We start from the raw sequence: 57,671 nt of genomic DNA on the forward strand, positions 1-57,671 counted from the left end.
CGGTTACATTCCGAACCCGGAAGCTAAGCCTTTCAGCGCCGATGGTACTGCAGGGGGGACCCTGTGGGAGAGTAGGACGCCGCCGAACTTTTCTTCAGCTCCGGTCCCTGAACCTCTTGGTTCAGGGACCGGAGCTTTTTTGTTTTGCATGCCGAATGCTCTATGCGGATCCCGGGATCTCCATAGCGACATTGCCCCGCACCACACGGTGCGGGGCATTTTGCGTTTCAGGGGCCCTGGCCACTGCGACTTGCTGTTACGGCGTCTCCCGCGACGGGGCTGACGGCACCAGCAGGCGGTGCCCAGTTGGACAAGGACCTGGCTGAGGGGCCGGCTGCGGTGGCGGTACCGAGGACGACGTAGCCGCGCTTGCCGTAGCGGGTGGCGACGGCCTGGGTGCCGCAGTGCCGCAGGCAGTCCTGGCAGGCTGTCGCCGTAGGCATCACCTGCGGGCGATTCTGTCGGACTCCTCGTGGGGTGCTCTGTGCGGCCCAGCTGAACTACATAACCCGATCGGGGACCCTCGATGCCCCCACAAAAGCCCGCCGCGTACGTCCGTGCTCGTGATGCTCGTGAGCAATACGGACCGTCCGCAGCGGGCTTTTCGCGGCCCTACAGCCGGCCGGTGGCCTTCAAGGAGAGGTAGGCGTCCGCCAGGTCGGGGGCGAGGCGGCTCGGAGTGGAGTCGATGACCGTGATGCCGTGGCGACGCAGGCGGTCGGCGGTGCGGCGGCGGGCGGCGCGGGTCTGTTCGGCCGCGGCTGCGGCGTACACGGCCTGCGGCGTGTGCCGGGCGGCGGCCATCTCTTCGATACGAGGATCCGCCACCGCGGCGACGATGACCTCGTTGCGCTGGGTGAGGCCGGGCAGGACGGGCAGCAGCCCTTCCTCAACCGGGGCCGTGTCGAGGCCGGTGAACAGCACGATCAGGGAGCGGCGCGGCGTACTGCGGTGGATCGCGGCGGCCAGGCCGCGGGCGTCCGCCTCGACGAGTTCGGGTTCGAGGGGCGCGAGGGCCTCGGTCAGCGCGGGCAGCAGGTCGCCGGCCGCGCGTCCCTGGACGGAGGCCCGTACGCGGCGGTCGTAGGCCAGGAGGTCGACGCGGTCGCCGGCGCGGGAGGCGAGGGCGGCGAGGAGCAGGGCCGCATCCATAGAGGCGTCCAGTCGCGGTGTGTCGCCGACCCGGCCGGCGGAGGTGCGGCCTGTTTCGAGGGCCAGGAGGACGCGCCGGTCGCGTTCCGGTCGCCAGGTGCGGACGGACACGGTCTGGCGGCGCGCGGTGGCGCGCCAGTCGATGGAGCGGGTGTCGTCGCCGGGCGTGTAGTCGCGGAGGCTGTCGAATTCGGTGCCTTCGCCGCGGGTCAGGATGCTCGTACGGCCGTCCAGCTCGCGCAGCCGGGCCAGCTTTCCGGGCAGGTGCTTGCGGCTGGTGAAGGGCGGCAGGGCGCGAACGGTCCACGGGACGTGGTGGCTGCCTTGGCGGGCGGCCAGACCGAGCGGGCCGAAGGAGCGGACCGTGACGCGGACGGCGTGGTGGTCGCCGCGGCGGGTGGGGCGCAGCGTCGTCGTGACGCGGCGGCGCTCGGCGCCGGGGACATGGACGCGGTGCCGGGAAGCCAGGGACTCCGTGCCGGGACGGAAAGAGCTGGGGGGCCAGGCGTCGCGGAGCTGGGCGCGCAGTGGACGGCGGCCGGGATTGGTGACGGTGAGGTGAGTGCGGGCTTCCTGCCCGAGTCGAACAGATGTATCACCGGTTCGGGTGAACTGGAGCTTCCGCACTGGCGCGGCGAGTGTCAGGTCGCACAAAATTGCTAGCAGCAGGGCGAGTTGGACGGCGAGGATGCCGGTCCAGCCGGGCAGCAGGAGGCCGACGAAGAGGGCTCCGAGAGCGGAGATGAGTGCGGTGCGTCCGGTCAGGGCCACGGCTGGTCTCAGCGGGGGACGGGAAGGTGGGCGAGGACGGAGTTGATGACGGAGTCGGCGGTGACTCCTTCCATCTCGGCTTCCGGGCGGAGCTGGATTCGGTGCCGGAGTGTGGGCAGGGCCAGGGCCTTCACATCGTCGGGGATGACGTAGTCGCGGCCGGTGAGCCAGGCCCAGGCCCGCGAGGTGGAGAGCAGGGCGGTGGCGCCTCGGGGTGAGACGCCGAGGGAGAGCGAGGGGGATTCGCGCGTGGCACGGCAGATATCGACGATGTAACCGGTGACCTCGGGGGAGACGGCGGTCTTGGCCACCGCGGCCCGGGCCGCTTCGAGATCGGCGGGGCCCGCGACCGGACGCAGGCCGGCCGCGCCGAGGTCGCGCGGGCTGAAGCCCAGGGCGTGCCGGGCCAGGATGTCGATCTCGTCCTGGCGGGCGGGGAGCGGCACCGTCAGCTTGAGCAGGAAGCGGTCGAGTTGGGCCTCGGGCAGCGGATAGGTGCCCTCGTACTCGACGGGGTTCTGCGTGGCGGCGACGAGGAACGGCTCGGGCAGGGGACGGGGCGTCCCGTCGACGGTCACCTGGCGCTCCTCCATGGCTTCGAGCAGGGAGGCCTGGGTCTTGGGCGGCGTGCGGTTGATCTCGTCGGCGAGCAGCAGGTTGGTGAAGACCGGGCCGGGCTGGAAGGAGAATTCCGAGCTGCGCGAGTCGTAGACGAGCGAGCCGGTGACGTCGCTCGGCATCAGATCGGGGGTGAACTGAACGCGCTTGGTATCGAGGTCCAGGGTTGCCGAGAGGGCGCGTACGAGCAGCGTCTTGGCGACGCCGGGGACGCCTTCGAGCAGGACGTGACCGCGGCAGAGCAGCGCGACGACCAGGCCGGTGACGGTCGGGTCCTGGCCGACGACGGCCTTGGCGATCTCGGTACGTACGGCCTCCAGGGAGGCTCGGGCGCTGTCAGCTGTCGGGGTGCTCACGGGGGGCGTGCCTCTCTGGGGACAGGAAGGAATGTTCCAGGTTGTCGAGCTGGTCGGCCAGGGTGACCAGGGCCTTGTCGTCGGCGGGCGGCGGGCCGAAGAGCAGGGCGTGCAGGGCCGTGCCGGACGCCGCGTCGGCGGGCAGCCGCGCGGCGACGGCGGGGAGGAGGATGTCGGGGGTGTGGGCGTGCGTGGGAGCCACGCCGGTGAGCGGGGCGAGCCGGTCGCGGGTGGCGGCCCGTAGGGCGGCGGCGGCCCGGTCGCGGGCATCGGCCTGCTGGTAGAGGCGGGCGTGTCCCTCCGTCGTCTCGGCGGCGGGGACGGTGACCGGCAGCCGCTCAGGGACGAGCGGACCGAGCCGGCGGGCCCGCCAGACGCCCGCGAGCGCGGCGGCGATGAGGAGTTGCAGCAACGCCCATCGCCAGCCGGAGGGGATGAGGTCCAGGAAGCTGCGTCGGCCGTCCTGCGTGGACGAAGGGTCGCTGACCGAGGGGAGGTACCAGACCAGATGCTTGTGCGAACCGAGCAGTTGCAGGGCGAGCGAGGCGTTGCCGCGCTCGGCGAGACGGTGGTTGTAGAGGATGTCGGGCGCGCCGAGGAGGACGGCGTCGCCACCGGCCGTGGTCGGCAGGCGCAGCAGGGTGGCCTTGCCGCCGACGGGGTAGCAGTGGTCGGCCCCGGGAGCGGATGTCGAGTAGCGCAGACCGCCGAGTTCGGCGTCGCCCGCGGACCGTGCGGCGGGCAGCGTGCAGTTCGGGGACAGCGGCTCGACGCCGGCGGGTGCCCCGGCCTCGACCTTGGGAGCGAAGACGTTCAGCGCGGGCGGGCCCGGAGCGAGCAGGACGGTGCGGCCGGCGGTGCGCCCGGTGGCCTGCTGGAGGGTGCCCAGCTGGCGGCGGGTCAGCAGGTCGGGGTCGGCGACCAGCACGGTGGTGTCCGGTCCGGCCGCGGCGGCGGCCTCCTCCGTGGTGGTGACGACGCGGGTATCGATACCGCGGTCGGCGAGGAGCGCGGCGACTGCCCCGCTGCCGTTGCGGTCCACCGACCGGGGGTCGAGCCGGCCGTGCTGGTCCCCGGAGCGCAGGACCGCCAGGCCGACCCCGCCCAGGACGAGGACGAGGAGACCGGCGAGCAGTCCGCGGGAGCGGGTCCAGACGCGGCGCGTGGACGGCGCGAGGGAGGTGGTGGCGGTCGTGGCGGCGCTCATGTGCCGCTCCCGTCGAGGGCGGTGGCGGCGGTGGCCGGCTGGGGCTTGCTGTGCTGGAGGTCGGTGTCGAGGGTGCTCAGGAGGGCGTACTCCCGTTCCGTACCGGCCCGTCCGCCGTATGTGACGTCGTCGAACGTACGGGCGGCGGCACGCAGGCGCTCGGCGTGGACGGGCAGGAACCGGCCTGCCTCAGTCGCCGCCTCGTCGGCGGTACGGCCGGGACCCGGGGTGAGCAGGGCGCGTGCCTCCAGGGCGAGGACGAGACCGCGCATCCGTTCCTGGACGGCCTCGGTCCAGCGGTTGTCGGCCGCGTGCTGTTCGGCGGCGGCGCGGTGTTCGGAGGCCGTGCGAGGACGGTCCCCGAAGAGCGCGCCGCCCCCCGAAGTGGGGGTGCGGCGCAGGGCGCCCAGCCGGAGCCGCAGGGCGACGGCGAGCAGCACGATGACGAGAACGATGGCGAGGAGCCCGGCCCAGCCGCCTGGCGTGGCTCCGGCAGCGGCGTCGAAGAGATCGCCGATCCGCTCCCAGAACCAGTTCAGGGCACGCTGGAGCAGATTCGGGTCGTTCTGGTGGTACCGCGGATCGGCGAGCTCGCGCTCGGCCGCCTCACGGGCGGGCACCCGCGGAATCCGCACCGGTCCGTCATCGCCGGAGCCCGTCATCAGACGGGCGAGCACGGCTGTCCTCCCCGCAACCGTCACCGCATCAGCTTCCCGGTGTGGTGCCGGCGGGGCCCTGGCCGGTGCTGTCGGACCCGGTGCCGTGCGTACCGGGAGTCTGCGGCGCGGGTACGTCCGCGCCGTAGCCGGGCAGGCCGGCGGCGCGGGCGAGCTCCAGGTCGAGCGCCTCGCGGCGGATCCGCTGGTCCATGTAGAGGAGCGCCGTGACGCCCGCGCTGATGGGGTAGGTGACCGCGGAAGCGATCACGGCGCCGACGGCCAGCACGATCAGGAACGTCCAGCTGGCGCCGCCCGCACCGTTGGTCCACGCCGTGAGGCTCTCGCCGCTGACGAGGACGGCGACGATCGTGGCCGGAACCTGGACGATCATCTGGACGACGACGATCAGCACGTACGTGAGGAGCTGTACGCCCAGGATCCGCCACCACGCGCCGCGCACCAGTTTGGCCGAGCGCCGCATGGAGGCGATGACGCCCTGCTTCTCCAGCATCAGCGCCGGGGCGGCGAGGCTGAAGCGGACCCACAGCCAGATGCCCACGACGATCGCGCCGAGACCGCCGAGCAGGCTGAGCAGCACACCGGGACCGGGCGCGCCCACCGCGGCGACGATGATGCCTGGCACCGTGCCCAGGCCGACGACGACCGAGAAGATCAGGGGCAGCAGGAGCAGCAGTCCGACCAGCCGCGGCAGCCGGCTCCGGGCGTCCCGCCAGGCTTCCCCGGCCGACACCGAACGTCCCAGGACCGCCCGGCTGACGACGATGGTGAGCAGCGCGGTGACGACGATCGTCCCGAGCAGTCCGATGAGCGAGGTGAGGGCGCTGCCGACAAAGGTGTTGTCGACCGCGTCCATGGCCTCGCTCAGGGAGGCGTCGGGGTTGTTCTCCAGCGCGGAGAGGTTCCCGGCGTTACGGAACCAGAGACCGGTGACGACCGTGTTCGCGGCCTGCGCGAGCACCGCCACGACCAGCGAGATGCCCAGGACGGTGCGCCAGTGGGCGCGCATGGTGGAGACCGCGCCGTCGAGGATCTCGCCGACGCCGAGTGGGCGGAGCGGGATCACGCCCGGCTTCGCGGCGGGCGGCGGCGCCCAGGGAGCGCCCCAGCCCGGCCGTCCGCCCCAGTTCGGCTGGCCGCCCCAGCCGGGCTGCTGCCCGCCCCAGCCGCCTTGGCCGCCGGGGCCGATGCCCTGCGGGCCGGGTCCGGCCGGTCCGCTGCGGCCGGAGCCGCCGGTGGGCGCGGACCACTGGGCGGCGGGAGGCTGCTCCTTGGACCACTGCGGCGGGACCGAGGAGTCGCCGGACTCGGCGGCACCGGTCTGGCCCGCGGGTTCCGCGGAGCCTGCCGGGCCGGCGGGACCGGCCGTGTCGGCCGGGGCGTCCGCTCCGGTCCGGCCCTCGGCGGGCCGGTCCTGCGCGGCGCGGTCCGGCTCGTCGGAAGGGGAGGATCCGGGCGAGGCCCAGCCCGGAGAGTTGTTCATCGTCGCTCCTTCATGCTTCCCGCCCGTTCGAACGGGCGGGGTCCGACGTCCGCAGTGCCTGTCATCGTGTCATGGCGCGCAGGCCCGCGTCCCCGGGCCCTTGTCCGGAGGAGCGCCCTTGTACGGGGGAGCCCTTCTGCTCCGCCCGTCGTCGGCGGCAGACTGGGCGGATGGCCGATCGCTACGAGAAGTCCGAGGCGGGCGCCGACGCTCCCGTGGTTCCGTCACTTCGTTGGGAGGAGCTTCCCGAGGGGCCCGTACTGGTTCTCCTCGATCAGACACGGCTGCCGTCCGAAGAGGTCGAACTGGTTTGCACGGACGTGCCGGCGCTGGTGCAGGCGATCCGCACGCTGGCTGTGCGCGGCGCTCCGCTGCTGGGCATCGCCGGGGCGTACGGCGTCGCCCTCGCCGCGGCGCGGGGATTCGACGTGGCCGACGCGGCCGGCACCCTGGCGCACGCCCGCCCCACGGCGGTCAACCTCGAATACGGCGTGCGAAGGGCCGCCGACGCCTACCGGGCCGCCGTCGAGGACGGAGCTGACCGTGAGCGGGCCGCCGCCGCAGCGCTGGCCGAGGCGCGCGCCGTGCACGCGGAGGACGCCGAGGCCAGCAGGAAGATGGCCGCGCACGGGCTGGCGCTGCTGGGCGAGCTGCTGCCCGGCGGCGGGCACCGCATCCTCACCCACTGCAACACCGGAGCGCTGGTGTCCGGCGGCGAGGGGACCGCCCTGGCGGTGGCGCTGGCGGCGCACCGGGCCGGTGAACTGCGGCGGCTGTGGGTGGACGAGACACGGCCCCTCCTACAGGGCACGCGGCTGACCGCGTACGAGGCGGCGCGTACGGGCATGCCGTACACCCTGCTCGCGGACGGGGCCGCAGGGTCGCTCTTCGCGGCGGGCGAGGTGGACGCCGTACTGATCGGCGCGGACCGGATAACGGCGGACGGCTCCGTCGCCAACAAGGTGGGGAGCTATCCGCTGGCGGTACTGGCCCGCTACCACCACGTACCGTTCGTGGTGGTGGCGCCGACCAGCACGGTGGATCTGGACACGGCGGACGGCGCGCTCATCGAGGTGGAACAGCGGCCTGGACACGAGGTGACGGAAATCGCGGCTCCGTACGTGCCCGGCGCCGGGACGGAAGCCGGCACCGGTGTGCCGGTGGCTCCGCTGGGCGCGCTGGCCTACAACCCGGCCTTCGACGTGACGCCGGCCGATCTGGTGACGGCGATCGTCACGGAGGCCGGAGTGGCCTCACCGGTCACTCCGGACGGCTTGGCGGACCTGTGTTCCACATCACGATTGGGTAAGTCACGATCAGGTAATGGGATGATGGCCGAATGAAGGGACGCGTCCTGGTCGTCGACGACGACACCGCACTGGCAGAGATGCTCGGCATCGTGCTGCGCGGCGAAGGCTTTGAACCGTCGTTCGTCTCCGACGGCGACAAGGCGCTCGCCGTCTTCCGGGAGACCAAGCCGGACCTCGTGCTGCTCGACCTCATGCTGCCCGGGAGGGACGGCATAGAGGTGTGCCGGCTGATCCGGGCCGAGTCCGGTGTGCCGATCGTCATGCTGACCGCGAAGAGTGACACGGTCGACGTGGTGGTCGGCCTGGAGTCGGGTGCGGACGACTACATCGTCAAGCCGTTCAAGCCCAAGGAGCTGGTGGCCCGTATCCGGGCACGGCTGCGCCGCTCGGAGGAACCGGCGCCCGAGCAGCTGGCCATCGGGGACCTCGTCATCGACGTGGCGGGGCACTCGGTCAAGCGCAACGGCCAGTCGATAGCGCTGACGCCGCTGGAGTTCGACCTGCTGGTGGCGCTGGCCCGGAAGCCGTGGCAGGTCTTCACCCGCGAGGTGCTGCTCGAACAGGTCTGGGGCTACCGGCACGCCGCCGACACCCGGCTCGTCAACGTTCACGTGCAGCGGCTGCGCTCCAAGGTCGAAAAGGACCCGGAGCGCCCGGAGATCGTGGTGACCGTGCGTGGCGTCGGCTATAAGGCCGGGCCCAACTGATATGACCCGGGACGGTTCGGCCCCGGAGGACGAGCGGGGGCGGGCCGTCCGCACGGCAGGCGATATGTCGCTTTTCGGGAGCTTTTTCGGTCGGCTGCCCAGGAGGAAGGGCGGGCAGGTGACCGGGCAGGCCGACGGGGAGGCGAACGGGACGGCGGCGAACGGCCGGGTGCCCGGGCGCCGGACGACCCGGACGACAGGGCCTGACGACGGCCCCGGGAACACTGACGGGCAGAGCGTGGCGGACGAGCGCGCGGAGCGTACGGAGGACGGCGTGCGCGCCGCACGGAACGCCGAGCGCGCCGCGGAGGACACCGCACGGCCCGCTCCCCGCCCCGGACGGGCGGAGCGGCCCGGGGACCGGCTCCGGGCGATGCCCGCGCGCCTGCTGTCCGACGGGGCCACCGCCGGCCCGGTCCACCCCATGCTGCGCCTCTTCGGCCGCTGGATACGCCGTCCACTGCTGCCCGCGCTGCGCCTCTGGCGCCGAAACATCCAGCTCCGCGTGGTCGCCACGACCCTGCTGATGTCGCTGGGTGTGGTGCTGCTGCTCGGCGTCGTGGTCATCGGGCAGGTCCGTAACGGACTGCTGGAGGCCAAGCGGCAGGCCGCGCAGAGCCAGGCGGCCGGCGGGTTCGCCGTGGCGCAGAAGCTGGCCGACGGCGCCACCGACGGCCGTGGCGACGACCCCGTACGCTCCGGCAGCCGCGGCTCGCAGGACTCCGCGACCTGGCTGACCAGCCTGGTCGAACAGCTCGCCAGTGGCGGTCAGGGCGTCTTCTCCGTGGTGGCGCTCAGCTCCGGGTCGGCCGTCGAGGAGCCCTTCGGGGACAGCAGCCCGGACACCCGCGGCCCGCGCGCCTCCGGGGACGTCGACCCCGAACGCAGCGTGCCCGCCGAGATGCGCCGGATGCTCGACACCAAGACCGGCACCTTCCGCCAGTCCACGCAGATCAAGCGGGTCGGGTCGGAGGAGGGCGAGCCGGCGATCATCATCGGCAAGCGGCTGAACGACGTCAACAGCAACCCGTACCAGCTCTACTACCTCTTCCCGTTCAGCCAGGAGGAGAAGTCGCTCAGTCTGGTAAAGGGGACCCTGGCGACGGCCGGAGTGTTCGTCGTGGTGCTGCTCGGCGCGATCGCCTGGCTGGTGGTCCGGCAGGTCGTCACGCCCGTACGGATGGCGGCGGGCATCTCCGAGCGGCTGGCCGCCGGGCTCCTTCAGGAACGGATGAAGGTCACCGGCGAGGACGACATCGCCCGGCTCGGCGAGTCCTTCAACAAGATGGCGCAGAACCTCCAGGTCAAGATCCAGCAGCTGGAGGAGCTGTCCCGGATGCAGCGGCGGTTCGTCTCCGACGTGTCGCACGAGCTGCGGACGCCGCTGACGACCGTCCGGATGGCCGCCGACGTCATCCACGACGCGCGCGAGGACTTCGATCCGGTGACCGCGCGCTCCGCCGAGCTGCTGCGCGGACAGCTCGACCGCTTCGAGTCGCTGCTCGCCGAGCTGCTGGAGATCAGCCGCTTCGACGCCGGCGCGGCGGCCCTGGAGGCCGAGCCGATCGACCTGCGGGACGTGGTGCACCGGGTCATCGAGGGCGCCGAGCCGCTGGCGGAGCGCAAGGGCACCCGGTTCGTGGTGCGCGGCGCCGAGCAGCCGGTGATCGCGGAGGCGGACACCCGCCGGGTCGAGCGGGTGCTGCGCAACCTCGTCGTGAACGCGGTGGAGCACGGCGAAGGCCGGGACGTGGTGGTGCGGCTGGCCGCGGCCGGCGGCAAGAACGGTGGCGCGGTGGCCATCGCCGTACGCGATTACGGCGTGGGCCTCAAGCCGGGGGAGGCGGCCCGGGTGTTCAACCGCTTCTGGCGCGCGGATCCGGCGCGGGCCCGTACGACCGGCGGTACGGGTCTGGGCCTGTCGATCGCGGTGGAGGACGCGCGGTTGCACGGCGGCTGGCTGCAGGCGTGGGGCGAGCCGGGCGGCGGCTCACAGTTCCGGCTGACGCTGCCCCGTACGGCCGGGGAGGCGCTGCGGGGCTCGCCGATTCCGCTGGAGCCGGAGGACTCGCGGCGCAACCGGGAGGCGGCCCGTTCGGGGCTGCCGCGTGGCGCGGCGGCGGTGCGGACGGCGGCTGCCATCCCGCCGCAGCAGCGGCTGGCGGAGCCGTGGCCGCTGGAGCCGCGCACTCCGGCGCAACGGTCGGTGGGGACGGGTGCTGATGGTGCTGAGGATTCCGGTGGTGCGGGTGGTCCCGGTGGTGGGGGCGACGGCGTACGGGAGAGTGGCGTACGCGGTGATGGCGTACGCGGTGATGGCGTGAGCGGTAACGGCGTACGCGGTGACGGCGTACGCGGTGGTGCGACCCGCGAGTTCGACGGCGCGTCGGGGGATGGCGCCGGGCGCGGCCTGAACCGGGAGAACGGGGACGGAGCGGGCGCGGAGCGGGAGGACGAGGTTCGTGGGCGCTGAAACGGGCGCCGGGACGGGCGTTGGGATGAACGCTGGGACGGGCGCTGAGGCGCGTGCCGAGGTGCGTGAGGAGTCGTTGCGCGCCGGAGTGAGTGTCGTGGTGCACGCCGGGGGCGAGGAACGGGCGCGGGGCCGTTCTCGGGCGCGCCTGGGGTTGCGCGGCCGGGCCGAGGACAAGGCTGGGGGCAAGGCCGCTCGCATGTCCGGCGGCAAGGGCCTCCGTATGGGTGCGGTGCTCGGCTGTGGTGCGTTGCTGCTGGCAGGGTGCGCGTCGATGCCCGACAGCGGGGACATGCAGGCGGTCGACCAGTCGCCGCGCGCGGAGGCCGACTCGCAGGTACGGGTCTACGGCGTGCCGCCGCAGGACGGGGCGCAGCCGACCGAGATCGTCAGTGGCTTCCTCGACGCGACGACGAGCGACGAGGTGGACTTCAGCACGGCCGTGCAGTACCTGGCCAAGTCGGCCAAGAAGACCTGGCGGCCGTTCTCGGGGACGACGGTGCTCCAACAGCGTCCGGCGGCCGAGCCCGTGGGGCAGGCCAACCGTGAGGACCCGAACGGCTACACGATCACGCTGTCCGGCAGTCAGGTCGCCACCGTCGACCGTAACCACGCCTATACGCCGGAGGAGAAGGCGTACGAGCAGACCATCCACCTGACCAAGGAGGACGGTCAGTGGCGGATCGACCGGTTGCCGAACGGGCTGGTGCTCGGGCAGTCCGACTTCCAGCGCATCTACCGGTCCGTCAACAAGTACTACTTCGCCGACTACAAGTCGGAGGCGCAGTCGGCCGAGGCGGGCCGGAACGTACTGGTCGCCGACCCCGTCTACCTGCGGCAGCGAATAGACCCGGTCACCGCGAGCGTGGCCGCGCTGCTGGAAGGGCCCACGAACTGGCTGAATCAGGTCACTGCTTCGGCGTTCCCGACGGGCACCGCGCTCAAGAGCAGTGGCTTGTCGCTCGACGATTCCAACGCGCTGCGGGTGAAGCTCAGCAAGCGGGCTGCCGCCGCCGGGGCGGAACAGTGCCGGCGGATGGCGGCGCAGCTGTTCTTCACCGTCCAGGACATCACCCGGGCGTCGAAGATCAGCGAGGTGGAACTCCAGAACGAGCGGGGCGGTCGGCTGTGCGTCCTGTCACAGGAGCGGGCCAACAGCGAATTCGCGCCACGCAGGCACGTCGGGCGGTCCGTCCAGGAGTACTTCATCGCCACTGACCAGAAGGTGGTCAGCATGCCGGACACGACCACGCAACCGCGGCCGGTTCCGGGCCCGTTCGGCAGCGGCAAGACGCCGCTGAGCTCCATCGCGATCTCGCGCGACGAGGGCACCGCGGCGGGCGTCTCGGCCGACGGCAGGTCGCTGTACGTGGCGCCGCTGGAGTACGGCGCCGAGCGCGGCCCGGCGTTGCTGCACAGCACCGCCGAGAACGGGTTCTCGGCGCCCAGTTGGGACGGCCTGGGAGACCTGTGGATAGCGGACCGGAGCGACAAGGGGTCGCGGCTGCTGCGGCTGCGCGGCGGCAAGGGAGCGCCGGACGTGGTGACGGTGCCCGGCCTCGGTGACCGGCGGATCAAGTCGATCAAGGTGGCGTCGGACGGCATCCGGATCGCGGTGCTGGTCGAGGACAAGGGACGTACGACGCTGCAGCTGGGCCGGGTCGAACGTGGCGGGACGGCGCAGCACCCGGTGCTGTCGGTGGAGGAACTGCGCCCGGTGGCGCCGCAGTTGGAGGACGTGGTGGCGGCGTCCTGGGCGGGCGGCAGTCGGCTGGTGGTCGTCGGCAGGCAGTCCGGCGGGGTGCAGCAGATGCAGTACATGGAGACGGACGGTTCGGCGTCGAGCGCGCAGACGCTGCCCGGCGTCAACGGCGTCAAGACGGTGACGGCTTCGGAGGACGAGACCCGGCCGCTGATCGCCGACGGGGCCGAGGGCATCGTGCGGCTGCCGCAGGACGCGAACTGGAAAACGGTGGCGAAGGACGGGAAGGCGCCGGTTTATCCGGGGTGAGGGGCGGGGGCGCCGGGCGGCCAGGGCGGTCGGATGATCTGGGCGGCTGGGCGGCTGGGCGGCTGGGCGGCTGGGCGGCTGGGCGGCTGGGCGAGCAGGGGACCGGGTGAGCGAGGGAACGCGGCGACCGGGCGAGTGGGGTCTTCGGGCGGCCGGGTGAGTGGTCGGGGGCTGGTCCGGGCTTCGGGGTTGCAGGGTGGGCGGCGACGGAGGCCGGTTCGGCCTTGAGGTGAGTGCGGTCAGTGCCGTCGCGGGTTGGAGGGGTAAGGGCCTGGCGTTGAGTCCGTGCCCGGGGCGAATCCGCTCTTGAGGCGCCGTTTTGCCTGGTCAGGGCCGCAACGGGGGCATGCTCGTACATCCCCGTCATCCGAGTTATCCACAGGGGGTGGTGCCCCTCCCCACCCCGCGGGACAGTAGATCCATGCGCGGCGTATGGCGAGAAATCACCGGCCTGGTACTACCGGTGGACTGCGCGGGGTGCGGCCGTCCTCGTACGGAACTGTGCGAGGAATGCCACCAGGCGCTGATCCGAGGGGCGAGGGGGAGTGGGGGTGGGGGAGGGGGAGGCCCCCGGGGCCCCCGGAGAGTGCGCCCGAGCCCCGCCCCGCCCCGTCTCCCGCCCACCTATGCGGCGGCCGCGGGGCGCGCTCCGCAAGGACTGCGGGGGTTCCAGAGCATGAGGTTGGGGACCTGAGGGCGGTTGGCGGCGGGGCGCGCTCCGTCAGGACTGCGGGGGTTCCAGGGCCTGAGGTTGGGGACCTGAGGGCGGTTGGCGGCGGGGCGCGCTCCGTCGGGACAGCGGGGGCTTCGGGGGCTGAGGCCGGCGGCCGAAGGGCGGCTGGTGGGGCCCGTTCCATTGGGGCTGCTGAGGCAGGGGGCGCTGGCTCCGGTGCGGCGGACGGCGGTGCTGGGGCTGTGGAGACCGAGGGTGATCGACTCTCCCCTTCCGGCGCATCCCGCCAGGCCGGGGCTGCCACCCCCGTCAGTGCCACCCCCGCCACCCCCCTCCTCCTCGTCCCCGTCCCCTCCGCCGCGCGGGCCGTGGCGGGGCGGGGGCATGATCCGGTGCGGCGGATGGCGCTGGCGGCGGCTCGGGACCTTCGGCGGAGTGGGGTGCCCGTTCGGGTACTCACCGTGCTGCGGCAGCGGCGTACGGTGGTGGACCAGGCGGGCCTCAGCGCCCGTCAGCGCCTGGCCAACGTCTCCGGGGCCCTGACCGTCGTTGCCGGAGCCGGACGGCTGGTGGCGGCCGCCCCGGTGGTGCTGGTGGACGATCTGATGACCACCGGGGCGTCGCTGGCGGAAGCGGCGCGGGCGGTCCGGGCGGCCGGCGGGAGGGTGGTGGGGGCGGGTGTCGTGGCAGCGCCGCGGAGTGCTTTCGAAATCAACTGGAACTGACCGCGAAAATTCATCGTTGCAGGTAACGAGGGCGAAAAGGCACCCAAACGGAGCTAGTACCAGCCAGGGGGTGCCGTCACCCGCCCGAGAGAGCTATGTTCGGTTGTGAGGACTTGGCAGACGCTTTGCCTCAGATGCCGGATAGGTGCGTTTACGGGTGTTTGCGGGGACCCTGAAGTCACGGGAGTGAGGACCCTGCCGACGGGGGAGGAGGAGGTGAAAGTCGCCAAGTCCGAGGCTTCGGCACTCACCGGAGCCTGGTGCAAGAAGGAATCGCTCCGCGCGCCGAGCGGGGCGATCCGGGAACGGAGTTCTGCGTGGACATCGTCGTCAAGGGCCGCAAGACCGAGGTGCCCGAGCGGTTCCGCAAGCACGTGGCCGAGAAGCTGAAGCTGGACAAGGTCCAGAAGCTCGACGGCAAGGTGATCAGCCTGGACGTCGAGGTGTCCAAGGAGCCCAACCCCCGGCAGGCCGACCGTTCCGACCGAGTGGAGATCACGCTCCGCTCCCGAGGCCCGGTGGTACGGGCCGAGGCGGCCGCCGCCGATCCCTACGCCGCGCTCGACCTGGCCACGGCCAAGCTGGAGGCGCGGCTGCGCAAGCAGCACGACAAGCGCCACTCGCGGCGCGGCACCGGACGCATCCCGGCGAGCGACGTCGCGGTCAGCGTGCCGGACGCGGCCAAGCTGGACGAGAGCGGCCGGCTGGCCGTGGACGGCGAGCCGCACGAGACGGTGCCGACGACGCGGATGGGCTCGCTGGAGATCCAGGGTGAAGGGCCCCTGGTCGTCCGCGAGAAGACCCACGCCGCGGCGCCGATGACCCTCAACCAGGCGCTGTACGAGATGGAGCTGGTCGGACACGACTTCTACCTGTTCGTCGACGCCGAGACCAAGCAGCCGAGTGTCGTCTACCGGCGGCACGCCTACGACTACGGCGTCATCCACCTGAACCCCGACTCGTTCGGGGGAGAGGAGCCCGGTGGCGCCGGTGGGGCGCTCGGCGGCTGACGGCCGCTGAAGTGGTGCCCCCGGCGTACGCCCGGGGGCACCATTGCGCCTGCGGGGGGCAGGAGTTGAGGCCGTATAGTGTTTGTGCCAGCCAGGGAGCTTGTGAGCACGAAATGGCGACATGCCGGGGAGACGGTTGTATGGCGTTGTTCGGGCTGGCCGCAGAGGGCTGTTGTCAACCAGCCTTAGATCCAAACTCTGGCCTTCACCGGCCGAGTAGTTGACGGGGAGGAACGATGGGGGACAGCTTCGGGCCCGTGCACGGCGGAGCGGACGACGGCGGGTTCGGCGTCGGCGACGGTTCCGGCATGGACGCGAGCATGTCGCGCAAGGAGCCGATCAGGGTCCTGGTCGTCGACGACCACGCGCTCTTCCGCAGGGGCTTGGAGATCGTGCTCGCCCATGAAGAGGACATCCAGGTCGTCGGCGAGGCCGGGGACGGCGCCGAGGCGGTGGACAAGGCGGCCGACCTGCTGCCCGACATCGTGCTGATGGACGTACGGATGCCCCGGCGCGGCGGCATCGAAGCGTGCACCTCCATCAAGGAGGTGGCCCCCAGCGCGAAGATCATCATGCTGACGATCAGCGACGAGGAGGCGGACCTCTACGACGCGATCAAGGCCGGCGCCACCGGCTACCTCCTCAAGGAGATCTCCACGGACGAGGTGGCCACCGCGATCCGCGCGGTCGCGGACGGCCAGTCCCAGATCAGCCCGTCCATGGCGTCCAAGCTGCTGACCGAGTTCAAGTCGATGATCCAGCGCACCGACGAGCGGCGCCTCGTGCCGGCGCCCCGGCTCACCGACCGGGAGCTGGAGGTCCTCAAGCTGGTGGCCACGGGCATGAACAACCGGGACATCGCCAAAGAGCTGTTCATCTCCGAGAACACCGTCAAGAACCACGTCCGCAACATCCTGGAGAAGCTGCAGCTGCACTCCCGGATGGAAGCGGTGGTGTACGCGATGCGGGAGAAGATCCTGGAGATCCGCTGAGGGGTCCGGTCTCCTGGGCCGCTCCGCTCGCGGTCTGTCCGTTCACGGAATGCCCGGTTCGCGGGCTGTCCAGTTCACGGACTGTCCGGCTCACGGACCGTTCGGGGGCTGCCCCGCTCGCGGACTGTCCCGTGTACGGGGATCCGCTCATACGGGTGACGGCAGCCCCGTCAGGGGCGCCTCTCGGCGCCCCGGCCGGTCAGCCCTGCTCCCACCCCCTCACGACAGCTCCGCCACCAGCGCCGCCTTTAGCCCGGCGTCGTCGCAGCGCTCGATCCGTACGGCATCGCAGCCGACCCACTGGGCGGCCTCCGTCAGGGCCTGGGCCATCGGCCGTACGGCCTTGGCGTCCCGCATCGACACCTGGCGGGCGATGAGCGTGCTCCCCTCGCGGGCCGGGTCCACCCGCCCGGCGAGCCGGCCGCCGGCCAGCAGCGGCATCGCGAAATAGCCGTGTATCCGCTTGGGGCGCGGGACGTACGCCTCCAGGCGGTGGGTGAAGTCGAAGATCCGGGCCGTACGCGGGCGGTCCCAGATGAGGGAGTCGAACGGCGACAGGAGCGTCGTACGGTGCCGGCCGCGCGGTGCGGTGGACAGGGCGGCGGGGTCCGCCCAGGCGGGCCTGCCCCAGCCCTCGACCTCGACCGGGACCAGGCCTGTCTCCTCGATCACGGCGTCCACCTGCTCGTTCTTGAGGCGGTGGTAGTCGGCGAGGTCCGCGCGGGTGGCCACCCCCATCGCGGCGCCGGCCTGGGCGACCAGGCGGCGTATGCACTCGGTGTCGTCCAGGTCGTCGTGCAGCAGGTCGTCCGGGATGGCGCGCTCGGCGAGGTCGTACACCCGCTTCCAGGCGCGGCGCTCCGTGCACACCACCTCCCCGGTGTCCAGCAGCCACTCCACCGCGATCTTGGTCTCGGACCAGTCCCACCACTCGCCGCCCTTGCGGCCCCCGCCCAGGTCGGAGGTGGTCAGCGGACCGTCGGCCTTCAGCCGGTCCAGTACGGCGGCGCAGGAGCCCTCGCGGTCCTCCATCAGGTGCCAGCGGTGCCCCCTGGCGCGCATCGCCCGGCGCCGGAAGGCGAAGTGCGGCCACTCCTCGACCGGCAGGATGCAGGCGGCGTGCGACCAGTACTCGAAGCTGTGCCCGCCCGACCAGTAGGCGGACTCGACGGCGGGGCGGCCGACGGCACCGAGCCGGGCGTACGGGATCAGCTCGTGGGAGCGGGCCAGGACCGAGATCGTGTCGAGCTGCACCGCGCCCAGCCGCCGCAGCACGCCCCGCACGCCCGCGCGGCGGTCCGGCGCGCCCAGAAAACCTTGGGCACGCAGGGCCAGGCGCCGGGCGTCATCGGCGGACAGGGAGGTCACGGGCTTCGGCGTCACGGACTTGGCGGGCGTGGCTGCTGTCATGAGGTCAGCGTAGGAGCCACCACTGACAACGCCCGGTGCCGACGGCCGGCGGGCCGCGTCGGCGCGAGCCGGCGGGCCCGTACGCGAACTCGTCTGCCGGCGGACGGCAGATGGGGTGCCGGGGAGGACATCCCCAGGCCGATGGGGAGCAGCGGACCGACCCGGGCACCGCGCGGCGGTAGTGGACGCCGGTGCGCCAGTCCTCCTGGCTCAGCCTGCCTAGGCATCCGATGCAGTCGTACGCCTGTGCCATCTCGAACGGGGACACTGCGGCCGTCCAGCGCGGTACGGAGCCGTCACGGCCCGCGCGGTACCCGGGGAACCGGACGCACCCCATACGGGACGCACCCCATACGGGACGCACCCCATCCCGAACGCACCCCATCCCGGGAGTGTGCGGAGCCCTGCGCCGCGAGCGAGTGTTTTCTCACGCACGACCGGCCGCCCGCCCCCCTGCGCGCCGGCCTCCGCCTGCCCGGGCACCGGACGGCCGCGCCCTCCGCACCGCCCGCCCCGGCACCTTCTCGCGGCCTCGCGCGTTCTTCTGTGAGGAAGCTGTGCACCGGGGAGCGGTGCGCTTCGCGGCGGTGGACCTCCCGGCCGGATGGGGTCCTCCTTTACGATGGCCGTTGCGGCGGGGCCTGCCCCTTGGAAAAATGCCGCGCCCGCGCACCCTCCCCCTGCCTGCGGCGGGGGGTACCCCCAGCGCCAGGCCCGACCGGCAAGGAGACCAGCCCAAGTGTCCGTCTTCAACAAGCTCATGCGTGCAGGCGAAGGAAAGATCCTGCGCAAACTGCACCGCATCGCGGGCCAGGTCAACTCCATCGAGGAGGACTTCGCGGCCCTCTCCGACGCAGAGCTGCGGGCGCTCACCGATGAGTACAAGGAGCGGCTCGCGGACGGCGAGACGCTGGACGACCTGCTGCCCGAGGCGTTCGCGACGGTCCGCGAGGCCGCCAAGCGGGTGCTCGGCCAGCGCCACTACGACGTTCAGCTGATGGGCGGCGCGGCCCTTCACCTGGGTTACGTCGCCGAGATGAAGACCGGTGAGGGCAAGACCCTGGTCGGTACGCTCCCCGCGTACCTGAACGCGCTGTCCGGCAAGGGCGTGCACCTGATCACGGTCAACGACTACCTGGCCGAGCGCGACTCCGAGATGATGGGCCGGGTCCACAAGTTCCTCGGTCTCACGGTCGGTTGCATCCTCGCCAACATGTCGCCCGCCGAGCGCCGCGAACAGTACAACTGCGACATCACGTACGGCACGAACAACGAGTTCGGCTTCGACTACCTGCGCGACAACATGGCCTGGTCGAAGGACGAGCTGGTGCAGCGCGGCCACAACTTCGCGATCGTCGACGAGGTCGACTCGATCCTGGTCGACGAGGCCCGTACGCCGCTGATCATCTCCGGCCCCGCGGACTCCGCCACCAAGTGGTACGGCGACTTCGCCAAGTTGGTGCAGCGCCTGAAGAGGGGCGAGCCCGCCAACCCGCAGCGCGGCATCGAGGAGACCGGCGACTACGACGTCGACGAGAAGAAGCGCACGGTCGGCATCCACGAGTCCGGTGTCACCAAGGTCGAGGACTGGCTGGGCATCGATAATCTGTACGAATCGGTCAATACGCCGCTCGTCGGGTACCTGAACAACGCGATCAAGGCCAAGGAGCTGTTCAAGCTCGACAAGGACTACGTCGTCATCGACGGCGAGGTCATGATCGTCGACGAGCACACCGGCCGTATCCTCGCCGGCCGCCGCTACAACGAGGGCATGCACCAGGCGATCGAGGCGAAGGAAGGGGTGGACATCAAGGACGAGAACCAGACGCTCGCCACGATCACCCTCCAGAACTTCTTCCGCCTCTACGACAAGCTCTCCGGCATGACCGGCACGGCCATGACCGAGGCCGCCGAGTTCCATCAGATCTACAAGCTGGGCGTCGTACCGATCCCGACGAACCGGCCGATGATCCGCAAGGACCAGGCGGACCTGATCTACCGCACCGAGGTCGCCAAGTTCGCCGCGGTCGTCGAGGACATCGTCGAGAAGCACGAGAAGGGCCAGCCGATCCTGGTCGGCACGACCTCCGTGGAGAAGTCCGAGTACCTCTCCCAGCAGCTCGACAAGCGCGGCGTGCCGCACCGGGTGCTCAACGCCAAGCAGCACGACCGGGAGGCGTCGATCGTCGCCCAGGCGGGCCGCAAGGGCGCCGTCACGGTCGCCACGAACATGGCCGGCCGCGGTACGGACATCAAGCTGGGCGGCAACCCGGACGACCTCGCCGAGGCCGAGCTGCGCGCCCAGGGCCTGGACCCGGTCGAGCACGTCGAGGAGTGGGCCGCCGCGCTGCCCGCCGCCCTGGAGAAGGCCGAGGCCGCGGTCCAGGCGGAGTTCGAGGAGGTCAAGGAGCTGGGCGGGCTCTATGTGCTCGGCACCGAGCGCCACGAGTCGCGCCGTATCGACAACCAGCTGCGCGGCCGCTCCGGCCGGCAGGGCGACCCCGGCGAGTCCCGCTTCTACCTCTCCCTCGGCGACGACCTGATGCGCCTGTTCAAGGCCCAGATGGTCGAGCGGGTGATGGCCATGGCCAACGTCCCCGACGACGTGCCGATCGAGAACAAGATGGTGACGCGTGCCATCGCGTCCGCGCAGTCGCAGGTCGAGCAGCAGAACTTCGAGACCCGTAAGAACGTCCTGAAGTACGACGAGGTCCTCAACCGGCAGCGCGAGGTCATCTACGGCGAGCGCCGCCGCGTCCTGGAGGGCGAGGATCTCCAGGAGCAGATCAAGCACTTCATGGACGACACGATCGACGCCTACATCCAGGCGGAGACGGTCGAGGGCTTCGCGGAGGAGTGGGACCTGGACCGCCTGTGGGGCGCGTTCAAGCAGCTCTACCCGGTCAAGGTGACGATCGAGGAGCTGGAGGAGGAGGTCGGCGACCGCGCCGGCATCACCTCCGACTTCATCGCCGAGGCCGTCAAGGAGGACATCCACCGGCAGTACGCGGCCCGTGAGGAGCAGCTCGGCTCCGACATCATGCGGGAGCTGGAGCGCCGTGTGGTGCTGTCCGTCCTGGACCGCAAGTGGCGCGAGCACCTCTACGAGATGGACTACCTCCAGGAGGGCATCGGCCTGCGGGCGATGGCCCAGAAGGACCCGCTGGTCGAGTACCAGCGCGAGGGCTTCGACATGTTCACCGCCATGATGGAGGGCATCAAGGAGGAGTCCGTCGGCTACCTGTTCAACCTGGAGGTCCAGGTCGAGCAGCAGGTCGAGGAGGTTCCGGTGGCGGACGCCGAGGAGCGCACCTCCCTGGAGAAGGAGGATGCGGTGCCCGCCGGTGCCGGCGCCCGCCCGGAGATCCACGCGAAGGGCCTGGAGGCCCCGCAGCGCCCGGACCGGCTGCACTTCTCCGCGCCGACCGTGGACGGCGAGGGCGGTGTCGTCGAGGGCGACTTCACCAGCCAGGACGACGCGGCCCCGGCCCGTTCGGAGTCGGACGGCCTGACGCGCGCGGAGCGCCGCAAGGCCCAGAAGAGCGGTGGACGTCGCCGCAAGAAGTGACGTGACCGCGCTCCGCGGAGCGCGTACGGCCGGGGCGCCGTGGCTCGATGCCACGGCGCCCCGGCCTTTTGACGGCCGTGTCCGGTCGGCTCACCAGACCGGGCCGGACGGACCGATGTCCAGCGCCGCGCAGCGCCACCGTGTGTCGCTGCCCAGCTCCAGCCGGAAGGCGAGGGCGCGCAGCCGCTCGCCGGAGGCGATGCGGGCGAAGGCCTCGATGACGTCCGGGCGTGGCCGGCACAGGCCGCAGTGGCGGACCGCCGGGGCAGGGGCGCGGCGGTCCGCTCCGGTGCCCGTGGGCCGCAGCGGCGCCTGCGGGGCCAGCTCCACGAGACGGTCGTACGCGGCGGGCAGCGCGTGGCCCAGGAGGACGTGCACGGGGCGCCGCCCGCTGAGGGTGAGCAGCAGCTGTTCGGCGAACCACTCGTGCGGGAGGGACAGCGGGGCCCGGCGCGGGACGGCGCCGGCCGGAGCGGTCCGCGGCCCGGCCGGGCGCCGGGAGTCGCGGCGCCCCGGCGGACCGGTACGCGGTCGCGCGGGCGGGCCGGTACGGGGGCGCCCCGCCGGACCGGTACCGGGCCGTCCCGGTCCTGCGGTGGGCGCGCTCCCGGGGGAGCGGAAGCGGGCGGATGTGCGGGTGTCGGACTGGGTGGTGATGGTCATGGTGGGCCCCCGTTCGGCCGGCCCGGTGGATACCGGGCAGTAGCTTCGGTGGGGTTCTTCTACCGGCGGCGCGACGGCGGCGGCAAGGAGCGCCGGACGGGCCGCGAACGGATCCGCAGGTTCACCCATCAGGGGGACGGCGGCGGATACGGGGGCGCGTGGTGGCGTGATCCCGAGGGCGGGCGGCTCCGGGGGGACGGCGCCGGAGCACGAAGGGGGACGCGCGCCCGTATGCTGGCCGGGCAGTTTTTCCCAGGCCCAGTGAAGTGAGCGGAAGCGGCAGCCATGCGCGTGTATGTCCCCCTGACCCTGCCCGGACTCGCGGCGGCCCACGAAGCCGGGGAGTTGGGCCCCGGCCCGCTGGACGCCTACGCCGTCACCCCCGCGCTGCGCGAGTGGTACGTCTCCGACGACATCGAGGAACTGGAGTACGCGGCGCTGAACCGGGCCGCGCAGGGCTCGCTGCGCCGGATCGCGGCCGACCCGCGGGCCCCCCGGCGCCGGGTCGTGGTGGCCGTGGACGTACCGGACGGCGCGGCCGTCGCCGACCCCGACCGCGGCCTGGACCAGGCGGCGCTGGGCGAGGTCCGGATCGCCGGTCCGGTGCCGATGGCGAAGGCCGCTGCGGTGCACGTGGACTCCGACGACGCGGCCGAGGACGTCGCCGCGGCGGCCGACGCGCTGGGCGCGGCCGACATGGGCGACGACGACGCGCGCTTCACGGTCGACGGCGCGGAGGACCACGAGCTGATGTGGTTCGGCGTACAGGAGATCCCGAACCTGATCGCCTGACGCGCACGGGCCGCGCGGTACCACCGTCCGTGCCGCGGTGTCGGTGCTCCTGGGTACGGTCTTGGGCATGGGGACGCACGTGACGCACATCGTCTGGGACTGGAACGGGACGCTCTTCCACGACACCGACGCGGTGATGGGAGCGACCAACGCCGCCTTCGCCGAGCTGGGACTGCCGCCGATCACCCTCGACCGCTACCGGGAGCTGTACTGCGTCCCGGTCCCGCGGTTCTACGAGCGGCTGATGGGCCGGCTGCCGACGGACGAGGAGTGGCTGGTCATGGACGCGGCGTTCCAACGGCACTACGCCACCCACCGGCCCGCGTGCGGGCTCACCCAGGGCGCCGAGCGGCTGCTGGAGGACTGGCAGCGGGCCGGCCGCAGCCAGTCGATCCTGAGCCTGTACGGGCACGACGAGCTGATGCCGCTGGTGCGGGGCTTCGGCATCGCGTCGCGTTTCGTGCGCGTGGACGGCCGTACGGGGCCGTCCGGCGGGAGCAAGAGCGAGCACATGGTGCGCCACCTCGCGGCCCTGGCCGACGGGGCGGCGCCGGACGGGACGGGCCGGATAGCCCCGGCGCGTACGGTCGTGATCGGTGACGCGGTCGACGACGCGGTGGCGGCCCGGCACGCCGGGGCCCACGCGGTGCTCTACACGGGCGGCTCGCACAGCCGCGGCAGCCTGGCCGCCGCGGGGGTGCCGGTGGTGGACACCCTCGCGGAGGCGGTGGAGGCGGCCACGGAGATCGCCGCGTAGCCGGAACCCGGGCCGGGGAGTGCCGGGCGGCGAGCGCGCACCCGGTGGCCCGCTCCGGCCCGTGACGGTCCCGGCCGCGCTCCGGCCCGTACCGCCTATGTCGCGGCGCCCCCGGCCCGTACCGCCTACGTCACCGGCGCCTTGCTCCGCAGCACCGCGATGAATTCGCGCATCCAGCCGGAGTGGTCGGGCCAGGCGCGGGAGGAGACCAGGGTGCCGTCGACGACGACCTCGGCGTCGCGGAAGGTGGCGCCGGCGCTCTGCATGTCCGGTTCGAGGGCGGGATAGGCCGTGACCCGGCGCCCGTTGAGGCCGCCGATGGCGGCGGTCAGCAGCGGACCGTGGCAGATCTGGGCGACGGGCTTGTCCGCGTCGAAGAAGGACTTCACCAGTTTGCGCAGCTCGGGGTCGTTGCGCAGATACTCCGGCGCCCGCCCGCCGGGCACCACGAGGGCGGCGTACTGTCCCGGGTCCACCTCGGAGAAGGCCAGGTCGGCGGGCCAGGTGTAGCCCGGCTTCTCGGTGTAGGTGTCGAATCCCGGTTCGAAGTCGTGGATGACCAGACGCAGCGTCTTGCGGGCGGGGGCGGCGATGTGCACGTCGTACCCCTCCTCGCGCAGCCGCTGGTAGGGGTAGAGGACCTCCAGGGACTCCGCCGCGTCGCCGGTCACGATCAGGATCTTGGCGGCCATGCCGTCCACCTCCGCTGGGGTTGCGTAGCCCGCGCGGGTATGCCGTTCGTCACATCCGCGCGCGCCGGACCGCTCCTCGGTGTCCCGCTCAACGTCCTCCGGATCGCCGTGCTTGCCAAGCCCCCGCGGGATACCGGGGGATTCCAGGGGCGGCGCCCCGCCGTCGCGTCGCTGTCCGGATCGTCAAATTTCGGCTAGTGGTTTTGTACACAGCTGGACCATGACGGCACCCGTGCCGGGAGCGATAGCCTTGCATCGTGATCAGCGCGATAACCCGCGGGGGCATCGAGGCCCTCGCCCTGCGCCCGGGACAGCACGGCGACCGGGCGACCGCTGATCGTTGCGATCGGGACCGCCGGCCGGCTCTTTCCGGAGCGGCGCCGCACGGACCGGTCATCGCTCATCGCGGCACAGCGTCGTCCCCGGCCGGACTCTTCCCCGCGTTGTGGCGGGGGAACCCTCACCGGTCGCGCCGATGCCGTGCAGCTTCCACGGATGCCATCCACGACGTCACGCAACGGCGCGCGACAGGAGCCAGAGGACATGCAGACCAAGCTGGACGAAGCCAAGACCGAGCTGCTCGCGCGGGCCGCCCGGGTCGCTGAAAGCAGCCCGGCCGGGGGACAGGCACCGGTACAGGGCCTCGACCCGGACACCCTCCTGGGATACCTCCAGCGCTACTACCTGCACACCGCGCCGGAAGACCTGACCGGCCGCGACCCGGTGGACGTCTTCGGCGCCGCGCTCTCCCACTATCGGCTGGCCGAGAACCGCCCCCAGGGCACCGCGAACGTCCGGGTGCACACCCCGACGGTCGAGGAGAACGGGTGGACGTGCAGCCACTCCGTCGTGGAGGTCGTCACCGACGACATGCCCTTCCTGGTCGACTCGGTCACCAACGAGCTGTCGCGTCAGGGCCGCGGCATCCACGTCGTGATCCATCCGCAGGTCATCGTCCGCCGGGACGTGACCGGCAAGCTGATCGAGGTCCTCGACAACACGTGCGACCTGCACGGCCGTACCGGCAAGGACAAGGCGGGCCGCGGCAAGGGCCGGGACCTGCCGCACGACGCGCTGATCGAGTCCTGGATCCACGTCGAGATCGACCGGGAGACCGACCGCGCCGACCTCAAGCAGATCACCAAGGATCTGCTGCGAGTGCTGTCCGACGTGCGCGAGGCGGTCGAGGACTGGGAGAAGATGCGCGACGCCGCGCTGCGCATCGCCGATGAGCTGCCCACCGAGCCGACCGCCGACGACCTGCGGGACCAGGAGGTCGACGAGGCCCGCGAGCTGCTGCGCTGGCTGGCCGCCGACCACTTCACCTTCATCGGTTACCGCGAGTACGAGCTGGCTTCGGTCCCCGGCGAGTCCGGCGCCGAGGAGGATGTGCTGACCGCCGTGCCCGGCACCGGCCTGGGCGTCCTGCGCTCCGACCCCGCGCACAGCGAGGGCGACGACGGCCACCCCGTCTCGCCGTCCTTCAACCGGCTCCCCAAGGACGCGCGTGCCAAGGCCCGCGAGCACCGCCTGCTGATCCTGACCAAGGCCAACAGCCGCTCCACCGTGCACCGCCCCTCGTACCTCGACTACGTGGGCGTGAAGAAGTTCGACGCCGACGGCAACGTCATCGGCGAGCGCCGGTTCCTCGGACTGTTCTCCTCGGCCGCGTACACCGAGTCCGTACGCCGGGTGCCGGTCATCCGCCGCAAGGTCGCCGAGGTGCTCGAAGCGGCCGGCTTCACCCCGAACAGCCACGACGGCCGCGACCTGCTCCAGATCCTGGAGACCTACCCGCGCGACGAGCTGTTCCAGACGCCCGTCGACCGGCTCCAGTCCATCGTCACCAGCGTCCTGTACCTCCAGGAGCGCCGCCGGCTGCGGCTGTACCTGCGCCAGGACGAGTACGGGCGCTACTACTCGGCGCTGGTCTACCTGCCGCGCGACCGCTACACCACCGGCGTACGGCTGCGGCTGATCGACATCCTCAAGGAGGAACTGGGCGGCACCAGCGTCGACTTCACCGCCTGGAACACCGAGTCGATCCTCTCCCGCCTGCACTTCGTGGTGCGCGTCCAGCCCGGCGCGACCCTGCCGGACCTCACCGACGCGGACGCCGAGCGCATCGAGGCGCGCCTGGTCGAGGCCGCCCGGTCCTGGGCCGACGGTTTCGCGGAGGCGCTGACCGCCGAGGTCGGCGAGGAGCGCGCCGCCGAGCTGCTGCGGCGCTACAACCACGCCTTCCCGGAGGGCTACAAGGCCGACAACCCGCCGCGCAGCGCGGTCGCCGACCTCCAGCACCTGGAGAAGCTGACGGCCAAGGGCGGCAACGACTTCGAGGTCAGCCTGTACGAGCCGGTCGGCGCGGGCCCCGACGAGCGCCGCTTCAAGATCTACCGCACCGGTGAGCCGGTCTCGCTGTCCAAGGTGCTGCCGGTGCTCAACCGGCTCGGTGTCGAGGTCGTCGACGAGCGCCCGCACGAGCTGCGCTGCACCGACGGCGCCACCGCCTGGATCTACGACTTCGGGCTGCGCATCCCCGAGCGGATGAACGGCGACGACGCGCGCGAGCGGTTCCAGGACGCCTTCACGGCGGTGTGGACCGGCCGGGCGGAGAGCGACAACTTCAACAAGCTGGTGCTGCGGGCCGGCCTGAACTGGCGCCAGGCGATGGTGCTGCGGGCGTACGCCAAGTACCTGCGGCAGGCCGGTTCGACGTTCAGCCAGACGTACATGGAGGACACCCTCTCCAACAACGTCCACACCACCCGGCTGCTGGTCAGCCTCTTCGAGGCGCGGATGTCGCCGGAGCGGCAGCGGGCCGGCACCGAGCTGACCGACGGGCTGCTGGAGGAGCTGGACGGCGCGCTGGACCAGGTCGCGAGCCTGGACGAGGACCGCATCCTGCGGGCCTTCCTCACCGTCATCAAGGCGACGCTGCGCACCAACCACTACCAGAGGAACGGCGACGGGCAGCCGCACTCCTACCTGTCGGTGAAGCTCGACCCGCAGGCCATCCCGGACCTGCCGGCGCCGCGCCCGGCGTACGAGATCTGGGTGTACTCGCCGCGCGTCGAGGGCGTGCACCTGCGCTTCGGCAAGGTCGCGCGCGGTGGTCTGCGCTGGTCGGACCGGCGGGAGGACTTCCGTACGGAGGTGCTCGGCCTGGTCAAGGCACAGATGGTCAAGAACACTGTCATCGTGCCGGTCGGCGCCAAGGGCGGCTTCGTCGGCAAGCGGCTGCCGGACCCGTCGGTGGACCGCGACGCGTGGCTGGCCGAGGGCATCGCCTGCTACAAGACGTTCATCTCCGGTCTGCTGGACATCACCGACAACCTGGTCGGCGGCGAGGTCGTGCACCCCGCGGACGTCGTCCGGCACGACGGGGACGACACGTACCTCGTCGTCGCGGCCGACAAGGGCACCGCGACGTTCTCCGACATCGCCAACGAGGTGGCCGAGTCGTACGGCTTCTGGCTCGGCGACGCGTTCGCGTCCGGCGGCAGCGCCGGCTACGACCACAAGGGCATGGGCATCACCGCCCGCGGCGCCTGGGAGTCGGTCAAGCGGCACTTCCGCGAGCTGGGCGTCAACACCCAGACCGAGGACTTCACGGTCGTCGGCGTCGGTGACATGTCCGGTGACGTGTTCGGCAACGGCATGCTGCTCAGCGAGCACATCCGGCTGGTCGCCGCGTTCGACCACCGGCACATCTTCCTGGACCCGAACCCGGACGCGGCCACCTCGTACGCCGAGCGCCGCCGGCTGTTCGAGCTGCCGCGCTCCTCGTGGGCGGACTACGACACGAGCCTGCTGTCGCAGGGCGGCGGCATCCACCCGCGTACCGCCAAGTCCATCCCGATCAACGCGCAGGTGCGGGCCGCCCTCGGCATCGAGGCGGGCGTCAAGAAGATGACCCCGGCCGACCTGATGCGCGCCATCCTCCAGGCGCCGGTGGACCTGCTGTGGAACGGCGGCATCGGTACGTACGTGAAGTCGTCGGCCGAGTCGCACGGGGACGTGGGCGACAAGTCCAACGACGCGATCCGCGTCAACGGCGAGGACCTGCGGGTCAAGGTCGTCGGCGAGGGTGGCAACCTGGGCCTGACCCAGCTCGGCCGGATCGAGTTCGACCGGAACGGCGGCAAGATCAATACCGACGCGATCGACAACAGCGCCGGTGTGGACACCTCCGACCACGAGGTGAACATCAAGATCCTGCTCAACTCGGTCGTCGCCGACGGCGACATGACGGTCAAGCAGCGCAACAAGCTGCTGGCCGAGATGACCGACGAGGTCGGCGCGCTGGTGCTGCGCAACAACTACGCGCAGAACACCGCGCTCTCGCTCGCCCAGGCGCAGTCCGCCAGCATGCTCCCCGCCCAGCAGCGCTTCATCCGCCGCCTGGAGCGTGACGGGGACCTGGACCGGGCGCTGGAGTTCCTGCCCGTCGACCGGCAGATCAAGGAGCGGCTGACCGCCGGGCGCGGCCTGACCCAGCCCGAGACCGCCGTGCTGCTCGCCTACACGAAGATCACGGTCTCCGACGCGCTGATCCAGACCGGGCTGCCGGACGACCCGTACCTCCAGCACCTGCTGCACGCCTACTTCCCCAGCGCGCTGCGCGAGAAGTTCGCCGAGCAGATCGACGCGCACGCGCTGCGCCGCGAGATCGTCACGACCGTGTTGGTCAACGACACGGTCAACTCCGGCGGTACGAGCTTCCTGCACCGCATGCGGGAGGAGACCGGCGCCTCCCTCGAAGAGGTCGTACGGGCGCACACCGCGGCCCGCGCGATCTTCGGGCTCGGGAACGTCTGGGACGACGTCGAGGCGCTGGACAACACCGTCGCCGCCGACGTGCAGACCCGCATCCGGCTGCACTCGCGGCGGCTGGTGGAGCGCGGCACCCGCTGGCTCCTCAACAACCGCCCGCAGCCGCTGGAACTGTCCGAGACCATCGACTTCTTCGCGGACCGGGTGGCCGGGGTCTGGACCGAGCTGCCCAAGCTGCTGCGCGGCGGCGACCTGGAGTGGCACCAGCGCATCCTGGACGAGCTGACCGAGGCCGGGGTGCCGATGGCGCTGGCCACCCGGGTCGCCGGGTTCTCGTCGGCCTTCCCGGCGCTGGACATCGTGGCCATCGCGGACCGTACCGGCAAGGAGCCGCTGGCCGTCGCCGAGGTCTACTACGACCTGGGTGACCGGCTGCGCATCAACCAGCTCCTGGACCGCATCCTGGAACTGCCGCGCAACGACCGGTGGCAGTCGATGGCCCGCGCGTCCATCCGTGAGGACCTGTTCGCCGCGCACGCGGCGCTGACCAGCGACGTGCTGTCGGTGGGCAGCGACTCCGCCACGCCGGAGGAGCGGTTCAAGGCGTGGGAGGAGAAGAACGCGGCCATCCTCGGGCGCGCGCGGACCACGCTGGAGGAGATCCACGGGTCGGAGGGCTTCGACCTGGCGAACCTGTCGGTCGCGATGCGGACGATGCGGACGCTGCTGCGGACGCACAGCTGACGGCCCGCCATGCCGTGACGGCGGCGCGGTCCGGCACCCGCCGGGCCGCGCCGCCGTCGTTCCGGGCGGCGTGCCCGGTCGTTCCCGCGTCCGGGTCCTGCCGGGCCGCTCCCGGGTCCTGCCCGGCCCCTCCCGTGCGTCACCCGGTGGATTTCTCGTACGCCGTGACGACCTCGTCCGTCGGGCCGTCCATCACCAGTTCGCCCTTCTCCAGCCACAGCACGCGGTCGCAGGTGTCGCGGATCGCGTTGTTGTTGTGGCTGACCAGGAAGACCGTGCCGGCCTCCGCGCGGAGTTCGCGGATGCGGGCCTCGGAGCGCTTCTGGAAGGCGCGGTCGCCCGTCGCCAGCGCCTCGTCGATCATCAGGACGTCGTGGCTCTTCGCCGCGGCGATGGAGAAGCGCAGCCGGGCCGCCATGCCGGAGGAGTACGTGCGCATCGGCAGCGAGCTGAAGTCGCCCTTCTCGTTGATGCCGGAGAACCCGACGATGTCCGGGCAGCGGTCACGGATCTCCTGACGGGACATGCCCATGGCGAGCCCGCCGAGGACGACGTTGCGCTCGCCGGTCAGGTCGTTCATCAGGGCCGCGTTCACGCCCAGCAGGGACGGCTGGCCGTGGGTGTAGACGCGGCCGGCGGCGGGCGGCAGCAGCCCGGCCACGGCGCGCAGCAGGGTGGACTTCCCGGAACCGTTGGAGCCGATCAGGCCGATCGCCTCACCCTTGTGGGCGACGAAGGTGACGCCTTTGACGGCATGCACCTCGCGGACCCCGGCGGCGGGCCCGCGGCGGGCGATGCGGTGCAGTGCCGCGGTGGCGCCGCCCTTGCCGCTGCCGCCGCCGTGCACCTTGTAGACGATGTGGACGTTGTCGCAGATGACGGTGGGGACGCGGTCGTCGTCGAGGGCGCTGCCCACGGGGGCGCCGGCGGGGGCGGGCGGGTGTACCGCGGCGGTGCCGGTGGGCGGGCGTACCGCGGCGGTGCCGGTGGGCGAGTGTTCCATGGTGGTCTCAGCCACGGCCGTACTCCTCCTCGGCCTTCCAGAAGAAGACGTATCCGGCGACGCCGGCCAGCAGGGCCCAGCCCAGGGCCAGCGGCCACACGTGCGGCGGCAGGTCCTGCGCGCGCACCGTGTCGATCAGCGCGTACCGCATCAGGTCGATGTAGATCAGGGCGGGATTGCAGTTCAGGAGCACCGAGACGAGGTGCGGCGCGGTGCTGGTGAACGCGGACAGGTTGTAGAAGACGCCGGAGACGTACATCCAGGTGCGCAGCACGAACGGCATCAGCTGCGCGGTGTCCGTGGTCTTCGCGCCGATCCGGGCCATGACCAGGGCGAGTCCGGTGTTGAAGACGGACTGGAGCAGCAGGGCGGGGACCATCAGCAGCCAGTGCCAGGTCGGCGGCACGCCGCAGATCAGCACGATGGCCGCCAGCACACCCATGGAACAGATGAGCTGCTGGAGCTGGACGAGGGTCTGCGCGATGGGCAGCGCGGCCCGCGGGAAGTGCAGGGCGCGCACCAGGCCGAGGCTGCCGGAGACGGCGCGGGTGCCGGCCAGGACCGTGGACTGGGTGAACGTGAAGACGAAGATGCCGGTGCACAGGAACGGGATGAAGTCCGGGATGCCGCGGCTGGTGTGCAGCAGCACGCCGAAGATCAAGTAGTAGACGCCCGCGTTGAGCAGCGGGGTCGCCACCTGCCAGAGCTGGCCCAGGCGCGCCGTGGTGTACGTGGCGGTCAGCCGGGCGGTGGCGAAGGCCGCGATGAAGTGGCGGCGCGCCCACAGGCGGCGGGTGTACTCGCGCAGCGGGGGCCGGGCGCCGCTGACGGACAGGCCGTGCCGCTCGGCCAGCGCGCGCAGGTACGGGTCGGGCGGTACGGCGCCCGGAACCACGGACGACGCCTCGACGGCGCGTTCCGGTGGGGCGAGGGTCTGGGACATGGGGCGGTCTCCTCCGGGGGTGCGGGGAGCGGGGTGGGAGAGGGCGCACCGCGCGGTGCGGTGGGACGGGGCTGTGGAGTCGCTACGGGGCGGCGGGCCCCGCAGGTCGGTGGGACGGGTCCGTGACGTCGTTACGGGCCCGACCTCCGCGGCGCGACAGAACGGCCCCGTTGCGTCGTTACGGGTCCGGCTCGCGACGGGCGTCAGAACGGTCCCGTATCGTCGTAACGTTGCCGAGCCTACGATCCGCCGACGTCGAAACGCAACCGTTGCGTCGCGTCGCTAGGATCAAGGCATGGCAAAGGACGACAGGGAAGTGACCGGGGCGCCGGGCGGGACGGGCGGGCGGCGGATGCCGGCCGGGGCCGCCGTGCTGCGCGAGGAGAAGACCGAGGCGATCCGTGCCGCGGTCTTCGAGGAACTGGCGGCGGTGGGGTTCGCGCGGATGTCCATCGAGGGCATCGCCCGGCGGGCCGGCGTCGGCAAGACCGCCGTCTACCGGCGCTGGCGCTCCAAGCTGCACCTGGTGCTGGACGTGGTCTCGGCGGTGGCCGCCGAGGGGCTGCCGTCGCCGGACACCGGGTCGCTGCGCGGTGACGTACGCACGCTGCTGGAGGTCGCGGCCCGTGCGCTGCGGCACCCGATGGCGTCCCAGATCATCCCGGACCTGCTGGCCGAGGCGGCGCGCAACCCGGAGATCGCCGAAGCGCTGCGAAGCGCCCTGCTCGACAGTCAGCAGGGCGTCGCGGCGGCGATGGTGGCCCGCGCGGTGGAGCGCGGTGAGCTGCGGCCGGGCGTCGACGCGCGCCTGGCGCTCGACCTGATGACCGGCCCGCTGTACTGGCGGCTGCTGGTCGTCCGCGACGAACTGCCCAAGGGCTACCTGGACGAACTGGCGCTCGCGGTGGCGTCGGCCCTGGAGGCGTAGCGGAGGGCGCCGGGGCATGGACTAATCGGGCGAGCGCCGCTCCTCGTCCGGCCGAATACTGGGGAACGTGCATCTGGCGAGGTGACTCATCCCGGTGTGAGTCGATGTGGTACGTCTTGGGCGCTGCCGGGCGCCATGGAGGACCAGCGCTGTGCCGACGCATCCGCCCCGCATGTCCCGCCGACGCCTGCTCCAGGTGGGCGGCGGCGGAGCGGCCGCCGTCACGGCCGGGGCCGGGGTGTGGGCGTGGCTCGGACCGCGCGCCCCGCTGTCCCAGGCCGCCGCCCCGACGCTGGAGCGGGAGGCCGCCGCGTCCGGTGCGCAGCAGGCGTTCCTGCACGTCGTCGCGCACGCCGACGACTCCCTGTACTTCATGAACCCGGCCCTGGAGCAGTCCGTGCGCAGCGGCGCCCGCTCGGTCACGGTGTGTCTGACCGGCGGCGAGTCCGACGGCCGGAACACCGCCGAGCACGGGCGCGGGAACCGGCTGCCGCCGCGTGACCGGGAGGCCTTCGCGCGGGCCCGTACCAACGGGCTGCGGGCCGCGCACGCGGTGATGGCCACCGGCGACCCGCTCAGCCCCTGGGACGTGGAGGCCGTCTCGCTGCTGCCCGGCTTCCAGGTCGAGATGCAGACGCTGCGGGCCGCGCCGCACAACCAGCTCGTCTTCATGGAGCTGGTCGAGGCGCGGTCCGTCTCCGAGCCCCGCGCGCGCAGCCTGCGCGGCCTGTGGCTGGGCGTCACCGACGTCCTGCCCACGCTGCGTCCCGCGGCCACTCCCGTACAGCGCACCTTCGCGTACACCCGCGAGCAGGTCGTCGAGTCGCTGGTGGCGCTCCTGGAGCGGGTCCGGCCGACCGTGGTGCGCACCCTCGACCCGAACGCGGTGCACGCCCCGCACCCGGCGCCGCGCGCCGACGACCCCAGGCTGCGCGGGCTGTCCTACTACGACCACCAGGACCACACCGCCTCGGCGTACTTCGCGCAGGCGGCGCTGGCGGGCTACTGGGAGCGCGAGCACAACCGCCCCACCCTCGTGGAGAGCTACCTCGGATACGAGACGGACGTGCTGCCGCACAACCTCGACCTGCCGACCGCCCGGCGCAAGGCCCGGCTGCTGTCCGTCTACGGCTGGGCCGACGGCCGCGACTGCGGCGACCGGGCGGGCTGCGGCGACCGCAAGGTCGGCGGCTCGGCGCTGGACGGCTGGTCCCGCAACTGGACCCGCAGCACCCGGCTGCGCGCCCCCGGCTCGAACAGCTGGCTGCGGCCCCTGAAGGACGGCCGGCTCGCGGCCTTCGCCGTCCTGGACGGCACCGCCGTGTGCTGGGCGGAGACCGCGCCGGGCAACGGCACCTTCAGCGGTCCGCACCCGCTCGGCGGCCGGCTGTTCCAGGGCCAGATCCACGCCGTCAGCCACCCCGGCGGCGCCCTCCAGCTCTTCGCCTCCCGTACGGTCCTGCCCGCCCGCAATCAGGCGCACCGCCGCGAGCTGCTGACCGCCCTCCAGAACGGCACCGCCCGCAACGGGGTACCGACCTTCGGCGCGTGGGAGTCGCTGGGCGTTCCGGACGCCGCGCCGGTCAGGTCCCTGGAGACGGGCTTCCCGGCCGCCGCCGTCGACCAGGAGGGCACGGTGCACGTCTTCGCCCGCGACTGGGACGGCGGCGTCGGCTACCGCAGCGGCGCGCGCGGCACGGACTGGTCCCTCTGGCGGCGGCTGGCACCGCCGACGGGCAACGGCGGTGCGGCGGGCCGGGTGCCGGGCGTCGTCGACGGGCTGGACGCGTGCGTGGACTCCGAGGGGCTGGTGCACGTCGCGGCGCCGGGCCCCGACGACGTGCACCACTGGGTCTCCGAGGAGCCGGGGCAGCTCCCCGAGCCCACCGGGGGCACCGGGCTGCCCGAGCCCGCCGGGCCGCTGAGCCTGATCCCGCTGGGCGACGGCGCGGTGCGCCTGGCCTACCGGCAGAGCACCAGTGCCCAGGTGGTGCTCGCCGAGCGGCGGCCCCGGCCCGGAACCTGGCGGCAGACGGCGCGGTACGCGCCGGTCGGCGGGTACGGCCGGGTGGCCGCGGCGGCCGTCGGCAAGCCCGCGCGGACGGTCGTGCTCGCGGCCCGGGACGGCGCTGGCCTGCTGCGGTACGCGCTCGGCGACGCGGATGAGGAAGCGCCGGGGCGCTGGCAGACGGGGAAGGTGCCGCACTCGGGCGCCGCGGCCGTCGGACAGGACCCCGACGGGCGCGCCGTACTGGCCGTCCTCGGCAACGACGCGCGGCTGCACACGGTCCGGCAGCGGGACGCCGGGCCGGACGGCCCCTTCCAGGAGTGGTCGGTCCAGCGGCCCCGGCGCGGTCAGACCGGTCCGCCGGAGCGCACCGGCTGAGACCCGTCACCCGTACGGCCGTCCTCCCCGCCGGCGGGAGCGCCCGGCCCGGGGTCCGCGGCGTCCCGTACGGGCACCTGCCGCCCCGGGACCAGGATGCGGGTGGACACCAGATAGGTGAACGGGATCGCCAGCACCGCCGCGAGGAGCGGCGCGATGCGGGTGCCGAGCCCGCACCAGTTCACCAGCACCACCAGCCCCGCGCTCTGCACCACGTAGTTGGTGACCTGCGTCAGCGGGAAGAGCAGGAACTTCTTCCAGGTGGGCCGGGTGCGGTAGGTGAAATAGGTGTTCAGGAAGAACGAGCCCGCCATGCTGAACAGGAACGCGACCGTGTAGGCGGCGAAGTACGGCAGCCACGGGTGCAGGGCCAGGTAACAGCCGTAGAACGTGAGGGTGTTGACACCGCCGACGACGGCGAAACGCAGCAGCCGGGCGAGCTGGGAGCGGTGCGCCACGCCGGGCCCGCGCGGGCGACGGGTCATCGGCGGGTCCGGCCGGCGACGTGGGCCGTCGGGGTGTGCGCGGGCGTCGACCCGTTGGTCTCCTTGATCAGGAAGTGCGGGCGCCGCTTGGTCTCGTAGTAGATCCGGCCGATGTACTCGCCGATCAGGCCGAGCATCACCATCTGGAGGCCGCCCAGGCCCACGATGATGGCCACCAGCGTCACATAGCCCGGTGCGGTGACGCCGCCGACGGCCGCCGCGCCGATGATCCACAGGGCGTACGCGGCGGCCAGCGCGGCCAGGCTCAGGCCCGCGTAGATGGCCAACCGCAGGGGGCGGCTGTTGAAGGAGATCATGCCGTCGATGCCGTAGTTGACCAGGGAGCCGAAGCACCACTTGGTCGTACCGCCCTCGCGCCGGGCGTTGCGGTAGTCGAAGGTGACGGTGTCGAAGCCTATCCAGGAGAACAGGCCCTTGGAGAAGCGGTTGTACTCGGGCAGCGAGACCAGCGCGTCCACGGCGGCGCGGGACAGCAGCCGGAAGTCGCCGACGCCGTCGGCCAGTTCCACGTCCACCCACTTGTTGACGGCGCGGTAGTACAGCCGGCTGCACACGCTGCGCAGCGGCCCCTCGCCGTCCCGGCTGCGCCTGGCGATGACCTGGTCGTGGCCGAGCTGGTAGAGGTCGAGCATCTTCTCGATCAGCCGCGGCGGGTGCTGGAGGTCGGCGTCCATGAGGATGACGGCGTCGCCGGTGGCCTCCTTCAGGCCCGCGAGCATGGCGGCCTCCTTGCCGAAGTTCCGGCTGAAGGAGAGATAGCGGGTGGTCGGGCGGTACCGCTGGGCCAGGGTGCGTATCCGGTGCAGGGTGCCGTCCGAGCTGCCGTCGTCCACGTAGCACAGCTCGTACTCGACGGCGAGTTCTCCGAGCACCTGGCGGATCACCTCGTCGAAGCGGCCGATGACTTCCTCTTCGTTGTAACAGGGCACGACGACCGAGAGCTTCATGAAGGGGCCCTTTCGCCGGGGCGGAGCGCGGCGTGGTGAGCCACCACGTCCCAAGCAGTAATTCTACTAATGAGATGAAATGTCACGATTTGGGCGGCGTGCGGCGGCTCCGCACGGGAGGCGGGGCCGTGCGCCCCGCACCGCCCCGGCGCCGCCGTACGCCGCCGGTGACGGCCACCGCCGCCAGCACCAGCAGGGCGCCCCCGCTCGCCGCCAGGCCCGGCAGCAGACCGGGCGGGCGGTACGAGCAGTCCAGCCGGGTGGCGCCCGCGCCCAGCGGTACGGCGATCAGGCCGCCGAACGTGCGCGGGGCGCGGGCGGCGCCGCCGTCCACCCGGCAGTTCCAGCCGGTGACGGCCGGGACGGCGAGGACGGCCGTCCCGGTGCTGCGCGCGGGCAGCTCGGCGGACATCCCGTGCCCGCTCGCCGAGAGCCGCACCGGGCCCTGGGCGCGCAGCCGCGCGACGGCGGCGGCGAGCTTCTTCGGGGCCAGGCAGCCGAGCGGGTGTTCCGGGACGCGCTGGGCCTTCGGGTTGCTGAAGGACACCGTCAGCCGCCCGTCGGCGGGGACCCGGCCCAGGCCCTTGACCGGATTGGCGGTCGTCTCCCGGATGCCGAACCCGGGGGAGGTATGGCCGGCGGCACGTACCTTGCCGTGGTACCAGGGCGCGTACCAGTAGACCTCGGAACCCGGTGCGCACCGGGCCGAGAAGACGGTGGCGGCGCCCCGCCGGGTGGCCGGCAGCCGCCACGCGCCGTCGACCAGGCGCGGCACCGGACGCACCAGCCCGGCGGACGGACCGGGGAGCGGGCCCGGACGCCCCGAGAGCCCCGAGAGCCCCGAGAGTCCCGGAAGCCTCGGAACGGCGGAGCCGGGCACGGCGCCCCCGGCCCCCGCGGCCCCGGTCATCGGAGGAACCGACTCCGCACCCCCGCCCCCCGCGGCCCCGGACACCGAATGGCTCCCCGCCGCGGGCCCGCCCCCCGCGCCGCCGCTCCCGTCACCCGCCGGGCGCAGCTCCGGCACCTCGTACACCCGCGCGCCCAGCAGCCGCTCCTGGCGGGCGAAGACCGTGCCGCCGCCGATCCGCGGATCGGCACGCACGTCGATGCCCCGCTCGGCGGCCCCGCGCCGCGGCTGGTCCAGGTCGTCCGCCGTCAGGCCGGGCCGTACGGTCAGCAGCGGCGCGGCGGCGGCCCGCCCCACGTCGACCGGCCCCGCCTGCGGCCCGGTCTGGAAGCTGCTCACGGCCATGAGCGCGCGGCTCACGGGGTCTTCAAAGCTGCGCGTGTGCCGCCCCTGGATGTACCAGCCGCCGCCCAGCGCGCGCAGCGTGCGCGCGGTCCGGTCCGGCAGGTAGCTGCTGTAGTACGAGCCGCCCTCACCGCCCAACAGCAGCGGATCGTTGTTGGCGAACTCGTGCGGGCCGGGGTCGGTGCGCGAGCGCGGCCAGTCCGCGCGCTCCCTGAGACCCCGCTGCGCGGCGAGCGCCTGCGCGTTCAGCGTGATCTTCGGCCCCCACCACTCGATCTTGTCCCGGGCGGCCGTCACGGAGAACGCCGCGTACGCCGAGCCGAGGAAGACCGCGCAGGTCAGCGCGGCGGCGACGGCGACCCGTACGGACCGGCGCGCAGGGTGGCGGGCCAGCGCCAGCAGCGCCGCCAGCACCACCGCGCCGCAGCCCGGCACCAGAATCCAGGTGGCCGCGCCGACCGCGCTGCGGCCGTGGCACAGCGCGGCGAGCAGGGCCACCAGCACGGCCCCGGCCGCCAGCTCGCGCGGGCGCGGCCGGTGCGCCAGCGCCAGCCAGGAGATCATCACGAGAATGGCGCTGAGCACGAAGGAGGCGCGGTACGGGCTGCCGTTGGGGATCGCCAGGCCGTGCCAGACCAGCAGCGTCGGCTTCCACACGAAGGAGACCGCGACGCAGGCGGCCAGCCCGTACCAGGCGACCCGGGTACGGACCGGTACGGCGCGGACGAACGGGAAGGCCGCCACCAGCAGCAGCCCCAGCATCCCGATGAACAGGTGCGGCGCGGGCACCGAGCCGCGCCCGCCGGGCAGCAGCTCCGCGAGGACGTCCAGCGTCGGCGGGCGGCCCCGGTAGACGGCCTCCGGGGCGGGCCGGGACGCCTTGCTGGCGCTGAGCGTGACGGTGACGGCGGGGGCGGCCAGCAGGATGCCGGTCGGCGCCATGGTGGCGGCGCGGGCCAGGGCGCGCAGCCGGTGGCGTACGGACAGCTCCGTGGCGAGCAGCAGGCGTACGGCCAGCACCAGGGCCATGGCGAGGGTGGCCATCGCCGCCGTGTAGAAGTTCCCGGCCCAGGAGACGCCGACGAGCAGGGCGCCGGCCGGCCAGCGGCGCCGGTGCAGGCACCAGTCGGCGGCGATGCCGGTCAGGGGGAGCGAGACCAGGCCCCACATCCACATGGGGTCGGCGGTGCCGTCGCTCACCACCCAGGCGCAGGTGCCGTAGCCCACCGCGAGCAGCCCGCGCAGCCAGGCCGAGCCGGGGTGCAGGCGCCCGAGGAAGACGGTCATCAGGGCCGTGCCGAGCCCGATGCAGCCCAGCGTGACGAGAAACACCGGCAGCTCGGCCAGCTCGCGGGGGAAGAGCCCGACGAGCCAGGAGAACGGATTCATCACATAGGTGAGGAAGTCGGCGAGAAAGGGGACGCCGTACCCGCTGTTCCAGTTGAAGACCAGATCGCCGGTGGTGGTGCCGTGCAGCAGGTCCCACAGATGGGCATGGAACGGCACGAACTGGTTTCCGAGGTCGTTGACGGCGCGGGAGCGGGTACCGAACGGATAACTGCCCAGCATCGTCATACCGAGGCAATAAGCACCCATGGCCAGCAAAGCCGCGAAAGGCGGCGCGGACCGTGGTGCGGTCAGCATCTTGAGGGTCTCTTTCACGGGGCGCCGCGCTTCCCTGCTCACCTGCGTCATGAACGAGTAGATGCCGCTTTTGGGTGATTCGCTCCTCATGTACGAAACGTGGTACCCCGGCGTGTGATGCGGGGGATCATCCCCGGGGCGAGAGTCCTACGGTAAGCCAAATGTCCGCAATAATGCGGTTTGACAAGAGGAAGGCCCGGCGGCGAACGTGCGCTCGTGCGCCGGTCGGCGGCGTGCCGGGCCGGTCGCGGACCAAGGTAGTTTTGGGGTCCCGCAGCGCTATGAAAAGAGGATTGGGGTGCCCGTGCCTGACGTCTCCGTAGTCGTGATCGTCTACAACGACGCCGACCGGCTACCGACGGCCGTCCGGTCCGTACTGGACCAGACGCTCCACGGAGTCGAAGTTCTGATCGTCGACGACTGCAGCACGGACAGATCCTTCGAGGTGGCCCAGCAGCTCGCCGCCGCCCACCCGGACCGGGTCCGGGCGCTCCGGCTGCCGGAGAACAGCGGCGGCTGCGGCGCGCCCCGCAACCACGGCGTCCAGCACGCGGCCGGCGCGTACGTGATGTTCCTGGACAGCGACGACGTGCTGGAGCCGAACGCCTGCCGCAACATGCTGGAGGCGGCCGAGCGCACCGGCGCCGACCTGGTCTCCGGCATGTGCGTACGGGTCAACGTCGACTCGCGGAACCAGAAGCAGACCGAGTGGTACCCCTGGCTGTACTCCCGCACCCGCACCATCGAGTCCGTCTCCGAGCTGCCCGACCTGCTGGTCTTCGACACGCTCTCGACGAACAAGTGCTACCGGCGCGAGTTCCTCCTGGAGGCCGGGCTGGTCTTCCCGGTCGGCATCCACTACGAGGACCTGCTCTTCTCCGCCCAGGCGTACGTGGCGGCCAAGCGGATCACGCTGATCCCCAACCACGTCTACTTCTGGAACGTCTTCGAGAAGGCCGCCACGAAGTCGATCAGCAACCGGCGCCACGAGATCGCCAACTTCGCACACCGCATGGAGATCCACCGCCGGGTGGACGAGCTGCTGGAGCGCGAGGGCCTGGCCGAACTGAAGTTCCACAAGGACGTCAAGTTCCTCAAGCACGACCTCGTGCTGCATCTGCGTGATCTTCCCCTGCTGGACGAGGACTACCGCCGCGAGTTCGCCGCGATGGCCAACGGCTACCTCGCCGGCATCTCCCCCGAGGCGTACGAGCGGGTCCAGCCCATCCAGGCGATCTGCGCCTACCTCCTGGCCAAGGAGGACTGGCACAACCTGATGCCCGCGGTGGACACCCTCATCAACCGCGACAAGCTCTCCTCCCCGCTCGCCGAGCGCGACGGCCGCGTCTACTGGTGCGCCGAACACCTCGACGACCCCGAGGGCCGCCGGGTGCTGGACGTCACCGACGCCGGCTACCACACCCGCTCGGTCGGCAAGCTGTTCCTGCGCAACCAGCTCACCTCCTACGAGGACGACGGGCGCGGCACGGTCAGGCTGGCCGGCACGGTCGTCAACCCGCTCGGCAAGGTCACCCCCGGCACCCCGCTGCGCGGCCGGCTGGAGCTCAAGGCCCGCCGCAAGAGCCTCCAGGCGTTCTCCTTCCCGCTGACCTCGCTGCGCATCGCGGCCGACGGCCTGCACTGGGACGCCGAACTGGACCTGGTCCGCCGGCTGCGCCCGCTCGGCGTCATCGACGCCGTCTGGGACGTCCGGCTGATCCTGGACGTGGACGGCGTCACCACCCGCACCCGCCTGACCGTCGGCGGCGTCGACCTGGACCGCGCCCACGCGCTGCGGGTCCGCCCCCGGCTCACCCGGCTGGTCTCCGACCGCGTCGAGCCCGCCACCTCCAAGCGCGGCCACCTCACCTTCGTCCTGGACGCCCAGGGCAAGGCGGCCCGGCGCACCAACGAGGTGCTGCGGCAGGCGCTGCGCAGCCCCGCCGCCGACCTCGCCAAGAGCGGCGTGCGCAAGGCCCGCAAGGCCAAGCGCGACCTGAACTCCGGCGAGACCAAGCTGCGCGTCTACCACGAGGTGTTCAGCAAGCTGCCGGTCCACAAGGGCCTGGTCGTCTTCGAGAGCCACCTCGGCAAGCAGTACAGCGACAGCCCCCGCGCCATCTACGAGGAGATGCGCCGCCAGGGCATCGACTTCGAGGCGGTGTGGGCCTATGACGGCAAGAAGCCGGACGGCTTCCCCAAGGACGCCACCCTCGTCAAGCGCTGGAGCTGGCCGTACCTGCGCGCCCTCGCCCAGGCCGAGTTCTGGATCGACAACCAGGGCTTCCCGCTGCGGCTGGTCAAGCGCCCGGAGACCACCTACATCCAGACCTGGCACGGCTCCGCGCTCAAGCGCATGGGCTTCGACGAGCCGCGCATGAAGCTCAAGACCCGGGCCGCCAAGGAAGACTTCCAGAAGATCCTGGACCGCTTCGACCACTTCCTGGTCCGCTCCGAGCACGACGTACGGACCCTGGCGCGCGCCTTCCACCTGCGCGACGAGGTGCTGCTGCGCAGCGGCTACCCGCGCAACGACGCGCTGGTCGCCACCCGCCTCGCCGAGGAGGCGAGCGGGGTGCGCGAGCGCGGCCCGCTCGCCGAGGAGCTGGGCATCCCCGCGGACAAGACCGTGCTGCTGTACGCGCCGACCTTCCGCGCCAACCCCAACGGCTCGGTCCGCGGCTTCGAGCTCCCCTTCGACGTGGACGAGTTCGCCGAGCGCTTCGGCGACCGGTACGTGCTGCTGATGCGCTCGCACTACCTGAACAACGTGGTGCTGCCGCCGTCCGTACGCGGCAAGGTCATCGACGTCACCGGGCACCACGACATCACCCCGCTGCTCCAGCTGGCCGACGCGATGATCACGGACTACTCCTCCGTGATGTTCGACTACGCCCTGCTGGACCGGCCGATGCTGTTCTTCGCGTACGACTACGACGAGTACGCCAACGAGGCGCGCGGCACCTACTTCGACCTCAAGGAGAAGGCGCCCGGGCCGGTGCTGGGCACGGCCGACGAGCTGTTCGAGGCGATCGACGGCCTGAAGGCGGCGGACGACGGGCACCGCGAGGCCCGGCGCCGCTTCACCGCCGAGTTCGGCGAGTACGACCGGGGCGACGCGGCCCGCGCGATCGTCGAGCGGTTCTTCGGCGGCGCGCCCGCCGGCACCACGGACCGCGGCACCGGGCGGGGCGGCGCCCTGCCCGGACCCACCGTCATCAGCGGCTCCGCGCCGAGCGGCGCTTCCGTGAAGGGGGAGGCCCGATGACCGGGCGCGACATCTTCTTCGTCTCCAACAACGTCGACGAGATGGGCGGGGTGACCACCTGGTCGCACCAGATGGCCCGGCTCTTCGCCGAGCGCGGCCACCGCGTGCACGTCATCGGCGTCGTACCGGCGCCGGAGGAACTCCGTGCCGACCTCGGCGGCGACCTGCCGTACACGACCACGACCCTGTACGACGCGCACCCGCCCAAGGCCGTCCCGGCCGCCCGCGGCATCAAGGGGCGCCTGAACATCGCCGAGCAGCGCCGCCGGGCCGCCCGCCAGGCCGGCATGGAGGAGCAGGCGGCCAAGCTCAGCGCGCTGTTCCGGGCCGCGCGCCCGGGCGCCATGGTCATCGTCACGCAGGTGTGGGCCATGGAGTGGGTGGCGCTCGCCGACACCGCGGGGCTGCCGGTGATCGGCATGACCCACGAGTCCTTCGACGCGTGCCGCAAGTCCTCGCGCTTCGGCCGGGTCAAGAAGTACTACAAGGACGTGGACCGGCTGCTCGCCCTCACCCGCGAGGACGCCGACCTGTGGATCCGGCAGGGCATGGACAACGCGGACTTCATGCCCAACCCGCTGCCGGTGACGCCCGAGGTGCCCTCCGACCGCACCGCCAAGGTCGTCGCCAGCATCGGCCGGCTCTCCGACGAGAAGGGCGTCGACCTGCTCATCGACACCTGGGCCACGGTCGCGCCGGACCACCCCGACTGGACGCTGCGGATCTACGGCTCCGGTGAGGACGAGGAGATCCTGAAGAAGCAGGCCGACACGCTGGGGCTCGCGGACTCCGTGGAGTTCATGGGCCGGACCGACGACGTGGCCGGCGCGCTGCGCGGCGCCTCCGTCTTCGCCCAGTCCTCCCGGGCCGAGGGCTTCCCGCTCTCCCTCATGGAGGCGATGGCCAGCGGCGTGCCGTGCGCGGCGTTCGACTGCGCCCCCGGCGTCCACGAGATCATCCGGGACGGCGAGGACGGGCTGCTGGCCGTGGTCGGCAACACCACCGAACTGGCCCGGCACATCGACGCGCTGATCTCCGACAAGGAACTGCGCGACCGGCTCGGCACGGCGGCGCGGGAGAACGTGCAGCGCTACTCGACCGACCGCATCGTCAAGCGCTGGGAGGACCTCTTCGCCCTGCTGGAGCGCTGAGGCCCGCCGGACCGGCCCCGCCCGCGCGCGGGGCCGGTCCGTACCGGACGACGGAAGAGGCAGACCGTGGCACCAGACCGTCCGCCCGCTCCCGACGGCCAGGGGCCCGACCCGGTCGTCTCGGTCGTCGTGCCGGTGCACAACACCCGGTGCTACCTCGAACGGTGCCTGGGCTCCGTCTTCGCCCAGAGCCTCGGACCGGACGCGGTCGAGGTGATCGCCGTGGACGACGGGTCCGACGACGGCAGCGGCGCCTGGCTGGACGAGGCGGCCCGTACGCACCCCAACCTGACGGTGCTCCACCAGCCGCCCTCCGGCGGCCCCGGCCGGCCCCGCAACGTGGGCATGGACCGCGCCCGCGGCCGCTACCTCTTCTTCCTCGACTCCGACGACCACCTCGGCACCGAGGCGCTGGAACGGCTGGCCGGCATGGCCGACACCCACGGCTCGGACCTCGTCTACGGGCGCATAGTCGGCGCCGGCGGGCGCGGCGCCCCCGTCGACCTGCACACCACCAGCCCCCGCGTCACGCCCTACGACTCGCCCGTCTACTGGACGCTGGCCGCCTACAAGCTCTTCCGCCGCGCCTACGTCCAGGAGCGCGGGCTGCGCTTCGTGGAGGGCCGGCTGCGGGCCGAGGACCTGCCCTTCGGCATCAAGGCCCTGCTCGGCGCGGACACCGTCTCCGTCCTGGGCGACTACGACTGCTACTACCTCCAGGGCCGCGACGACGACAGCAACGCCACCCGCCAGGACCTCGACTGGGTCGAGCACCTCGGCTACATCGGCACCGTGCTGGCCGAGGTCGCGGAGCTGGTGCCACCGGGGCCCGGCCGCGACACGCTCATGGTCCGTCACTTCCACGGCGAGATCCTCGCCCAGTTCGCCGAGCCGTACCTCGCCCGGGACGCCGCCGGCCGCCGCGCCATGGCCCGGGCCGCCCGCCCGCTGGTGGACGCCTACCTCACCGACCGGGTGCTGGCCGCCCTCCCGCCCCGGCTGCGGCTGCGCGCGCACTTCCTGCGCGCGGGGCGGGTGCCGGAGCTGACCGAGATCGTGCGCGCGGACACCGAGCGCGGCCTCGGGCCGCCGCTGGCCGGTGAGGACGGTCGGGAGTACGCCGCGTACCCGTACTTCCGCGACCCGGAGCGCGGCGTTCCGGACGCGTACTACGAGCTGCCGGCCGACCGGCCCGCACCGGACGGGGCCGGGGCGAGCGACCGGCCCTGAAACGCCGTACGCCCCCGGCCGGGCCGGGGGCGTACGCAGCGGCTGCCGGGGCTCAGACGGTGCCGGGGCGGTGGTGCTGCCAGCCCTGCCAGGCCGACGTGATCATGTCGCGCACGTCGTGGCGGGCCTTCCAGCCCAGCTCGTCGGCGATGCGGTCGGCGGCGGCGACGACCCGGGCCGGGTCGCCGGGGCGGCGCGGGGTGACCTCCGCGACGGCGTCCGGGTGCCCGGTGATCTCGTTGATCAGGTCGATCATCTCCCGGACGGAGACGCCCTCGCCGCGGCCGATGTTCAGCGTCAGGTCGCGCACCGGGCCGGGCTCGGCCAGCTTGCGGGCGGCGGCCAGGTGGGCGTCCGCGAGGTCCGCGACGTGGATGTAGTCGCGGATGCAGGTGCCGTCCGGCGTCGGGTAGTCGTCACCGAAGATCCGCGGCGCCGCGCCCTCGGTGAGCTTCTCGAAGACCATCGGCACGATGTTGAAGACGCCGGTGTCGGCCAGCTCGGGGGTGGCGGTGCCGGCCACGTTGAAGTAGCGCAGGCACGCGGTGTTGATGCCGTGCGCCTTGCCCGCGGCGCGCGCCATCCACTCGCCGACCAGCTTCGTCTCGCCGTACGGGTTGATCGGCGAGCAGGGGGTGTCCTCGGTGACCAGGTCCACGTCCGGCATGCCGTAGACGGCCGCGGAGGAGGAGAAGACGAACTGGCCGACGCCGCCCGCCGCCATGGCCTCCAGCAGCGTCTGGAGGCCGTGCACGTTCTCGCGGTAGTAGTGCAGCGGCATCTCGACGGACTCGCCGACCTGCTTCTTCGCGGCCAGGTGCACGACACCGGTGACGCCGTGCTCGGAGATGGTCCGGTCCAGCAGCCCGCGGTCGAGGGTGGAACCCACCACCATCGGGACGCCCTCGGGAATCCGGGCGGCCACGCCCGTGGAGAGGTCGTCGAGCACCACGACCCGCTCGCCCGCCTGCGTCATGGCCCGTACGACGTGGGCGCCGATGTAGCCGGCGCCGCCCGTGATCAAGTAAGACATCTCGCCATCCTAAGGTGGTCGTTCCTCATGGGTGGGACAGGGACGGGCGCCGGTGGGCGCCGTCCCGGGGGCCGTACGGCGGTTTCCGGCGCGCTGACCGGGGCCCTCGCCGGACCGCCGCCGCGCCGGGACCGGGAGCCCCGGCCGGTCCGCTGTGATGTGTCTAACGGCCGCTCACGCCTTGCGGCCCAGCTTGCGGGACGCGATGTGCCAGGCCGCGCGCACTCCGGACGCCAGGCGCAGGGCCAGTGCGCCGCCGGTGGTCGCGTACGGCTGCACCAGCAGCAGGCCGTGCCGGCCGCTGGGCAGCGCGTGCCGGCGCAGCCCGGGCCCGGTGGCGTGCAGCGCGCCCTCCAGGACGGAGCCGTCCGCGCAGCGCACTCGGGCGGTCAGGTCCCACGGCACCGGGGCCGCGGCGTTCCGGTCGCCGCGCTCGATCAGGGGGCCGAGGTCGAGGGCCGTCTCGGCCGCCCAGGTGGTCCCGGACGGGTCCGGGGCGAGCGAGGCGGTGTGCACGGGCCCGGGGCGGCCGTCCGCCCGGCGGCGCAGCTCCACGTCGATGCCGACCGGACCGGCCGCCGCCACCCGCCCGTACAGGTCGTGCACGCGCAGCCGCAGCAGGCAGCGGGTGCCCAGGACCGGTTCGGCGTCGATGGTCACCGGCAGGTCCCCGGCGGGCAGTTCCGCCAGGCCGTCCAGCTCGACCCCGGCCAGCTCGTCCGACCACACGGGCCGCTCGCCGTCGCGCGCGTACGGCGGCAGCAGCCGGCCGGGGCGGGCGGCGAGCTGGGTCAGCCGGACCAGGTCCACCGGCGCCTCGGAGGCCAGCAGCACCCGGGCGAGCCAGCGGCCCGGCGCGGTGGCGGCGAGCAGCTCGCTCTCCTCGAAACCGGCCAGGTACGCCCGGGTCAGCCGCCACCACTCCCGCCGGTAGTCCGCGCCGCGGGTGTGCAGCTCCCGCACGTACATCCGCAGGTCGTGGTCGAGGAACTTGGTGCGGGCCGCGTGGGCGAGCCCCTTGTGCCCGGCGTCGGCCAGGATGCGCACGCTGGTGCGGTGCGCCTCGATACGGGCTTCCCAGTTGGCCACGTCGCGGCGGTCCAGCGAGATCGACTGTTTGGCGGCGGAGCGCCGGACGTGCCAGATGTAGACCTGGTCGGGGACGACCGCGATGCCCGGGGCGGCGGCCAGCACCCGGGAGGTGAAGACGAAGTCCTCGTAGGTGAAGCGGCCGTCGGGGAAGACGATGCCGTGGTCGAGCAGGAAGGCGCGGTCGTAGAGCTTGTTGACGCACAGGGTGTCGCCGACCAGCTCCGGGTGGCCGGCGGGCGGGGTGTGCACGGCGGGCTCGCGGTAGAGGCCGGGCTGCCAGGGCACCTCGCGCGGGCCGGGCAGCTCGCGGCGTACGCACAGGCCGGCCGTCACCGGGGTGCCGTGGCGCAGCGCGGCGGCCAGCAGCGCGTCGACGGCGCCTTCGGGCAGCACGTCGTCGCTGTCCAGGAACATCACGAAGCGGCCGGTGGCCGCCCGCAGCCCGTCGTTGCGGGGGGTGCCGCAGCCGCCGCTGTTGTCGGTGCGGTGGATCACCCGCAGCCGCCCGTGCTCGCGCGCGAGGTCGTCCAGGACCCGCGCCGTACGGTCGGTGGAGGCGTCGTCGACCGCGATCACCTCGGCGACCGCGTCCCCTTGGGCGAGTGCGGAGCGCACCGCCTCGCCGACCAGCGCCGCGTCGTTGTAGGCGATGACGACGACGCTGACCTGCGCGGGCGGGGTGACGGCAGGCCCCGGCGGCGGCTCGTGGGCTTCATTCACAGTCACTGCTTCTACATTTCGTGTCGGTGTGTCGGCGCCGGCGGGCCCCGGGGCCTCCGTCCCCGTCGGTGCGGAGTCCGGAAGCCGGGACGACGATTGCGTGCGCGCCCCTGCTCGGGGTCATCTTGCCGTTCCCGGACCGGTGGCCGGGCGCGGACCCCCGCTACCGGCCTTCCGCGCGGCGCCGGACGCGGTGCGGGGCGGCCCGTCGGATCGATGCGCCGGGCACCGGAGGATACGGCTCTGCGCTGAACGGGTGACAGGCCCGATCGACACTCCGTAGCCGGATGGATACGCTCTGCGTCCGGTCGTCGCGTCAGCGTTCCGCGCGCCCCGATCTTGGGAGGGCCATGCCCCGGTTCAGCGTCATCGTCCCCGCCCGCAACGTCCAGGGCTACCTGCGCGCCTGCCTGGACTCCGTACTGGAGCAGGACCACCGGGACGTGGAACTGATCGCCGTCGACGACTGCTCGACGGACACCACCGGCGCGATCATCGACGAGTACGCCCGCCGCGACCCGCGGCCGGCCCCCCTGCACCTGCGCCGCCCGAGCGGCGCGGGCCCGGCCCGCAACGCCGGCGCCGCCCTCGCCACCGGCGACTACCTGCTCTTCCTCGACGGCGACGACACCCTGGCCCCCGGCGCGCTGACCGCCGTCGACGCCCGGCTGCGGGCCTGCGGCGAACCGGACGTCCTGCTGTGGGACCACGAACGGACGGACGTGTGGGAGCGGCGGCGGCCCAGCCCCGACGGGGTCCTCCTGGAGACGGCGGGCGACCCGGTCTTCGACGCCGCGGGACGGCCCGCGGTGCTCGGCGTGGCGCCTGCCGCGTGGAACCGCGCGGTGCGCCGCGACCACTGGACCGGCCGCTCACTCGCCTTCGCCGACGGGCCGTACGAGGACATCCCGTACGCGTACGAGAGCCTGCTGACCGCCCGGCGCGTCGCGGTGCTGGACCGCGTCTGCGTCACCTGGCGCGAGCGGCGGAAGGGCAGCGTGGCCACCACCCCGGGGCGGCACCACCTCGTCGCCGTCGAGCGCTACGAGGAGTTGTTCGCCCGGCTCGACGAGCTGCTGCCGGGGGAGGAGGGCGGCCAGGAGGAGACGGGCGGCGGCCGGCTGCCGCTGCTGACCGTTCTGCACGCCCGCATGACCGAACGGCTGCTGGCGATCCTCGACGACCCCGACCGCGTCCTGCCCGGCGACCGCGCCGCCTTCTTCCGCGCCGCGAGCCGCTGCATCCGCCGGCACCGCCCGGCCGGCGCGCCGCTGCCGGCCGGACTGCGCTCGTACCACGCGTACCGGTCCCTGCACGGCGCCCGGGACCTGCGGCGGGAGCTGGCCAAGGAGCTGCGGGACCGCGGCGGGGCCGCCGCCCGCACGGCCTGCCGGCACTACTACGGCCTGCGGCGGCACGCCGCGCTCGACCCCGACCTGGTGCTGTACGGCGCGGGCGGCAACCGCGCGGTCTCCGGCGACCCGCTCGCGATCGACCGCAAGGCCTGCGAGATCGCGCCTCAGCTGCACGGCGTCTGGGCCGTCCACGAGGACTCCCGGGACGCCGTCCCGGCGGGCGCGGACCACGTCACGATCGGCTCGCGCCGCTACTGGGAGCTGCTGGCCCGCGCCACGTACCTGGTCACCGACGGCGACTTCCCCGGCGCCGCCCGGCGGCCGGGGCAGCTCTGCCTCCGGACCGGGCCCGGCACGCCGCTGAAGACGACGGGTCTGGACACCGGCCGCCACCCGGCCGCCGCGGCCGGGCCGGGCCCCGGCCGGATCCTGGAACACGCCGACCGGTGGGACTACTGCCTGTCCGCCAACCAGTACTCCAGCGAGATCTGGGAGCGCGCCCACCCCAGCGCGTACGAGACGCTGGCCACCGGATTCCCGCGCAACGACCGCTACTTCACCGCCACCGCCGCCGAGGTGCGCGCGGTGCGGGCCGCCCTCGGCGTGCGGACCGGCGCGACCGCCGTCCTGTACGCGCCCACCCACCGCGATCCCGCGGACGGCGCTGCCCTGCCGCTGGACGTGGCCCGCCTGGCCGCGGCGCTCGGCCCGCGCTTCCAGCTCCTGATCCGCGCCCATCCGTCCGACCGCGCACGCCACGAGGCGGCCCGCGCGTGGCCGGCCGCCCTCCAGGACGAGGGCGCGGTCCTGGACGTCTCCGGGCATCCGCACATCGAGGACCTGTGCCTGGCCGCCGACGCGCTGCTGTGCGACTTCTCCTCGGTCATGTTCGACTACGCCGACCTGGACCGGCCGATCGTCGTGCACACCGCCGGGTGGGACGCCCTCCGGCTCACCCGCGGCGTCTACGTCGACCTGCTGTCCGGACGGCCCGGCGACACCCCGGGCGTGCTCGCGCAGGACGAGGCGGACATCGCCGGGGCCTTCCACTCCGGGCGCTGGGACGGCCCGGCGGCGGCGTCGCTGCGGGCCGCCTTCCGGGAGCGCTTCTGCCAGTACGACGACGGGCTGGCCGCGGAGCGGGTGGTGCGCCGGGTGCTGCTCGGCGAGGACGACCTGCTGCCGCCGGTGCCGCCCGGCGAACGCCGGACCGCGCCGTCGCCCCGGACCGCCGAACGGGCGCTCGCCCGGAGGAACGGCGCCACCCGCACGCTCACGGGGCCCGGCGCCGTCGTCGGGTGAGCGCTCAGCGGGCCGCCGAGCGGCGGCGGGCGGCGACGACGGCCTTGGTGATGAACGGCGGCAGCACGTTCACCGCGAGGCGGCGGGCCGGGCTGCGGCGCGCGCGGGCGGCCGGACGGGCGGCGGGACGGGGCGCGGCGGAGCGGACGGTCCGCGGTCCGGAGGCGGTGGTGGCGGCGGGCGCCGCCGGGCCGTCGCCGCGCGAGGCCGCCGTACGGTGGCGGGAGACCGGGTGCGCGGGCTCCTTGGCGCCCTTGGCGCTCAGCCGGATCAGCGGCGCGCCGTTGACCTCCTGCACCTCGTGCCACATCCCGTCCCGGCCGGTCAGCCAGGCCAGCAGCGCGGCCTGTACGGGCGCCGGGTCGCCCCACGTGCCGTAGAACTTGGTCGGCGTGATGCAGACCGGGCGCAGCGCCTGGCCGGTGACCGCCTGCCAGGTGGCGGCGGCCACCCCCGGGCAGTGCTCGGCGCGGAAGTCGTCCAGGACGACGATGCCCTGCGGGGTGAGCAGCTTGCGCACCGTGACGATGTCGCCGTGCACGTGCGCGTACAGGTGCGAGGCGTCGATGTGCGCGAAGCGGCAGCTGCCCGGCTCGACGTGGCCGGCGACGGCCGAGCTCAGGCCCTGCACGATCTCGGGCAGCTCGTCGTGGAAGGACAGGTAGTTCGCCTCGAAGGCGCGGCGGGTCAAGGTGGCGTAGGACTTCGCCATCTCCTGGGAGTTGGGGGCGTCCTCGGCGGGCGAGTCGAACAGGTCGCAGACCGTGAAGCGGTCGCCGGGGCGCAGCCGTGCGCCCATGAAGATGGCGCTCTTGCCCAGGTACGCGCCCAGTTCGAGCAGGTCGCCCGGTTCGGCCCGCTCCTCCTGGCGGGCCAGGAACCAGTCGAAGAGCAGCTGGTCGGCGGTGAAGAACCAGCCCTTCACGTCGGACAGCCGCTCGGGGCGCGGGAGTTCTCCGTCACTGAGGTCTGCGGTGCGGGCAGTCATGCGCGGTCCGTCTCCAGACGGTCGAGGGGCGTCGGCGTGCCCGTCATCGTGGGGCAGCAACGTGAACGGCACGTGGCGTACGGCACAGCGTTCCCTTACGCCACGGCGCCCGTTCGCGTACGCCGCCGGACCCGCCGCGTACGCCGCCGGACCCGCCGCGTACGCCGCCGGAACCGTCCCGTACGGCGGTGCGGGGCGCCCGGACCGGACGCCCCGCACCGGCGGCCCTCACTTCACCGCGCCCGCCATCACGCCGGAGACGAACTGCCGCTGGAAGGCGAAGAAGACGGCCAGCGGGACCACCATCGACAGGAACGCGCCGGGCGCCAGCACGTCGATGTTGTTGCCGAACTGCCGCACCTCCTGCTGGAGCGCGACCGTGATTGGCGGGTTCCCGCTGTCCGCGAAGATCAGCGCGACCAGCAGGTCGTTCCACACCCACAGGAACTGGAAGATGCCCAGCGACGCGATGGCCGGCCCGCCCAGCGGCAGCACCACCCGGGTGAACAGGCGCAGTTCGTTCGCGCCGTCCAGCCGGGCCGCCTCCAGCAGCTCGCGCGGGATCTCGGCGAAGAAGTTGCGCAGCAGGAACACCGCGAACGGCAGCCCGAAGGCGGTGTGGAAGAGGATCACCCCGGGCGTCGTCTCGAACAGGCCGATCGCGCCGAACAGCTTGGCCACGGGGATGAGCGCCACCTGTACCGGCACCACCAGCAGACCGACGACGACCATGAACCACCCGTCGCGGCCGGGGAACTCCATCCAGGCGAACGCGTACCCGGCCAGCGCGCCGATGACGACCACCAGCACCGTCGCCGGGACGGTGATCAGCGCGGTGGTCAGCAGCGAGTCCATCACCTTCGCGTTGCCCAGCAGCTCGCCGTAGCTGGACCAGGTCAGCTGGGCGGGCGCGGTGAACACCTGCCACCAGCCGGACTCGGCGATGTCCTGCGGCGAGCGCAGCGAGGACAGCAGCAGGCCGACCGTCGGCATCAGCCAGAACAGCCCGGTCAGGATCAGCACGACGCGCAGCGCCCCGCCGCCCGTGCGGGCCGCGATCCGCGCGGGCAGCGACTGCTTGGCCCGTACGACACCGTCGGCGGTCGTCATCGCCCGCGCTCCTTCCGTAGGCGCCGCAGATTGACGTACATCACCGGCAGGACGAGCAGCAGCAGGAACACCGCGATGGCGCTGCCGATGCCCTGGTCCACGTCCGTGCCGAAGGACGACTGGAAGAGCTGGAGCGCGAGCACGTTGGCGTCCTTGAGACTGGACCCCGGCGCGATGATGTAGACGAGGTCGAAGATCTTCAGCACGTTGATCATCAGCGTGACCAGGACGACGATCAGGACGGGCGCCAGCAGCGGCACCGTCACCCGGCGGAAGACCTGCCACTCGTTGGCGCCGTCCACCCGCGCCGCCTCCAGCAGTTCCCGGGGCATGCCCGCCAGGCCCGCCGCGATCAGCACCATCGCGAAGCCCGCCCACATCCACACGTACGCGCCGATGATGGCCGGGGTCACCAGGGCCGGGCCGAGCCAGTTCACGCCGTTGTACGCCTGGGCGAAGTTGGCCGCGGGCAGCCGCAGCAGGGCACCGTCCGCCGCGGCGGGCAGCGAGAACCGCCCGTCCGGGCCCGTGGTGGCGCTCGCCACGGTCCGGCCGTCCTTGACCGCCTCGACCGTCAGACCGGGCAGGCCCTTCTCGGAGCGGTCGATGATGTTCGGGGTGCCGCCGCCCCCGCGGGTGAAGTCCAGCCAGACGGTGCCGGTGACCTTGCCCGGCTCCGGGCGCGCGGCGGTCGCCGGGCGCGCGGCGCCCAGGTCGCCGGGCTGCACGGCCACCAGCGGCAGGTTCGCCGGGTCGCCCGCGCGCACCGGCTTCTTGGTGGTGTAGGCGCCGCCGGACGCGGCCAGACCGGCGGTGGGCCGCGGCTTGGCACCCGGGTACGGCGCGGGCTCCGCGAAGGTGTCGTGGAGGGAGACCCACACGGCGTTGGCGACGCCGCGCTCCGGTTCCTGGTCGTACACCAGCCGGAAGATGATGCCCGCGGCCAGCATGGAGATCGCCATCGGCATGAAGACGACCAGCTTGAAGGCGGTGCCCCAGCGGACCCGCTCGGTGAGCACCGCGAAGATCAGGCCGAGCGCGGTGGCGACGGTCGGGGCCACCACGACCCAGATGACGTTGTTCTTCAGGGCGATGCGGATCCGCTCGTCGGTGAACAGCTCCCCGTAGTTGCCCAGGCCCACGAAGCCGGCACCGGACGCGTCGAACAGGCTCCGGTAGACCGAGAAGCCGATGGGGTAGACGACCAGCGCCCCGAGCAGGACGAAGGCGGGCAGCAGGAAGACGGCGGCCACCCACGGACGGGTGCCCGCCACACTCTTGACCCGGCGGAGCGTGCCGGTGCGCGGACGGGCCGGGCCGGCCGGCCCGCCCGCGGTCGCAGCGTTCATGGTCATGTCCCCCGGTCGATGCGGTCAGCGGCGGTGCGCACCGCGGCGTGCGGTGCGCGGCCGCGGGCCGGCGGGGCCCGCGGCCGTACGGGCGCGCCGGGTCAGCTGCCGAACGCCTTGGCGGCGTCCTGCTCCAGCTTGTTCTGGATGCCCGCCACGTCCTTCGGGTTCTTCAGGAAGTCCTGGAGGTCCTTCCACTCGCCCTGGCCCGGCTTGCCGCCGAAGCTCGCCGGCGCCTGGTCCGACATGTCGAAGCGGAAGTCGTCGCCCGCCTTGATCAGCGCCTCGGCGATCTCGCGCAGCGTGTCGTTGGCGTACGCGGCCCGGTCCAGCTCCTTGTTGGGGGAGATGAACCCGCCGGCCTGCGCCCAGATCTTCGCGGCGTCGGTGGACGCGAGGAAGGTCAGCAGGGCCTGTGCGCCCTTGGTGTCCTTCAGGGCCACCGCCGCGTCGCCGCCGGTCACCACCGGCGACTTGGCGCCGACCGCGGGGAACGGGAAGACCTTGGCGTCCTCGCCGACCTTGGCCTTGGTCTGCGCGATGTTGGTGGCGGCGAAGTCCCCCGAGGAGACCATGGCGGCCTTCGGCTGGTCGCCGCCGCTGAAGGTCCGGGTGACCGACGCGGGGAACTGGGTCTGCAGGGCGTCACCGGTGCCGCCGGCCAGCATCCCCGGCTTCCCGAAGAGCTGACCGAGCGCGGTCAGCGCGTTCTTCACGGACGGGTCGGTCCACTTGATCTTGTGCTGGGCCAGCTGGTCGTACTTCTCCGGGCCGGCCTGGGAGAGGTAGACGTTCTCGAACCAGTCGGTCAGCGTCCAGCCGTCCGCGCCGCCCATGGAGACCGGCTCCACCCCGGAGTCCGCGATGGTCTGGGCCGTCTTGAGGAAGTCCGGCCACGTCTTGGGCTCGCCCACCCCCGCGTTCTCGAACGCCTTGGCGTTGTACCAGATCAGCGACTTGTTGCTGGCTTTGTAGTACACGCCGTACTCGGTGCCCTTGTACGCGCCCAGCTCCCGCCAGCCCTTGGTGAAGTTCTTGGCGAGCTGCTCCTTGGCGGCGGGGCCCAGCGGCTTGAGCCAGCCCTTGCGGGCGAACTCCCGCAACACGCCGACCTGGGGCGGGAACGCCACGTCCGGCTGGCCGCCGCCGGCCACCTTCGAGCCGATGAACCCGGCCATGTCGTCGCCGCTGGGGACGTAGTCGACCGTGGCGCCGGTGCGCTTCTCGAACTCGTCGAGCACCTTCAGGAAGCTGGCCCGCTCCGGGCCGGTCCACACCGCCGCGACCTGGATCTTCTGGCCGGTCAGCTTGGGGAGCCGGACCGAGGTACCGCCGCCGTCCGCGCCGCCGCCCTCGGTCTTGCCGCCGTCCCCACCGCCACCGTCGCCGCCGCACGCGGTCAGGGTCAGCGCGCCCGCGACGGCAAGTGCCAGCGCGGCGCGGGTGGTTGCCGTGGTGCGGGGGCCGGCGGCCGTGCCGCTGGTGGTCGCGGTGCGCGCGCCGGCGCGTCGTCTGCGTGAAGTGCCCATCCCCGTAAGCCCCTCCCGTCGGTGCACTGAGCGCCGTGTGGCGGTCCGCACCGTGCGGCGGCCCGCCGCGGTCAGTCCTACGCCCGGATCACCGGCCCCGCAATACCGCCTCCCGCCCCAACTGGGCTTTTGTGACCGGCCCGTTACCCCTCGCGTACCCCTCGCGGCCGTGCCCCGCGGGCGGCCCGGACCGGCGCGTCCGGCGGCCGGGCGGCGGGCCGGTCAGAGCAGGGGCGGGGCGGCGGGCGCGCCGGAGGACTGGGCGGCCCGCTGCAAGGCGCTGGCCAGCAGGGCCAGGTCGGTCGGCCCGTTGCCCAGCTCGCGCAGCGGGCGGCGGGCCGGCGGGTCGCCCATCCGCGCCCACTCCAGCGGCACGACCGTCGGGCGGAGGGTGGCCGTCCGGGGTATCCGCCCGGTCACCCGGCCGGCCTGGAACGGGGTGACGGAGGAGTCCGCCGCGCGGTGCAGGCGCCCGCGCCCCGGCGGCACCGGCTCGGCCGCGTCCGCCGCCGGGCCCAGCTCCACGCGCAGTCCGGCCGCCCGGTCCGTGGCCGTGTCCTTCGTACGGTCCGGGTGGCCGGTGGCCGCTATCAGGTGCACGCCGAGCGCCGCGCCGTCCCGTGCCACCGCCTCCAGCGCCCGCACCACCGAACCGGCCGCGGGGCGGCCCGTACTGCCGAGGGCCGGGGCGACCAGCGCGTCGAAGTCGTCCACCAGCACGAACAGCCGGGGCATCGGCGCGGTCTTCGGAGCCTCCGGAGCGGGCCCGGAAGCGCCGCGGGCCCTCAGCCGCAAGGTGCCCGTGGACGTGCTGTCGAGCTCGGCCAGGGGGGCGCCGGAGGCGGTCTCGGGCGAGCGCCGGGGGGCCGGGGTGCGCGGCGCCGGCAGGTGCCCGGCCCGCCACTCGGCGAAGCCCGTACCGGCCAGGGTCTCGGCGCGGCGCTTGAGCTCGGAGCTGAGCGCCTGCGCGAACTGCCGCATGCGCACCGGGTCGGACGCCGTCAGATGGGTGGTCACGTGCGGCAGGTCCGTGCACAGCCGCAGGCCCTCGCCGCGCTCCGGGCCCGCGCCGTCCACCAGGACCAGGGAGAGCAGGTCCGGGCGGTCGGCGGCGGCGAGCGAGGCGGCCAGCGAGCGCAGCAGCTCCGTCTTGCCGCTGCCCGGGCCGCCCGTCACCAGCAGGTGGCAGGCGTCGGCGGCGAGGTCGGCGCAGACCGGGCCGTGCGGGCCCGCGCCCAGTACGGCGGCGGCCTCCGGCCGGCCGGTGTCCGAGGCGGCGGCCCAGCGGGCCATCAGGGAGGCCGGGGTGGCCCGCGCCAGGCCCAGCTCGTCCAGCAGCCGGGAGGTGTCCGGCAGCGGTACGGCCGCACTGCGCGCCGGGCGCCCGCCGAGGCCGCCGCCCGTGTCGGCCTCCCGCAGCGGCGCCAGGGCGCGCGCGAACCGCTCGGCCCAGGCGGCGGAGACCGCGTCGACCGCGGCGACCGTGCCGTTCGGGCCCGTGCCGGGCTGGACGACGCGCAGCGCGGTGGCGACGTCGCCGCTCAGCACGGCGACCGCGCCGCACTCGCCGAACGCGGGCGAGGCCGCCCGGGCCGCCTCGTACGTCGCGGCGAGCGGGAAGGCGGGGGTGGCGGCGGGCGTCTCGGCCAGGCACAGCACGTGGACGCCGGCCGCCGGGCCGCTCGCCGCGAGCCGGGCGGTCGTCTCGCGCAGCGCCGTGGAGCCGGGGTCGCCGTCCACGATCAGGAGGGTGTACGGGCCGTTGTAGCGCGCGGCGGCGGAGGCGACGGCGGACCGGTCGGCGGCGGCCCAGTTCGGGCCCAGCGGGCCGTCGTCGAGGCGGCGCGCCAGCTCGGCCGTACGGGCCGTCGCCTGCTCCTTGTCGTACGCGAGCAGCAGACGGCAGTCCTGGGCGTGGGCCGGGCGGACCTGGGGGAGCCAGCCGAGCCAGGACCAGTCGGCCAGCCGGTCTTCGAGGGAGCGGGCGCGGTCCGTGCTCAGCAGCACGATTTCCAGGGTGGCGGGGGAGTGCAGCGCGGCGAGCTGGGCCACGGCGGCCCGGGCCAGGCCGCCGAGCCGGGCGCGCGGCCCGGCCAGCCCCAGGGCGCCCGCCCTGCGCAGCTGCACCGTCACCGGCGCGGCGGACCGGCCGCCGTCCTGGGGTGCCGTGCCGAGCCGGACGGTGAGCGCGTCCGGGTGGTCCGGGCCGCGCTCCCAGAGCCGGGGGCCGGGGCCGAGCGCGGTCAGCAGCACCGTCGCCGGGTCGGGCCAGCGCTCTTCGGCCGCCTCCGGGCTCAGCCGCTCACCCGTCGGCGTGTACGCCTCGTCCGTCGCCGCTCCGGCGGCTTCCCGGGACTGCCGCTGC

Annotated in this window: 38 protein-coding genes and 1 rRNA gene (1 of these 39 running past the window's edge); 18 read left to right on the forward strand and 21 right to left on the reverse strand. The window is 73.0% G+C overall.

Going from position 1 to position 57,671, the window contains the following annotated elements; genetic code table 11:
- Positions 1 to 88 (forward strand): 5S ribosomal RNA (gene rrf / locus ACH4FX_RS35055); the annotation flags it as partial.
- A 139-nt stretch (positions 89 to 227) separates the two neighbouring features.
- Here the strand turns inward: rrf and ACH4FX_RS35060 are convergent.
- The 6 genes from ACH4FX_RS35060 to ACH4FX_RS35085 form a co-directional block, all read right to left on the reverse strand.
- The gene (locus tag ACH4FX_RS35060) at positions 228 to 443 is read right to left on the reverse strand and encodes a hypothetical protein (protein WP_398485502.1); all 216 of its coding nucleotides are present in this window, start codon (positions 441 to 443) and stop codon (positions 228 to 230) included.
- A 169-nt stretch (positions 444 to 612) separates the two neighbouring features.
- The gene (locus tag ACH4FX_RS35065) at positions 613 to 1,923 is read right to left on the reverse strand and encodes a DUF58 domain-containing protein (RefSeq protein ID WP_398485503.1); all 1,311 of its coding nucleotides are present in this window, start codon (positions 1,921 to 1,923) and stop codon (positions 613 to 615) included.
- 8 nt (positions 1,924 to 1,931) lie between these two features.
- On the reverse strand, positions 1,932 to 2,897 hold the full coding sequence (locus ACH4FX_RS35070) for an AAA family ATPase (protein WP_398485504.1): 966 nt from the start codon (positions 2,895 to 2,897) through the stop codon (positions 1,932 to 1,934).
- Positions 2,878 to 4,104: a DUF4350 domain-containing protein gene (locus tag ACH4FX_RS35075; protein WP_398485505.1), complete on the reverse strand. Its 1,227-nt coding sequence runs from the start codon at positions 4,102 to 4,104 to the stop codon at positions 2,878 to 2,880. Before ACH4FX_RS35075 ends, ACH4FX_RS35070 begins: the two co-directional genes overlap by 20 nt.
- The gene (locus ACH4FX_RS35080) at positions 4,101 to 4,766 is read right to left on the reverse strand and encodes a DUF4129 domain-containing protein (protein WP_398485579.1); all 666 of its coding nucleotides are present in this window, start codon (positions 4,764 to 4,766) and stop codon (positions 4,101 to 4,103) included. Before ACH4FX_RS35080 ends, ACH4FX_RS35075 begins: the two co-directional genes overlap by 4 nt.
- 43 nt (positions 4,767 to 4,809) lie before the next feature.
- Positions 4,810 to 6,264 carry a hypothetical protein gene (locus ACH4FX_RS35085; RefSeq protein WP_398485506.1) on the reverse strand — a complete coding sequence of 485 codons (1,455 nt, stop codon included), beginning with the start codon at positions 6,262 to 6,264 and terminating at the stop codon, positions 4,810 to 4,812.
- A gap of 170 nt (positions 6,265 to 6,434) precedes the next feature.
- Between ACH4FX_RS35085 and mtnA the strand changes: the two genes are divergently transcribed.
- The 7 genes from mtnA (at position 6,435) to ACH4FX_RS35120 (ending at position 16,165) form a co-directional block, all read left to right on the forward strand.
- Entirely contained in the window at positions 6,435 to 7,607 is a 1,173-nt protein-coding gene (gene mtnA / locus ACH4FX_RS35090; RefSeq protein ID WP_398485507.1) for an S-methyl-5-thioribose-1-phosphate isomerase, read from the forward strand.
- Complete coding sequence (mtrA, locus tag ACH4FX_RS35095; RefSeq protein ID WP_398485508.1) at positions 7,604 to 8,281, forward strand: two-component system response regulator MtrA; 678 nt, start codon at positions 7,604 to 7,606, stop codon at positions 8,279 to 8,281. The genes mtnA and mtrA overlap by 4 nt, the downstream gene beginning before the upstream one ends.
- 373 nt (positions 8,282 to 8,654) lie before the next feature.
- Positions 8,655 to 10,754, forward strand: coding sequence for an MtrAB system histidine kinase MtrB (mtrB, locus tag ACH4FX_RS35100; RefSeq protein WP_398485580.1), 2,100 nt, complete (start codon positions 8,655 to 8,657; stop codon positions 10,752 to 10,754).
- Positions 10,755 to 10,953: 199 nt separating this feature from the next.
- Positions 10,954 to 12,765 carry an LpqB family beta-propeller domain-containing protein gene (locus tag ACH4FX_RS35105; protein WP_398485581.1) on the forward strand — a complete coding sequence of 604 codons (1,812 nt, stop codon included), beginning with the start codon at positions 10,954 to 10,956 and terminating at the stop codon, positions 12,763 to 12,765.
- Positions 12,766 to 13,524: 759 nt separating this feature from the next.
- On the forward strand, positions 13,525 to 14,163 hold the full coding sequence (locus ACH4FX_RS35110) for a ComF family protein (protein ID WP_398485582.1): 639 nt from the start codon (positions 13,525 to 13,527) through the stop codon (positions 14,161 to 14,163).
- Between the two features lie 317 nt (positions 14,164 to 14,480).
- Entirely contained in the window at positions 14,481 to 15,173 is a 693-nt protein-coding gene (hpf, locus tag ACH4FX_RS35115; protein WP_398485509.1) for a ribosome hibernation-promoting factor, HPF/YfiA family, read from the forward strand.
- Positions 15,174 to 15,409: 236 nt separating this feature from the next.
- Entirely contained in the window at positions 15,410 to 16,165 is a 756-nt protein-coding gene (locus ACH4FX_RS35120) for a response regulator (RefSeq protein ID WP_398485510.1), read from the forward strand.
- A 219-nt stretch (positions 16,166 to 16,384) separates the two neighbouring features.
- Here the strand turns inward: ACH4FX_RS35120 and ACH4FX_RS35125 are convergent, their stop codons facing one another.
- Positions 16,385 to 17,575: a winged helix-turn-helix domain-containing protein gene (locus ACH4FX_RS35125; protein WP_398485511.1), complete on the reverse strand. Its 1,191-nt coding sequence runs from the start codon at positions 17,573 to 17,575 to the stop codon at positions 16,385 to 16,387.
- A 739-nt stretch (positions 17,576 to 18,314) separates the two neighbouring features.
- On the opposite strand from ACH4FX_RS35125, the gene secA reads away from it, so the two are divergent.
- A complete protein-coding gene (gene secA, locus ACH4FX_RS35130) occupies positions 18,315 to 21,143 on the forward strand; it encodes a preprotein translocase subunit SecA (RefSeq protein ID WP_398485512.1) in 2,829 nt (942 codons plus the stop codon).
- 90 nt (positions 21,144 to 21,233) lie between these two features.
- On the opposite strand, the gene ACH4FX_RS35135 is transcribed toward secA, so the two are convergent.
- On the reverse strand, positions 21,234 to 21,806 hold the full coding sequence (locus ACH4FX_RS35135; RefSeq protein ID WP_398485513.1) for an Rv3235 family protein: 573 nt from the start codon (positions 21,804 to 21,806) through the stop codon (positions 21,234 to 21,236).
- A 285-nt stretch (positions 21,807 to 22,091) separates the two neighbouring features.
- On the opposite strand from ACH4FX_RS35135, the gene ACH4FX_RS35140 reads away from it, so the two are divergent.
- Together ACH4FX_RS35140 and ACH4FX_RS35145 are read left to right on the forward strand one after the other, a co-directional pair.
- Entirely contained in the window at positions 22,092 to 22,598 is a 507-nt protein-coding gene (locus ACH4FX_RS35140; protein ID WP_398485514.1) for a DUF6912 family protein, read from the forward strand.
- A gap of 67 nt (positions 22,599 to 22,665) precedes the next feature.
- Positions 22,666 to 23,355, forward strand: coding sequence for an HAD family hydrolase (locus ACH4FX_RS35145; RefSeq protein ID WP_398485515.1), 690 nt, complete (start codon positions 22,666 to 22,668; stop codon positions 23,353 to 23,355).
- A 125-nt stretch (positions 23,356 to 23,480) separates the two neighbouring features.
- On the opposite strand, the gene ACH4FX_RS35150 is transcribed toward ACH4FX_RS35145, so the two are convergent.
- Positions 23,481 to 24,047, reverse strand: a complete 567-nt coding sequence (locus ACH4FX_RS35150) for a DJ-1/PfpI family protein (protein ID WP_398485516.1) — start codon at positions 24,045 to 24,047, stop codon at positions 23,481 to 23,483.
- Between the two features lie 543 nt (positions 24,048 to 24,590).
- Between ACH4FX_RS35150 and ACH4FX_RS35155 the strand changes: the two genes are divergently transcribed.
- Positions 24,591 to 29,567, forward strand: a complete 4,977-nt coding sequence (locus ACH4FX_RS35155; protein ID WP_398485517.1) for an NAD-glutamate dehydrogenase — start codon at positions 24,591 to 24,593, stop codon at positions 29,565 to 29,567.
- Positions 29,568 to 29,706: 139 nt separating this feature from the next.
- On the opposite strand, the gene ACH4FX_RS35160 is transcribed toward ACH4FX_RS35155, so the two are convergent.
- Both ACH4FX_RS35160 and ACH4FX_RS35165 read right to left on the reverse strand, forming a co-directional pair.
- A complete protein-coding gene (locus ACH4FX_RS35160; RefSeq protein ID WP_398485518.1) occupies positions 29,707 to 30,585 on the reverse strand; it encodes an ABC transporter ATP-binding protein in 879 nt (292 codons plus the stop codon).
- Entirely contained in the window at positions 30,578 to 31,513 is a 936-nt protein-coding gene (locus ACH4FX_RS35165; RefSeq protein ID WP_398485519.1) for an ABC transporter permease, read from the reverse strand. The genes ACH4FX_RS35160 and ACH4FX_RS35165 overlap by 8 nt, the downstream gene beginning before the upstream one ends.
- 295 nt (positions 31,514 to 31,808) lie before the next feature.
- Between ACH4FX_RS35165 and ACH4FX_RS35170 the strand changes: the two genes are divergently transcribed.
- Together ACH4FX_RS35170 and ACH4FX_RS35175 are read left to right on the forward strand one after the other, a co-directional pair.
- Complete coding sequence (locus tag ACH4FX_RS35170; protein WP_398485520.1) at positions 31,809 to 32,441, forward strand: TetR/AcrR family transcriptional regulator; 633 nt, start codon at positions 31,809 to 31,811, stop codon at positions 32,439 to 32,441.
- Positions 32,442 to 32,613: 172 nt separating this feature from the next.
- Entirely contained in the window at positions 32,614 to 34,827 is a 2,214-nt protein-coding gene (locus ACH4FX_RS35175; RefSeq protein WP_398485521.1) for a PIG-L family deacetylase, read from the forward strand.
- On the opposite strand, the gene ACH4FX_RS35180 is transcribed toward ACH4FX_RS35175, so the two are convergent.
- The 3 genes from ACH4FX_RS35180 to ACH4FX_RS35190 form a co-directional block, all read right to left on the reverse strand.
- Positions 34,797 to 35,312 carry a GtrA family protein gene (locus ACH4FX_RS35180; RefSeq protein ID WP_398485522.1) on the reverse strand — a complete coding sequence of 172 codons (516 nt, stop codon included), beginning with the start codon at positions 35,310 to 35,312 and terminating at the stop codon, positions 34,797 to 34,799. The two genes, ACH4FX_RS35175 and ACH4FX_RS35180, sit on opposite strands and share 31 nt — an antisense overlap.
- On the reverse strand, positions 35,309 to 36,280 hold the full coding sequence (locus tag ACH4FX_RS35185) for a glycosyltransferase family 2 protein (RefSeq protein WP_398485523.1): 972 nt from the start codon (positions 36,278 to 36,280) through the stop codon (positions 35,309 to 35,311). Before ACH4FX_RS35185 ends, ACH4FX_RS35180 begins: the two co-directional genes overlap by 4 nt.
- 82 nt (positions 36,281 to 36,362) lie before the next feature.
- Entirely contained in the window at positions 36,363 to 39,269 is a 2,907-nt protein-coding gene (locus ACH4FX_RS35190; protein WP_398485524.1) for a YfhO family protein, read from the reverse strand.
- A 208-nt stretch (positions 39,270 to 39,477) separates the two neighbouring features.
- On the opposite strand from ACH4FX_RS35190, the gene ACH4FX_RS35195 reads away from it, so the two are divergent.
- The 3 genes from ACH4FX_RS35195 to ACH4FX_RS35205 all read left to right on the forward strand — a co-directional run bounded on the left by ACH4FX_RS35195 (position 39,478) and on the right by ACH4FX_RS35205 (position 44,828).
- Entirely contained in the window at positions 39,478 to 42,447 is a 2,970-nt protein-coding gene (locus tag ACH4FX_RS35195; protein WP_398485525.1) for a CDP-glycerol glycerophosphotransferase family protein, read from the forward strand.
- Positions 42,444 to 43,598, forward strand: coding sequence for a glycosyltransferase family 4 protein (locus ACH4FX_RS35200; RefSeq protein ID WP_398485526.1), 1,155 nt, complete (start codon positions 42,444 to 42,446; stop codon positions 43,596 to 43,598). The genes ACH4FX_RS35195 and ACH4FX_RS35200 overlap by 4 nt, the downstream gene beginning before the upstream one ends.
- Before the next feature lie 66 nt (positions 43,599 to 43,664).
- Positions 43,665 to 44,828 (forward strand): glycosyltransferase family 2 protein, encoded by a 1,164-nt coding sequence (locus tag ACH4FX_RS35205; protein ID WP_398485527.1) that lies wholly within the window; start codon positions 43,665 to 43,667, stop codon positions 44,826 to 44,828.
- Positions 44,829 to 44,880: 52 nt separating this feature from the next.
- Here ACH4FX_RS35205 and galE read toward each other — a convergent pair whose 3' ends face one another.
- Positions 44,881 to 45,861: a UDP-glucose 4-epimerase GalE gene (gene galE, locus ACH4FX_RS35210; RefSeq protein WP_398485528.1), complete on the reverse strand. Its 981-nt coding sequence runs from the start codon at positions 45,859 to 45,861 to the stop codon at positions 44,881 to 44,883.
- Between the two features lie 174 nt (positions 45,862 to 46,035).
- On the reverse strand, positions 46,036 to 47,673 hold the full coding sequence (locus ACH4FX_RS35215) for a glycosyltransferase family 2 protein (RefSeq protein WP_398485583.1): 1,638 nt from the start codon (positions 47,671 to 47,673) through the stop codon (positions 46,036 to 46,038).
- Positions 47,674 to 48,023: 350 nt separating this feature from the next.
- Here ACH4FX_RS35215 and ACH4FX_RS35220 point away from each other — a divergent pair, with 350 nt between their 5' ends.
- Entirely contained in the window at positions 48,024 to 50,330 is a 2,307-nt protein-coding gene (locus tag ACH4FX_RS35220; RefSeq protein ID WP_398485529.1) for a CDP-glycerol glycerophosphotransferase family protein, read from the forward strand.
- A 4-nt stretch (positions 50,331 to 50,334) separates the two neighbouring features.
- Here the strand turns inward: ACH4FX_RS35220 and ACH4FX_RS35225 are convergent, their stop codons facing one another.
- The 5 genes from ACH4FX_RS35225 to ACH4FX_RS35245 all read right to left on the reverse strand — a co-directional run.
- Complete coding sequence (locus ACH4FX_RS35225; protein ID WP_398485530.1) at positions 50,335 to 51,318, reverse strand: class I SAM-dependent methyltransferase; 984 nt, start codon at positions 51,316 to 51,318, stop codon at positions 50,335 to 50,337.
- 228 nt (positions 51,319 to 51,546) lie between these two features.
- Positions 51,547 to 52,428 carry a carbohydrate ABC transporter permease gene (locus ACH4FX_RS35230; RefSeq protein ID WP_398485531.1) on the reverse strand — a complete coding sequence of 294 codons (882 nt, stop codon included), beginning with the start codon at positions 52,426 to 52,428 and terminating at the stop codon, positions 51,547 to 51,549.
- Positions 52,425 to 53,777: a carbohydrate ABC transporter permease gene (locus tag ACH4FX_RS35235; protein ID WP_398485532.1), complete on the reverse strand. Its 1,353-nt coding sequence runs from the start codon at positions 53,775 to 53,777 to the stop codon at positions 52,425 to 52,427. Before ACH4FX_RS35235 ends, ACH4FX_RS35230 begins: the two co-directional genes overlap by 4 nt.
- Positions 53,778 to 53,878: 101 nt before the next feature.
- Positions 53,879 to 55,306 (reverse strand): ABC transporter substrate-binding protein, encoded by a 1,428-nt coding sequence (locus ACH4FX_RS35240; RefSeq protein WP_398485533.1) that lies wholly within the window; start codon positions 55,304 to 55,306, stop codon positions 53,879 to 53,881.
- Between the two features lie 222 nt (positions 55,307 to 55,528).
- Positions 55,529 to 57,671 carry the 3' portion of an FtsK/SpoIIIE domain-containing protein gene (locus ACH4FX_RS35245; protein WP_398485534.1) on the reverse strand. 1,178 nt of this gene lie beyond the right edge of the window, so only the last 2,143 of its 3,321 coding nucleotides appear in the window; its start codon lies beyond the right edge, outside the window; its stop codon occupies positions 55,529 to 55,531.

It is taken from the genome of Streptomyces sp. NPDC018019 (genome assembly GCF_044327805.1).
Classification (GTDB): domain Bacteria; phylum Actinomycetota; class Actinomycetes; order Streptomycetales; family Streptomycetaceae; genus Streptomyces.

Coding starts and splice junctions, on each gene's coding strand:
- ACH4FX_RS35125 (WP_398485511.1), bottom strand. CDS start 17,575: ATGACAGCAGCCACGCCCGCCAAGTCCGTGACGCCGAAGCCCGTGACC.
- ACH4FX_RS35200 (WP_398485526.1), top strand. CDS start 42,444: ATGACCGGGCGCGACATCTTCTTCGTCTCCAACAACGTCGACGAGATG.
- mtnA (WP_398485507.1), top strand. CDS start 6,435: ATGGCCGATCGCTACGAGAAGTCCGAGGCGGGCGCCGACGCTCCCGTG.
- ACH4FX_RS35165 (WP_398485519.1), bottom strand. CDS start 31,513: ATGTCCCAGACCCTCGCCCCACCGGAACGCGCCGTCGAGGCGTCGTCC.
- ACH4FX_RS35175 (WP_398485521.1), top strand. CDS start 32,614: ATGTCCCGCCGACGCCTGCTCCAGGTGGGCGGCGGCGGAGCGGCCGCC.
- ACH4FX_RS35240 (WP_398485533.1), bottom strand. CDS start 55,306: ATGGGCACTTCACGCAGACGACGCGCCGGCGCGCGCACCGCGACCACC.
- ACH4FX_RS35145 (WP_398485515.1), top strand. CDS start 22,666: ATGGGGACGCACGTGACGCACATCGTCTGGGACTGGAACGGGACGCTC.
- ACH4FX_RS35170 (WP_398485520.1), top strand. CDS start 31,809: ATGGCAAAGGACGACAGGGAAGTGACCGGGGCGCCGGGCGGGACGGGC.
- ACH4FX_RS35225 (WP_398485530.1), bottom strand. CDS start 51,318: ATGACTGCCCGCACCGCAGACCTCAGTGACGGAGAACTCCCGCGCCCC.
- ACH4FX_RS35155 (WP_398485517.1), top strand. CDS start 24,591: ATGCAGACCAAGCTGGACGAAGCCAAGACCGAGCTGCTCGCGCGGGCC.
- ACH4FX_RS35185 (WP_398485523.1), bottom strand. CDS start 36,280: ATGAAGCTCTCGGTCGTCGTGCCCTGTTACAACGAAGAGGAAGTCATC.
- ACH4FX_RS35150 (WP_398485516.1), bottom strand. CDS start 24,047: ATGGCCGCCAAGATCCTGATCGTGACCGGCGACGCGGCGGAGTCCCTG.
- ACH4FX_RS35105 (WP_398485581.1), top strand. CDS start 10,954: ATGTCCGGCGGCAAGGGCCTCCGTATGGGTGCGGTGCTCGGCTGTGGT.
- ACH4FX_RS35180 (WP_398485522.1), bottom strand. CDS start 35,312: ATGACCCGTCGCCCGCGCGGGCCCGGCGTGGCGCACCGCTCCCAGCTC.
- ACH4FX_RS35080 (WP_398485579.1), bottom strand. CDS start 4,766: ATGACGGGCTCCGGCGATGACGGACCGGTGCGGATTCCGCGGGTGCCC.
- ACH4FX_RS35075 (WP_398485505.1), bottom strand. CDS start 4,104: ATGAGCGCCGCCACGACCGCCACCACCTCCCTCGCGCCGTCCACGCGC.
- galE (WP_398485528.1), bottom strand. CDS start 45,861: ATGTCTTACTTGATCACGGGCGGCGCCGGCTACATCGGCGCCCACGTC.
- ACH4FX_RS35220 (WP_398485529.1), top strand. CDS start 48,024: ATGCCCCGGTTCAGCGTCATCGTCCCCGCCCGCAACGTCCAGGGCTAC.
- mtrB (WP_398485580.1), top strand. CDS start 8,655: ATGCCCGCGCGCCTGCTGTCCGACGGGGCCACCGCCGGCCCGGTCCAC.
- ACH4FX_RS35120 (WP_398485510.1), top strand. CDS start 15,410: ATGGGGGACAGCTTCGGGCCCGTGCACGGCGGAGCGGACGACGGCGGG.
- ACH4FX_RS35140 (WP_398485514.1), top strand. CDS start 22,092: ATGCGCGTGTATGTCCCCCTGACCCTGCCCGGACTCGCGGCGGCCCAC.
- ACH4FX_RS35230 (WP_398485531.1), bottom strand. CDS start 52,428: ATGACGACCGCCGACGGTGTCGTACGGGCCAAGCAGTCGCTGCCCGCG.
- ACH4FX_RS35060 (WP_398485502.1), bottom strand. CDS start 443: ATGCCTACGGCGACAGCCTGCCAGGACTGCCTGCGGCACTGCGGCACC.
- ACH4FX_RS35235 (WP_398485532.1), bottom strand. CDS start 53,777: ATGAACGCTGCGACCGCGGGCGGGCCGGCCGGCCCGGCCCGTCCGCGC.
- ACH4FX_RS35190 (WP_398485524.1), bottom strand. CDS start 39,269: ATGAGGAGCGAATCACCCAAAAGCGGCATCTACTCGTTCATGACGCAG.
- mtrA (WP_398485508.1), top strand. CDS start 7,604: ATGAAGGGACGCGTCCTGGTCGTCGACGACGACACCGCACTGGCAGAG.
- ACH4FX_RS35135 (WP_398485513.1), bottom strand. CDS start 21,806: ATGACCATCACCACCCAGTCCGACACCCGCACATCCGCCCGCTTCCGC.
- ACH4FX_RS35085 (WP_398485506.1), bottom strand. CDS start 6,264: ATGAACAACTCTCCGGGCTGGGCCTCGCCCGGATCCTCCCCTTCCGAC.